The following is a 57,408-nucleotide window of genomic DNA, read 5'->3' as shown; positions in this document are numbered from 1 at the left end:
CTTGGCCACGGCGGCGTCCTGCCCCAGCTCCGTCACCTGCGCCTTGCGCAGGCTTTCCGGCACCCAGGGGCAGTCGGGGGTTGCGGCCGTGCGGCACTGGGCCGCCAGTTCGCCCGTGCTCACGCCCCGGGTGTACTGTTTGCCGAGCCGGGCTTCCATATCGATAACGCTGCCCAGCAGCTCGTCCATGCCGCCCAGGCCCAGCATGCGCCCCATGGAATCCAGGGTGCTCAGGGCCTGATCGTCGCGGGTCATGTTTTTGACCTGGTTGGCGGCAAAGGCTTTCAGATCCATCTGGGCCAGAAAGGCCGCGCTGTCGTTCTTGCTCAAGGCGTCGGCCTGGGCGTCAAGGGCCTTCTGCGGACCGGAGGTCGTGCAGCCCAGGAGCGCGCCCGCCAGCAGGCAAGGCGCAAAAAAACGGGAAAGTGCTTTCATGGCGAGTTCTCCTGCGCGCCGGAAGTTCCCTGACGCGCGCTGGCGGTATGGCCCAGGCTGACCGCGCCTCAGGGCGTTCCGCCTGGGAAGGGGGAAAATGCTGCGCCGGGAAACAAAGACGCCGCGCTAGCCCCTTACGCCCGCGGCAAACAAGAAAAACCGGGGCGGCGTCCTGTTGCGGGCTCCTGTTACGGGCGCGGTTCGGCCAGGGCGTATTCGCGCAGTTCGCGCCGCCGCACCAGCCAGAAAACCAGCAACGCGCCCACCAGCTTGCTCAGGCTCATGATGACCACAGACCAGGGCGTGGCCAGGCCGATGAGCCCCAGAAAAACGATGCTGTCCAGCGGCGCGCCCAGCAGGCTGGAAAGCAGGATGCGCTGCGAAAAAGGACGCCGGGTAAAGGTGTACAGCGCCCAATCGCCCAGTTCGCCCACGGCGAAGGCGGCGGCGCTGGCCACGGCCAGTTGCGGCGTGGCCATGTACCAGCTCACCACGCAGCCCACCAGCATGGCCCAGAGCACATGGTGCCCCACGCGACGCTGGGCATAGTCCCGCACCACAAAAATGAAGCCCACCACCAGGGACATGGGCGGCCACATTTCGCCGTTGGGCAGCGCAATGAGCGGCGTAACGGCAAAGCCCCAGTTCACGCCCACGATGAGGGCCATATAGGTAAACAGCGTAAACATGCGAGCAGAGTAAGCGCCCCCCGCGCGCGCGTCAAGACCGCCCGCTTGACCCCGGCGCGCGGATGTGGGACAGAAAGACTGTTTTGACACTGTTTCCACAAGGCCCGCCACGCGGGCGCAAGGCCGGCCTCGCCGGCCGGGAGAAGGCATGACGGACCAGCACCACCGCTGTGGCCGGGTGGCCCTTATGGGGCCGCCCAATGCGGGCAAATCCACCCTGCTCAACGCTCTTCTGGGGCAGAAGGTGACCATTGTCACCCCCAAGCCGCAGACCACGCGCAACCAGATTGTGGGCATCCTCACAGATCCGGGCTCGCAGATCATCTTTATGGATACGCCGGGCCTTACCCAGCTGCGCGGCCGCCTGAGCAAAACCATGCTCCAGGCCGTCTGGCAGAGCCTGGGCCAGGCGGACGTCATCATGCCCGTGCTGGACGCCCACCTCTACATCCGCCACCCGGAATTCCTGGAGCGCGACCTGGCCCCCGTGGCCCAGGCCCTTGCCAGCGATACGCGCCCCATGATCGTGGTGGTCAACAAGGTGGACCTGTTTGCGGATAAAAGCCGCATGCTGCCGCTGCTCACCACGCTGCACGAGATGTGGCCCGGGGCCGAAATCTTCCCGGCCTCGGCCCTGCTGCGCGACGGCCTGCCCGAGCTGGCGGCCCTGGTGCGCTCCCGCCTGCCGCAAGGCCCGGCGGAGTTTCCTGAAGACCAGATCTCCACGGCTCCCCTGCGCTTCATGGCGGCGGAGATCATCCGCGAAAAGCTCTTTCTGCACCTGCGCCAGGAGGTGCCCTACGCCGTGGCCGTGGATGTGGAAAACTGGGAAGAAGATGCGGAGCGCGGCCAGACCCTCATCCAGGCCGTCATCTATGTGGCCCGGCCCATGCACAAGGCCATGGTCATCGGCCGGGCCGGGGCGGGCATCAAGGAAATCGGCACCGAGGCCCGCAAGGATATTATTGAGCTGGTGGGCGGCAAGGTGCACCTGGAGCTCTGGGTCAAGGTGCGCGAACACTGGACGGAAGACGTGGCCTTTCTGCGCGATATGGGCCTCATGGCGGAATAGCAATATGGAAAGCCCCTTGCTGCAGCGCTACCGGAATCTGCAGGAGCGGCTGGAAGCCGCCTGCGCCCGCGCCGGACGCCCCCGCGCTGACGTGACCCTGGTGGCCGTTTCCAAGCTGCACCCCGCAGCGGACATCGCCGCCCTGGCCCGTATCGGACAAGCGGATTTCGGCGAAAATTACGTCCAGGAGGCCTTGCAGAAGCAGGCCGACCTGGCGGCGGACCCGGCCTGCGGCAGCGTTCGCTGGCATATGATCGGGCATGTGCAGCACCGCAAGGCCGCCCAGGTGGCCGGGGCCTTCCATCTGCTGCACAGCCTGGACTCCCGCCGCCTGGCCGAGGCTCTGGAGCGGCGGCTGGCGGCGCAGCAACAGCGTCAGGCCGTGCTTATTGAAGTGAACCTGGCTGCAGAGACGCAAAAATCCGGCCTGGGGGCTGAGGATTTGCCCGCACTGGCCGATTATGTCTGTGAAGGCTGTCCGCACCTGGAGCTGCGGGGGCTCATGTGCCTGCCCCCGGTCTTTGATGCGGGCGATGCCGCCCGGCCCCACTTTGCCCGGCTGCGCGACCTGCGCGACGCCCTGAGCCTGCGCCTGGGCCTGCCCCTGCCGGAGCTTTCCATGGGCATGAGCGGCGATTTTGCCGGGGCCGTGGCCGAAGGGGCCACCCTGGTGCGCATCGGCACGGATATTTTCGGCCCGCGCCCCGCCAGGGGCTGAGCCCTGGCGCAAGGCTGGCCGGGGGCGGATTGAACGGTTCTGGAGAACACTATGGCGGCCAAGGAAAAAGAAGCGCCGGCCCTGCCTGAGGGGCAGGCCGAAAATCCCAAAAAGCGTTCGCGCCTTAAACGCATCATCATTATTGCGGCCATCCTGCTCATGACCCTGAGCGGGGCCGGATTGGGCGCATACTGGTGGCTCTACCTGCGCACGCCCGCCGCGGGCGACGCCGCGCCGGAAGCCCCGGCGGCCGCGGCCCCCGCAGACGGGCAAAGCCACGGGCAGGCCAAAACGCCGGGCAGCGCGCCGGGCGGGCAGGCCGCGCCGGGGCAGGCCGCCCCGAACGGCCAAAGCGAACCCCAGGGCGCGCGCATTGAGCGGCAAAGCGATCTGCCCCGCAGCGCGGGCATGGTGCTGCCCTTGCCGCCCGTCACCGTCAACCTGGCTGACCCCGCGGGGCGCCGCTACCTCAAACTGGGCATGGAGGTGGAGGTTAACGCCGACGTCTCCAAGGAGCTTCAGACCAACAGCGCGCGGGTGCGCGACGCGGTGATCATGCTTCTGGCGGGCAAAAGCTATGCGGACATAGCCTCCCCGGAGGGCAAAATTCTGCTCAAGGCCGAGGTGGCGGCCCGGCTCAACCAGATTCTGGGGGCGCAACGGGTTATCCGCGTGTATTTTACGGATTTTGTGGTGGAATAACGCCGGGGCGCGACCCCGGTTGCAGCGCCCGGCCCTGAAGCCGGAGGCGCTGGCGTGAGGTGGACAATGGCGCAGGACGATCAGGAAGCTCTGGCCGCCCAGTGGGCGGCGGAACTGGAAAAGGAAGCGCAGGGCAAGGACGCGGCCCCCGCCGGGGCGGCGGACCAGAGCGCCCCCGGGCCTGCCGCCGGCGACGCGGAGGGCAGTGCGGGCGGCGACGCCAAGCAGGACGAAGACGCCCTGGCCGCCCAGTGGGCCGAGGCCCTGGCCAAGGACGAGGAAGGCAAAGAATCCGCCGCGCCGGAAAACGCCGGGCTGAGCGGACACGCCGTGGACGCCCACTTCAGGGACATGACGGAAATGGCCCGCCAGCCCAGGGACAACAACCTCAAGCGCGAGCTGGACTTTATCCTGGACATCCCCCTGGACGTCTCGGCGGAACTTGGCCGGACCCGCCTGCTCATCAACGAGCTGCTGCAACTGGGCCAGGGCTCCGTGGTGGAGCTCAACAAACTGGCGGGCGAGCCGCTGGAGGTCTACGTCAACGGCAAGCTGGTGGCGCGCGGCGAGGCCGTGGTCATTAACGAAAAATTCGGCGTGCGCCTCACGGACATCATCAGCCCCATTGAGAGGGTCAAACAGCTTGGCTAGCCCCACGCCCCTGCTTTCAGGCTTCATAGCCCTGGCGGACGCCGGCGGGCAGGCCGCGGGCGTGGCCGCCGGACAAGGCGCCGGTCAGGCCGCAGCAAGCCAGGCGGCCGGTCAGGCCGCGACCCTGGGGCAAAGCGCCTTCAGCTGGGGCGGCTATGCCCAGGCCATCGGCGTGCTGTTTCTGCTGCTGGGGGTGCTCTGGCTGGCCGTCTGGCTGGTCCGGCGCTTCGGCAAGTTCAATTTTATGCCGCGTCCGGGGGCTCTGCCGCGCGGCGCGCTGGTCATGGAGGCCCAATTGCCCCTGGGACCGCGCAAGGGACTTATGGTGGTACGCTTCTTGAATAAAAGGCTGCTGCTGGGGGTTACCGACCAGCAGATTACCCTTTTGCACGAGGAAGAGGCGCACCATGAGCCACCCGAAACCCCTTTTCAGCAGGCTATGGATCAGGCCCGTCGCGACGCTGACGGCCGCTAGCCTGCCCCTCCTGCTCCTGCCGGGCCTGGCCCAGGCCGCGCAGGACATTGCCACGCCAGCCCTGCAGCTCACCCTTTCGGGCGGGGTCCAGTCGCCGGAAAAAGTCTCGGTCCTGCTGGAAATTCTTTTTCTGCTCACCGTGCTTTCCGTGGCTCCGGCCATCATGCTCACGGTCACCAGCTTCACCCGCATCATCATCGTCTTCAGCTTTCTGCGCCAGGCCATGGGCGTCCAGCAGCTGCCGCCCACCCAGATTCTGGCGAGCCTCGCCATTTTTATGACGGTGGTCATCATGTTCCCCGTGGGCAAGGAGATCAACGACCAGGCCCTCCAGCCCTACCTCAGCGAACAGATCGACTACAAAGTGGCCCTGGACCGCGCCCAGGCCCCGCTGCGCACCTTCATGTTCAAGCACACGCGCGAGAAGGACCTCTCCGTCTTCTACGCCATCAGCAACATGGAGGCCCCACGCAACAAGGACGAAGTCCCCACCATGCTCCTGGCCGCCGCTTACGTCATCAGCGAGCTGAAAACCGCCTTTACCATCGGCTTCCTCATCTACATCCCCTTTCTGGTGCTGGATATGGTCATCTCCAGCGTGCTGCTGGCCATGGGCATGATGATGCTGCCGCCCATGATGGTCTCCATGCCCTTCAAGCTGCTGCTCTTCGTCATGGTGGACGGCTGGAACCTGCTGGTGGGCTCGCTGGTCAACAGTTTTCTCTTATAATCCGCAACGCGCGCCGCACGGCGCGGGGAGACCCTCCCATGACACCCGATTTCGTCGTCGGCTTCGGCCGCCAGGCCATTGAACTCTGCCTCATGATGGCCCTGCCCATGCTGGCCGTGGGCCTGGGCGTGGGCGTGGTGGTCAGCGTCATTCAGGCCGCCACCCAGATCCAGGAAATGACCCTGACCTTCATCCCCAAGATCGTCTGCATGTTCCTGGCCCTGCTTTTGGCCCTGCCCTGGCTCATGGAGCGCATGATCACGTTCACCAGAGAGGTCATCATTAATATTCCCAACTACATACGGTAGCACCCCCCTGCCGCCGCCGGACGCTCCCCGGCCGGTCCTTGCGGCGCGGCGCAGCCTGGCATACTATGCCCGCAAGCGTTTATCCCGGATATTTCCGCAGGAAAACGCCACGGAGAAAGCCATGCAACGCCAAATCCGCTGCCCGCACTGCGGCAAAGCCTCTACCGTCTACCGCAACCCCACGCCCACCACGGATGTGGTCATCTACACGCCGGAACGCGGCGTGGTCGTCATCCGCCGGGACAACCCGCCCCTGGGCTACGCCCTGCCGGGCGGCTTCATTGAAGAAGGCGAATCCGCCGAAGCCGCCGCCCTGCGCGAGGCTTGGGAGGAAACCGGCCTTGAAGTGGAACTCACCGGCCTGCTGGGCGTCTATTCCCGGCCGGACCGCGACCCCCGTCAGCACACCCTGAGCGTGGTCTTCACGGGCCGCCCCCTGCACCCCGAAACGCTCCGGGCCGGAGACGACGCCGCCCAGGCCGCCTTCTACCCCCTGAACGCCCTGCCCACGCCCCTGGCCTTTGACCACGCGGACATCCTGGCCGACTTTCGCCAGGCCCTGGCCGGCAAACGCGGCCTGGCCGGGCTGCAGCCCCCCGTGCCCCTGACGCCCGCGCCCGGCGGGGAGGCCTGATGACCGGCTGGCGCACCCTGCGGGAATGCCTGACGGACCTGGAAGCCCATGGTCAGCTCGTGCGCGTGGACGCGCCGGTGGATCCGTATCTGGAGCTGGCCGCCATCCAGCGCCGGGCCTTCCGGGCCAAGGCTCCGGCCCTGCTCTTTACCCGCGTGAAGGGCACGTCCTTCCCCGTGCTCACCAATCTGTTCGGCACGCGGGAGCGGCTCTGCCACATTTTCCGTCACAGCCTGCCCACGGCGCGCGCCCTGCTGCAGGCCGCCGCCGACCCCGCCGCCGCCCTCCGCCGGCCCTGGAGCTTTTTCGCCGCGCTGCCGGGCCTGCCGCGCCTTCTGCCCCGCGTGAAGCGAGCAGGCCCACAACCAGCCAGAACCGCGCCAGTGCTGGAATGCCGTTGCGCGCTCGGCGATTTGCCGCAGATCACGGCCTGGCCTGGCGACGGCGGCCCCTTCATCACTCTGCCCCTGGTCTACAGCGAGGATCCGGACACTCCCGGCCCCCAGGCCGCCAACCTGGGCATGTACCGCGTGCAGCTGGCGGGCAACGACTACGCCCCGAACGAAGTGGGCCTGCACTACCAGATCCATCGGGGGCTGGGCGTGCACCACGCCCACGCCCTGGCCAGGGGCCTGGCCCTGCCCGTGCACGTCTATGTGGGCGGCCCCCCCGGCCTCACCGTGGCGGCGGTCATGCCCCTGCCCGAAGGCCTCTCGGAGCTGCGCTTCGCCGGTCTGCTGGACGGACGGCGCTGCGCCCTTGCCCGCACGCCAGAGCTGCCCCTGCCCGTGCTTGCCCAGGCGGATTTCTGCCTCAGCGGGCACATCCTGCCCGGCCTCAAACCCGAAGGCCCCTTTGGCGACCATGTGGGCTACTACAGCCTGACCCACGATTTTCCGGTACTGCAGGTGGAGGCCGTTTTCCACCGCAAGGACGCCGTCTGGCCCTGCACGGCCGTAGGCCGCCCGCCGCAGGAGGATACGGTCTTCGGCGATTTTATCCACGAGCTCACCGGGCCGCTGGTGCCGCGCGTCTTCCACGGGGTGCGCGAGGTGCACGCCGTGGACGCCGCCGGGGTCCATCCCCTGCTGCTGGCCCTGGGCAGCGAACGCTACACGCCCTATGAGGCCGCCCGCCGCCCGCGCGAGCTGCTCACCGCCGCCCTGCACCTGCTGGGAACCACACAGACCGCCCTGGCCAAATACGTGCTGCTGGCCGCGCACGAGGACGCCCCCGGCCTTTCGGCCCGCGACGTGCCCGCGTTTTTGCGCCATATTCTGGAGCGCACGGACTTTGCCCGCGATCTGCACTTCCTTACCCGCAGCACGGGCGATACCCTGGACTACACGGGAACAGACCTGCACGAAGGCTCCAAGCTCATCTGGGCCGCGGCGGGCCCGGCCCGGCGGCGGCTGGGCACGGAGCTGAGCGGCCCGGCGGCGGACCTGCCAACCCTGCCCCAGGGCTTCGGCCCCGTACGCGTGGCCGGCCCCGGCCTGCTTGTGGTGGGCGGCCCGCGCCATACCCTGGAGCGCAACCGCCAGGATCCGCGTATGGAAGAGCTGGCGCGCGCCCTGGCGGCCTGGCCGGGGCGGGAGGCCTTTCCCCTGCTGACCGTGGCGGACGACGCGGACTTCTGCGCCGCCGACCTGGATAATTTTCTCTGGGTGACCTTCACCCGCTCGGACCCGGCGGCGGACGTGTACGGCGTCCGCGCCGCCACACGGGCCAAGCACTGGTCCTGTGAAGCGCCCCTCCTGGTGGACGCCCGCCAAAAGCCCTTCCACGCCCCCCCCCTGGAAGAGGATCCGGCCGTCGTCCGCAAGGTGGAAGCTCTGGCCGCCCCTGGCGGCCCTTTGCACAATCTTCTTTAACATTGGGGGAACAGCGCCATGAAAATCGCCCTCTTGCAGTGCAACAGCGTCACCGGCGACGTGGCCGGCAACACGAAACACATCCTTGAGGTCGCCCGCCAGGCGGCCGCAGCCGGGGCCGAACTGTGCGTCACGCCGGAACTGGCCCTCTGCGGCGTGGCCCCAGGGCACTACCTTTGCGCCGAAGACTTTGCCGGGGGCTGCCGCCGGGCTCTGGATCAGCTGGCCGCGGCCCTGGCCCAGGGCCCTGCCCTGCTGGTAGGCGCGCCCGTGCCCAGCGTGTACGCCTCAGGCCTGTTGTCCAACGCGGCCGTGCTGGTGCACAAAGGCGGCTGGCAGGTGGTCTCGCGCAAGGTCTACCAGAACCTGGGCCAGAATCAGGGCCAGGCCCCCGGTGCGGCCCCCTCCCAGGACGAGGACGCCCGCTACTTTGACCGGGGCATCTCCTGCGGCATTGTGACACTTGGCGGCTGGCGGCTGGGCGTGGTGCTCTGCGAAGACGCCCTCAACGAAGAGAGCGCCTTCTGGAAAACCCGCTACGCCAGCGGGCACAATCCGCTCATGGAGCTGGTGCAGCGCGGGGTGGACGCCATCGTCCACATGGCCGCCTCGCCCTTCTGCGTGGGCGCGCAGGAAGCGGGCGAACACATGCTCTCCCATGTGGCGGCCCGGCACCATGTGCATTTGTTTTCCGTAAACCTGGCGGGCGGCAACGACAGCCGGATCTACAACGGCCAGAGCCTGGCCTTTGACCCCACGGGCCAGCTCCTGGCGCGGGGCAAGGCCTTCGCCGAAGACGTGCTGGTGGTGGATACCGCCGCCAACCAGAACGGCAAGGCCCCCGAACCTCTCTGCGCCAGCGAAGAGGAAGCCTGCTGGCGCGCCCTGGTGCTGGGCACAGGCGACTTTGTGCGCAAGTGCGGCCTCTCGCGGGCCATCGTGGCCATTTCCGGCGGCATGGATTCGGCCCTGGTCTGCAGCGTGGCCGTAGAAGCCCTGGGCGCGGAAAACGTCACCGGCGTCCTGCTGCCTTCCCCCCACAGCAGCGCGGGCAGCGTCAAGGACGCCGCAGCCCTGGCCGCCAACCTGGGCATCGCCACCGTCGCCATACCCATCGGTCCCCTCATGGACGCCTTTGCCGCTGCCCTCAAGCCCGGCCTGGACCTCTTCCCTGAGCTGCCCGGCGATGTCACCTTTGAGAACGTTCAGGCCCGCATCCGGGGCACGCTCATCACTTCCCTGGCCAACCGCGCCCAGGCCCTGGTGCTCAATACGGGCAACAAAAGCGAAGGGGCCATGGGCTACTGCACCCTGTACGGCGATTCCGTGGGCGCGCTGGCCGTTATCGGCGACCTGACCAAAACCCAGGTCTACGCTGTGGGCCGCTGGTACAACGCCCACCGCGGCAAGGAGATCATCCCGGAGGACATCTTCACCAAAGCGCCCTCGGCGGAACTGCGCCCAGGCCAGAAGGATTCGGACAGCCTCCTGCCTTACGAAGAACTGGACCCCATCCTGGAAGACCTGCTGCTGCCCTCCGCCCCAGGCTCGGCGCAGCTCACGCCCCAGCGCATGGAGGTGCGGCGCAAGCTCTTTGCTGCGGAATTCAAACGCCGCCAGGAGCCCCTGGCCCTGCACCTGAGCCGCGTGCCCTTCGGCGCGGCCTGGCAGACGCCCGTGGCGGGCCGCTACCGCCTGCCCGAAACCAAATGACGCTGAACCGTAAACCTCCCGCGGCGCAGGCGCGCAGGATTCCCCTTGAAGCGCGCCCCGCCCTGGGGTAAGAGCTAAGTGTTTTATAACGACGTTGCCTGGAGGACAGCATGGCGGAAGCACCGGAAAAAAATCTGGCCCTGGATATTGTGCGCATTACCGAGGCGGCGGCCCTGGCTTCGGCCCGCTGGCTCGGCAGGGGAGACAAAGAGGCCGGCGACGGCGCCGCCGTGGACGCCATGCGGGTGAGCTTCTCCACCCTCAACATTGACGGCCTGGTGGTCATCGGCGAAGGCGAAAAAGACCACGCTCCCATGCTCTTTAACGGCGAAAAAGTGGGCAAGGGCACGGGCCCCAGCCTGGACGTGGCCGTGGACCCCGTGGAAGGCACCAACCTGCTGGCCTATGGCCGGCCCAACGCCATCTCCGTGGTGGGCGTGGCCCCGCGCGGCAGCATGTTCAACCCCGGCCCCAGCTATTACATGCAAAAACTGGTGGTGCCCCGCGAGGCCCGCGACGTGGTGGACCTGGACGCCCCGGTGAAGGAGAACCTCTCCCGCGTGGCCAAGGCCCTGGACAAAAGCGTGCAGGATCTGGTGGTTTTTGTGCTGGACAAACCCCGGCACGAAAAACTCATTAACGAAATCCGCGCGGCCGGAGCCCGCATTCAGCTCCAGACCGACGGCGACGTGGCCGGAGCCCTCATGGCCGTGGACCCGCGCTCTGAAGTGGACATCATGATGGGCACGGGCGGCACGCCCGAAGGCGTGCTCTCCGCCTGCGCCATCAAGGGCATGGGCGGCCAGCTGCTGGCCCGGCTCGATCCCCAGTCCTATGTGGAAAAAGAGGCCATCACCGAGGCGGGCATCGACGTGCGCGAAGTGCTCACTGTCCATGACCTGGTGCGCAGCGACGACTGTTTCTTTGCGGCCACGGGCATTTCAGGCGGCGACTTTCTGCGCGGCGTGCGCTACAGCCCCCGGCACGCCGTGACCCACTCGCTGGTGCTGCGCGGCAAAACCGGCACCCTGCGGTATGTGGAATCCTACCACAATCTGGACCGCCTCACCAAATTCAGCGCGGTTCGGTACTGAATGAACATAAACGCACTTTCCCACCCCGTACTGGGGCTTGCGGCGGGGGTCTGGCTTGCGATCTGCGGCCTGCCCCTGCCGCAGGGCGACCTCGCCTTTGCCGCAGCCGCCGCGCCGAGCAAAAAAAGCGCACCACAGAAGGCTGCCCTTTCGGTCTACGAAAAACAGCCGCCGGTTACAGAAAAAGAGCTGCTGCGCTTTCTGGACCTGCTGCCGCAATTCCGGGCCTGGGCCCGGGCCGGCAATGAAGAGGCCCACCCCATCCTGCGCAACAACAAGGCGGATTTTCTGTATTCGCCGCAGGCAGCCGCCTGGGTGCAGGAAAAGGGCTGGAATCCCGTGCGCTTTTTCTGCGTCATGGGGCGCATGGCCGCAGCCCTGGCCATTGTGGAAGAGGGCAATGAAATGGGGGCCCGCTCCCGCGACATGCCCGACGTTGCCGAGGAGGAGCTGGCCCTGGCCCGCAAACACCTGGGCAGCATCCTCAAGGCAGGCAGCAGCGTGCCGCCCATCAGCCGCTGAAACACCCCCACCCCCCGGCCAGGCCGGGGGTTTTCCATATCCAGAAGGCCCCGCCGCCCAATACAACGGGAACTGCGGCCGCAGCGCATACGCAGCGGGGCATGGTCACCCGCTACAGGTGTGCGAAAAATTCTGGATACTACCGCTCCTTGATACCTTCCATCTGTAGCCTTCCTTGTTGATTGGGTGGTTGTGATGAACCAAAGCCTAACCAACTTGGCGGGCTACTTCCATTTTTAACTGTGCAAAATACAGTACGTTATCACGCCCTGCCCCACGTCAATGAATATTGCTTCCCCGGCAGGAGAGGGGGTAATCTGCTTGCAGCATTGCCAGAAGCGGCCATTTACCCTATAGGTCATTTTGTGACCCATAGGGCAGGGGCAGATAAAATGCAACAAGCTATAGGTTGGAGATGAAAAATCATCCCCCGCCATTTGGCCCTGTCCTGCGTCGGTTCAGGCAAGCGAAAAACTTGTCCCAAGAGGGGATCGCGGCTCTTTTGGATGTTTCTCCATCCTACGTCAGCCGCATGGAGAGCGATTTGAAAAAACCGAGCCTGGAGATGATTTTTCGATTAGCCGGTGTGCTGGACGTCATGCCACATGAGCTTGTTAGAGCTATGGAGGGCAATGATACCCCGGCGCGGAATTCCCATGAAGGAGTCCCCAGGTGAGCAAAAACCAACTGACGGAGCAGGAAATACGAACACAGTTCATTACGCCTGCCATACAGAACGCAGAATGGACTCCCTCCCAAATCCGCGAGGAATACGCCATCACCAATGGCCGCATTGTTGCCCGTGGCGGCACCTTCAAGCGAGAGAAAGCCAAGTTCGCCGACTATGTTTTATTCTACAAACCGCACATTCCTTTGGCGGTCATTGAGGCCAAAGACAATAATCACTCCACTGGAGACGGCATGCAGCAGGCGCTTGATTATGCGCAACGCCTGATGGTGCCGTTTGTTTTCACATCCAACGGCGACAGCTTTATTTTCCACAATCGAATTGCCACGGATAAAACCAAGGAAACCATTCTCCCGCTTGATAAATTCCCTGCTCCAGAAGAACTCTGGCAGCTTTATAAGCACAATCAGTCAATCAGCCCGGAGCAGGAAATGGTCATCTCGCAGCCGTATTATGCCGAGCGGGGAGACAAAACGCCTCGATACTACCAGCGCAACGCCATTAACCTCTCGGTAGACGCCATTGCATGCGGGCAAAATCGTATTTTGCTCGTAATGGCCACAGGCACAGGTAAAACATATACCGCCTTTCAAATTATCTGGCGGCTTTGGAAGGCGAGCGTGAAAAAACGCATTCTCTTCCTTGCCGACAGAAACGCCTTGATTGACCAAACGTATGTGAACGATTTCGCGCCGTTCAAAGACAAGATGACCATCGTCCGACAACGCAAAATCGACAAGTCCTATGAAATCTATCTGGCCCTTTACCAAGGCCTGACCGGAGAAGGCGATAAAAGTGTCTTCAAGCAGTTCAGCCCCGGTTTTTTTGACCTCATCGTGGTTGATGAATGCCATAGGGGCAGCGCCAAGGCGGACAGCGAGTGGCGTGAAGTGCTGGAGTATTTTTCAGCCGCCACGCAAATCGGTCTGACCGCCACTCCCAAAGAAGACAAAACCGTCTCCAATATCGATTATTTCGGCGGCCCCATTTATACCTACTCTCTGAAGCAGGGAATCGAGGACGGCTTTCTCGCCCCATATCGGGTTATCCGCGTTCTTCTGGATAAAGATGCCGAAGGCTTCCGCCCGTATGACGGACAACTCGACAGCGAGGGCAACGAAATTCCCGACAGAGAATACAATTCCAGAGATTATGACCGCGAGCTCGTCCTGGAAAAGCGCACCAAACTGGTCGCCCAGGTCGTCTCCAACTATCTCCGCTCACATAATGGTAGGTACGACAAAACCATTTTTTTCTGTGTGGACACCGAACACGCGGACAGAATGCGCCAAGCGCTCATCAATGAAAACAGCGACCTTGTGAACGAGGATGAACGGTACGTCATGCGCATCACCGGCGATGACGACATCGGCAAAAAGCAGTTGGACAACTTCCGGAATGTTTCAAGCCGCTATCCGGTGCTTGTCACCACCTCAAAGCTGCTGACTACCGGCATTGACGTGCAGATGGTCAAGAATATCGTCCTTGATGCGACCATCAACAGCATGACGGAGTTCAAGCAAATCATCGGGCGTGGCACGCGAGTGCGCGAAGACCTGGGCAAGATGTTTTTCACCATTTTTGATTTCCGCGACGCCACACGCCTATTTGCCGATCCCGACTTTGACGGCCCCAGCGAGCAGGATGAGGCTTTCACGCCCGGCCCCAATGGAGAACTTCCCCCTGATCTGGACGGCCCGGACGCTGCTCCTGATGTTGATGCAGAAACGCCGCCACCGGATTTCCCCGAACCGGGCGATAAACCGAAGCCCGAGCGCCGCAAGAAGTATTATGTTCACGATGTTGAGGTAACTGTCCTCAAACAGCGCGTTCAGTATATCGACAAGGACGGCAAGCTGATCACGGAATCCCTTACGGATTACACCCGTCGCAACATACTCAGCCAGTATACGACCTTGAGTGACTTCCTTGCCGCCTGGAATAACGCCACACGCAAGCAGGCCATTCTGGACGAGTTGGCTGGTCAGGGCATTCTCATTGAGGAGCTACAGGAGCAGATCGGGCTGGAATTCGACCCATTTGATCTGCTTTGCCACATAGCGTATGACCAGCCCCCACTCACGCGCCGAGAACGGGCGAACAACGTGAAAAAGAAGAATTATTTCGCCAAGTACGGCGAACAGGCAGCAGCGGTGCTGAACGCCCTTCTGGAAAAATACGCGGATTCCGGCATCTCCAGCCTGGAAAATCTGGATATCCTCAAGGTCACACCCATAAACGAATTCGGCAAGCCCATCCAAATTGTGAACAGCATTTTTAAGGGCAAAGACAATTTCATGACCGCGCTGCACGAACTGGCGCAAGAATTATACGCGGCATAGCATATAGGGAGAGAGCATGGCAGCTTCCAATACTACCAAAGCATTGAAAGATATTATGCGCATAGACGCCGGAATTAACGGCGATGCGCAGTACATCGAGCAAATCACCTGGATGCTCTTTCTCAAAGCCTTTGATTATAAAGAACAGGAATGGGAAATCACGGAGGATGACTACTATCCGGTTATTCCCCAAGAATATCGCTGGAGCACCTGGGCCGACGATGCCGAAGGTATCACCGGCGATGAACTTCTGGAGTTCATAGGCCGTATGTTTTCCGCCCTGCGGGAACTCGACACCAGCGAAGACTCCAAAAAAAGAAAATGGCTTATCCGTTCCGTCATGGAAGGCGTCAACAACTTCATGAAGTCCGGCACGGAGTTGCGTAAGGTCATTAACAAAATCAATGCAGACATCAATTTTGACGAGGTAAAAGGCACACACCTTTTCAACGGCCTTTACGAAGGCATGCTCAAAGATTTGCAAAGCGCCGGAAAATCCGGCGAGTTCTATACCCCTCGTCCCGTCACCCGTTTTATTGTCAAGCATGTGGCCCCCAAGCTGGGGGAAAGCGTTCTGGATCCGGCCTGCGGCACGGGCGGCTTTTTAACCAGCGTTGTGGACAGTTTTACGGTAGATTCCGCCGAAGACTACGCCACCTTGCAAAAAACAATTCGTGGCATTGAAAAAAAACCTTTCCCTTACCTCCTTTGCATGACCAACCTGATCGCGCACGGCATCGACGTGCCGGATATCCGTCACGACAACACGCTTAGAACGCCAATATGGGATTATCAACTCAAAGACAAGGTTGACGTCATTGTCACCAACCCGCCCTTTGGCGGCGCGGAAAATAAGGCCATCTCGCAGTCAGTATCAGCGGAGCTGCGCAACACAGAAACCGCAGACCTCTTTCTGGTGCATATTATGACCCTGCTGAAAGACGGCGGACGTTGCGGCCTGGTTCTGCCGGATGGTTTCCTGTTCGGCACTGGCGTTAAATCCGCCATCAAGAAAAAGCTTTTGGAAACGTGCGACCTGCACACCATCGTCCGTCTGCCCAAAAGTGTTTTTGCGCCCTATACCCCCATTAACACCAATCTGCTGTTCTTCACCAAGGGTCGCCCGACCAAGGGCGTCTGGTTTTACAGGCTGGAAATGCCCGAAGGCTACAAGCATTTTTCCAAAACCAAATCCATGCAGGATAGCCACTTTGCTCCAGTGGAAAATTGGTGGGGTAAGCTGGAAGGCGGCGTATGGAAGGGGCGCTCGGAAAGTGATGTTTCCCGCTATGTTCCTGTGGAAGATATCATTGCCGGTGAATACAATCTGGACTTGTGCGGCTTTCCGCATGAAACCGTTGAAATTTTACCCCCGGAAGAATTCATCGCCAAGTATCTGAACGAAAAAGCTGCTATTTCCGCCCAAATCGAAAATATCCTTGGCCGAATTACCACCGCCATGAACCAGGAAGGCGTGTAATGAAAGCTGCTCAACTTCGCCAGGCTATTTTACAGGCGGCGGTACAAGGCAAGCTTGTACTGCAAAATCCACAGGATGAACCTGCGTCTGAGCTGCTGAAACGCATTCAAACGGAAAAATCTCACCGCATTAAAAACGGTAAGATCAAAAAAGAAAAACCGTTGCCTTCTATTTCCGAAGAGGAAAAACCCTATGATCCGCCTGAGGGTTGGGAGTGGTGCAGACTCAGTAATATATGTGAATATATACAGCGTGGGCGTTCTCCAAAATATTCTGAAATTGAACAAATTCCAGTTTTATCACAAAAATGTGTGCAATGGGGAAGTGTCTCATTAGAAAAAGCAAAATTTATTGAGCCAGGTTCTTTAGGCTTATATGGTGAAGAGCGATATGTTAAAAATGGAGATCTGCTTTGGAATTCTACAGGACATGGAACTTTGGGTAGGATTGCACTTGTTGAAAATATTTATATAAAATACCAAGTTGTTGTTGCAGATTCTCATGTAACTTTAATTCGTATGCTTCATAACTTTATCAATGCAAAATATATCTTGACATGGTTCTCAAGTCCTTGTGTTCAAAATGAGATTATTGAAAAATCTAGTGGCAGCACAAATCAGATAGAACTCGCTACATCAACTATCAAAAATTATTGTGTGCCTCTCCCCCCTTTGGCAGAGCAACAGCGCATTGTCGCAAAAGTCGATGAACTCATGACTCTCTGCGACGAGCTTGAAGCCGCCGAAAAAGAGTTTGATTCTCTGGAAGCAAACCTGGCCGAGTACCTGCCCAAGTCCATCCTCCAAGCGGCGATGCAAGGCAAGCTCGTTCCCCAGAATATCCACGATGAACCAGCATCTGAGTTGCTGAAGCGCATTCAAGCGGGAAAATTCCGACTCACCAAGAGCGGCAAACTCAAAAAAGAAAAACCGTTGCCTCCTATTTCCGAAGAGGAAAAACCCTACGATTTACCACCTAGCTGGGAGTGGTGCAGAATAGGAGATATCTGCTCTATTAACCCCAGAAATAAATTACAGGATGACGCTCAGGTGTCCTTTGTTCCAATGACCCTTATCTCAAATGACTACTTTGGTGGACACCAGCAGGAAACACGGAAATGGGGTGAGGTAAAACAAGGGTTTACGCATTTTGCAGAAGATGATGTCGTTCTTGCAAAAATAACACCCTGCTTTCAAAACGCTAAATCCTGCATTGTTAAAAATCTGAAAAATGGATTTGGCGCGGGAACAACAGAGCTGCATGTTTTGCGTAGTCTTGGGATACTTCCAGGCTATTTACTTGCTTTTCTGAAAAACCCTGAATTTCTCAGCGATGGCGAGAAAAATATGACCGGCACCGCAGGCCAACAGCGTGTGCCGACAGATTACCTTAAAAATACGCTTTTTCCGCTTCCTCCATTTGTCGAGCAACAGCGCATTGTTGCAAAAATTGATGAGTTGATGGCGCTGTGCGACCAGCTTAAAAATATCGATCCTGCCAGTGTATTGCCACAGGTTGATAGGCAAAAGCTCCTGTCGTCCGTAGTAATGCCCGAACCCGTCGAGGCAGAAGAACAATACGCTATGGCGGCCCGTGGTGATGTTTCCGCTATCGAAACAGAAGAACACCGACAGGCGATGCAAGACCTGTTTGGAGACGGAGCGGATGGCTAACCCTGCGGCCAAAGCGCGGTGGGTTCTAGAAACCAAAGAGGTGACCGGAGTCCCTGCTTTAGCTCTGCACGGCATAGCCAAACAGGAAGGCATCCGCTACCTGTACCGCCCGTTGCCCAACGACCCGAAATTGAGCGGAGAGCTGATTTATAAAAACGAGCAAAAAGGAATTTTGATCAATACCCACATTAATAGCCCCCGGCGGCATACGTTCACGTTTGCTCACGAGCTTGGTCACTATTTTCTGGAGCATAGGCCCGAATATGTGCGGGACGGCGTCACCGGCTTCTGGTGCTCTATTGAGGACGTGACATACGGAAAACGGCAAAAAGAGCAAGAAGCCAACGCCTTTGCCGTGGAACTGCTCATGCCGGAAAGCCAGTTCCGCCCTTCAATGGCTGGCGCTCCCTTTGACTTCACACTTATACGCACCTTAGCTCGTGAGTATCAGGTATCGAAACAAGCCTGTGGGTATCGTATCCTTGAACTCACGCAAACGTCTTGCGCCATCCTTCATTCTGACCATGGTCGAATCACCATGCAAAGGACTTCCCGCGCTGCGCGAGGGGCTTTACGCCAGTTGACGCATATCCCGCAAGGCACGGCAGCCCACGCCGCCATCCAGCAACAATGTGGGCAAGCTGATTTCACAGAATGCGATCCGGCAAAATGGTTGGCGCGATACACGTCGCTCACACGACTCTCCGAATGCACACGCGGTAAATTTGAGAATGGCGTGGCAATGACGCTGTTACGCTGGTCTTGATAATATTCAACAAGGAATTCAATGTGCCTAACCTCCCCCAACAAAGTCAATTTTTGATTTACCAGACCGAAGACGGTCGGGTAAAAATCGACGTCAGGTTTGAGGATGAATCCGTCTGGTTAACTCAGCAGATGATGGCGGACTTGTTTCAAACCTCTAAACAAAATGTAAGCCACCACATTAAAAGTATTTTTGATGAGGGAGAGCTTTCCCCGGAAGCAACTGTCAAAAAATATTTGACAGTTCAACAGGAGGGTGCGCGGCAGGTTCAGCGTCAGTTGGAATACTATAGCCTCGACATGATCATCTCTGTTGGCTACCGCGTAAAGAGTCACGTTGCCACCCGCTTTCGCATCTGGGCCACGCAGCAGCTTCGGGAGTTTATCACCAAAGGCTTTGTGCTGGATGACGAGCGTCTGAAAAACCCCGATCAACCTTTTGATTATTTTGAAGAACTGCTTCGGCGCATACAGGATATCCGCACGTCCGAACGGCGCTTCTATCAAAAAATCACCGATATTTACGCCACCAGTGTGGATTATGACCCCACCACGGAAGAAAGCATCACTTTCTTTAAAACCGTCCAGAACAAGCTGCATTGGGCCGTGACCGGCATGACGGCGGCGGAACTCATTCATAGCCGAGCGGACAGCACCAAACCGTACATGGGCCTAACTACATGGCGTGGTGCCAAAGTCCGCAAGCAGGATGTCGGCATCGCCAAGAACTATCTCAGCGAGGAAGAACTCTTGGCGCTCAACAATCTGGTGGAGCAATACCTGCTCTTTGCCGAAAGGCAGGCTCGTTTGCGCAACCCGATGGCCATGACTGACTGGATAGCCAAGCTGGACGCCTTCCTTACGCTCAACGAGGGCAACATTCTCACTCACGCCGGGAGAATTTCGCACGATCTGGCCATTGCCCATGCGGAACAGGAATATGATAAGTTTCATAAGCAGCGACAGCTTGAAGTCGGGAAAAAGGAAAGTGATTTTGATAAGGCCATAAAAGCGTTGACTGACGGGAAGAATGAAGCAGGTAGTCCTGTTGTCCAGCCTCGTCCCAAAAAAAATTTTAAGAAATTTTGATTTTTGGGAGGATTACCCAGCAACGTCCAGCAAGTTTTCAGCACAAAAACTTTTTGCGGGCGGAGAGGTGTCCGACGCCCCCTGTCAATTTTTTGACTACGAGGGGCGCAAGCGCCTTCCGGTGCCGTGGGGGCAACCCCGGAAGACGGGACCCCGATTTTCGTTCTGGTGTTACCCCGGTGTTACCCCGACAGAAAAAGCCCTCACAGCGATTAGCTGTAAGGGCTTGAATTTTATGGCTCCCCGAGACGGACTTGAACCGCCAACCTAGTGATTAACAGTCACCCGCTCTGCCAATTGAGCTATCGGGGATCGTTGCAGCGAAAGAATTAGTACGGAAAAAGCCGGGCAACGTCAAGGGAAAATTGCAGGAAATTTTGTTTCCCCACCCACTGGCGGCCTGTGCGGGAGAAGGTCTCTCCTGGCTCGACTGATGTTATCGCTCCGCGCAAAGGCGGGCCAGGCGCTTGCCGTAGCGTTCAGCCTCGCTGTAGATGCAGCCGCAATAGGGCTGGCGGTAAAGTTCCATTTCTTTGGAGCGGTCAATGCCCTCCTGCCAGTCCTCGCGAAAGTCGCGGTAGACGAATCCCGGCCCTCCGGCGGCCCCCAGGCGCTCGCCGGCGGCCTTGATGGCCGCGTGCGGCTGGTAGCGCGAATAGAGCAGGCTGCTGCTCACCCAGGCGCAGCCCAGCTCCCTGGCGGCGGCAAAGGCCGCTTCCAGACGGCTGGCGCAACACCAGGCGCAGCGCTCCGGCGGGGCGTCCCTTCCGGCCACGGCCCGCAGCCAAGCCGTCACGTTCCAGGCCGCGTCCGCATAGATTATGGGCACGCCCAGCCTGGCGGCGCATTCTCCGGCGGCCTCGCGGCGGCGCAGGTATTCCGTCAGCGGGTGGATATTGGGATTCATGAACCAGGCCGTGACGGCATAGCCCTCGTCCCGCAGGCGCAGCAGAGGCATGACGGCGCACGGCCCACAGCAGACGTGCAGCAGCAGCCGGTTTTCCCGCGTTGCAGCGGTTTGCGGCTCCCCCCCGCCGACAGCGGCGGCTCCGGGCCCGTCAGGAGCGCCAAAACCGCCGCCCGCGGAAGATGTGCCGGGCGCGCTTAGGGGCGCACCAGTATTTCCAGACATTTGCCGAAATCCTGCTCCAGTTCGCGCAGGGCGTCGCGCTTGTGGTTCAGCAGATACAGAGCCAGCTCGGCCGGGGCTGTGTAAACGCATTTGTCCTTGTTTTCGGCGCGCAGCAGCCGCCGCAAATCGCCCAGGGCCTGCAGGGCCTGCCACTCCAGGTTACGGCGCTGGCCGGTACCGCCGCAGGCCGGGCAAGGCTCCATAGTGATGGAAAGGGCCGAGGAGCCTGTGCGCTGGCGCACCAGCTCCAGCAGGCCGAAGGAGCTCATGCGCCCCACGTCGTGCCGGGCGCGGTCGTTCTTCATGGCCGCGCGCAGGGTTTTTTCCACTTCCAGCACATGCTTTTTCTCGCGCATTTCAATGAAGTCGATGACCACCTGGCCGCCGATGTCGCGCAGCCTGAGGTGCCGGGCAATGGTCTCGGCCGCCTCCATGTTGGTCTTGTGGGCCATGGCCTCAAAATTGCCCTTGCCGGAAATTTTGCCCGAATTGATGTCAATGGCCATGAGGGCCTCGGTCTGGTCAAACACCAGCCGGCCCCCCGAAGGCAGCTGCACCTCGCGGGTGTAGATCTGGTCCAGTTGCCGCCGCAGGTTAAAGCGGTCCCACATGGGCGTGCGCACGTCCGCATAGAGGTGCACCAGATCCTTCTTGCGGGGAAAGAGCAGGCTCACGGTTTCCCGAATGCTCTGGGCCACTTCCTCGCTATCCACCCAGATTTCGCCCACGTCGTCGGTAAGGTAGTCGCGCACGGCGCGTTCGGAAAGGCCCGGCTCCTGGTAGACCAGGGACGGGGCCGTGACCTCTGTGCCTTTTTTGCGGATGTCGCGCCAGACGCGCTTCAGATATTGCAGGTCGTTGCGCAGGGTGGTCTTGGTGGTGCCAGCGCTCACCGTACGCACAATGACGCCCAGGTTCTGGCCGGGGTCAATGCCGTTCATGAGCTCGCGCAGGCGGGCGCGCTCGTCGTCGTCCTCTACCTTGCGCGAGATGCCGATCTGCTCCTGCCCCGGCGTCAGCACCAGAAAACGCCCGGCCAATGAAATCCAGGTGGTCAGAAACGCGCCTTTGCTGCCCGTGGGTTCCTTGACCACCTGCACCAACACTTCCTGCCCGGCCTTGAGCACCTTCTGGATGGGCGGAAACTTCTTGCCCTTGGCCGGTTCGTGGTGGCTCAGCCAGTATTCGGGATGCACCTCATCGATCTGCAGAAAGCCGTTCTTGCCCGTGCCGTAGCTGACGAAGGCGGCCTGCAGGTTGGTATCGATATTGTGGATGACCCCTTTGTAAATGTTGCCCTTGATTTTGCGCTGGTGCAGCATGTCCAGGTAGTATTCCAGCACCTGGCCGTTCTCGGCCAGGGCCACCTCCACCTGTTCGCCGGGCAGCACGCTGATGAACATGCGGCGCTTGTTCTGGGCCGCACCGCGCCCGGTGGCGGGCCGGGCCGTGGCCTGGACGGCGGCCGTGGCCTGGACGGCGGCCGTGGCCCCGCTTGCGGGGGTATCGCTTTCGGCGGGTTCCTCCGGCTCCTGGGCGTTGTCAGCGGCAGCCGCCGCGCCGTTCTCCTGACCATTCTGTTCTTTTTTGCGGTTGCGGCCGCGGCCGCCGCGCCGCCCACGCCGATTCTTGCGCCGGGGGGCTTCGGCGGCGTTTTCCCCTTCCGCCTCCGGGGCGGCTTCCGCAGCGGCGCCTTCGCCGCCGGCTGCCGTGGGGATTATGGTCGGGCCCTCCACCGCGGGCACGGCCGCGGCAACCCGCACAGCGGGCGCGGCCGCAGGCGCGGCTTCCGTCAAGGCAGGCGTCGGCGCGGCAGAGGCAAGCGCAGGCTGCGCCGGACGCGCGGCAATTTCCTTCCGCTCAAGGCCGGGCAACGGGGCTGCGCCGGGCTCCGGAGCCGTCGTCGCGGCAGACGCGGCGGGCTGTGCCGCAGCGGGGCCGGACCGCCGGGAGGATTGCTCCCCGGACTTGCCCATGGACTGCGCCGCGGATTGTGCGGCTTCCGGCGTCGCCGTGGCGACTGCGGGCGCGGCGGCGCGGGATTTGCGGCCTGCTGCGCTGCGACCGGAGGTTTTGCCGGCTGACGCGCTGCGGCTTCGGCCGGAAGTTTTGGCGGAAGTCTGGCCGGAGGTTTTGGCGGATGCGGTTGCCTTGGGTGCTGCGGGATTTTCCTCCGCAACGGGCGCTTCCGGCGTCAGGGCCGCAGCGCTGGTGGCCGCCTCCCCTGCCGCTGCGGCCGGGGCTTTTTTACGGCTTGCGGCTGCACGCGTTGTGCGGCGCTTCTTGGGGGCATCTTCCCCGGTTGCGGAGGGCAGCGCGGCTGCGGGATGTTTGGACGCAGCATCGGGGGATGCAGCAATTGGGGAAGCGGAAGTTTCGGGCGGCGCGGCTGCGGCGGCCGCCTCAGGCGCAGCGCTTTTTTTAGCGCCGGAGCGTTTGCGGGGAGCGGGTTTGGGGCTTGCGGCGGCCTTGCCGTCCGAGGGGGGCGCAGCCGCGGCGGAAGGCGCAACGTCGGCCTGGGCGGATTTTGTTGTTCTGCTGCGGGGGGCGGCGCGTCGACGGGGCTTGGGGGTTTCCTTATCCATTGTGTCCGAGGCTGCCGGTGCGGCCACGGGGGTGTCCTGATCTGCGGTCATGAATATCCTTTTTATGTACGGCGGCAGGAGCCGCCGCAAGAAATTTGGGCGGCATGCCGTAACGAGGCCGGTGCAGCGCCGGATGGCGCGCAGGTGCGGCTGGCATGCCCGTACTTCTTGCAGAGTACGTTTTTTTGAAAATTATGCAAGCGGCCCGTCCGGACGCACTGCCGTGACGGGCCGCAAAAAAGGCTCTCACCCCCAAAAAAATCAGCTTTCCAGCAACTTGAGCTCCGCCGAAAGCTGCCCGGCGTTGGAGCGCAGCAGCACATAGCCCCCCAGTGAAAGCGGGCCGGGATTGACCACCAGGGTGCGGCCCACGCGGTCCATAGCCCTGGCCTCGTGAATGTGCCCGCAGAGACAGATCTCCGGCTGGGCTTCCTCCAGAAATTCGCGCACGGCCGTGGAACCCACGTGCGCGCCGCCGGGGATGACGTCGCAGGCCGTGTCCTTAGGGGGATTGTGCGACACCAGCACGGTATGGGCGTAGGTCCGCGCTTTCTGCCAGCAGGCGTCCAGCCAGGCGGCAAAGGCCGATTCCGGAAATTCGCTGGGCGTGCCGAAGGGCGTAAACGTAGACGCCCCCACGCCGAAAATGGCCGTCTCCGGCGTGAGCGCGCGGGTCATGGCGTGGAGGTTCCAGCCCATTTCGCTCAGCCACTGGTCCACCTCAGGCCGGTCCATATTGCCGATCTGCGCCCAGACCGTCGTATTGTGGGCGCGCAGCACGTTCATGACCTGCTCGGCCTGTTTCACGCCGCCGGTAATGGTAAGATCCCCGGTCACAATAATGCCGTCGGCCTGAGGCAGTTCCGGAATTTCGGCAATGCGGGCGGGTTCGTCGTGGATATCGCCCACGGCGACCCAAAGATAATCCTGGGAGTCGGCGCTTGGCATGGCGGTGCTTCCTTTGTTACAGTGCAGCGGCCGCAATCGGCCGCAGTATGTGTAGGTTACCACAGCTCCTCAGCCAAGAAAAGGCCCGCCATGCCCCCTTCCCCGCCTCCGCCGCCCGCCTCTCCGGCCTCCGGCCCCGCCTCCGAGCCGACCCCCAGGCAGGGCACGGCCACCGCCAAGGCCGCGCTGCGGCAGCAGTATGCCGCCCTGCGCCGCGGCCTTGCGCCGCAAGAGTTTCAGGAATACGGCCGGGCCGCGCAGTTGCGCCTCCTGGCCTCGGCCCTCTGGGAAGACGCCCGCTCCGTGGCCCTGTATGTGGGCGTAAAAAACGAGGCCCCCACAGATCTACTGCTGGAAGCGGCCTGGACCGCGGGCCGCACCCTCTGGCTGCCGCGCGTGCGGCCCGACGCGCCAGGATACATGGATTTTGTCGTCTGCCCAGAACCGGCGGCCCTGCGCCCTGGCCCCTTTGGCCTACGCGAGCCGGATCCGGCCCTGCCCGGCCTGGGGCCAGACGCCCTGGGCACGGCCTTTGCCCCGGACCTCATCGTCCTGCCCGGCCTGGCCTTTGACCGCCGGGGCGGCCGCCTGGGCTACGGCGGCGGCTATTACGACCGTTTTCTGCGCCGCCGCCCGGCCTGTCCTCTCCTGGGCCTGTGCTTCTCCTTCCAGGTGGCCGACGCCCTGCCCCTGGACCCCTGGGACCAAAGGGCAAACTACCTCTGCACGGAACGAGGCTTGCTGTGTCTACTGTAAACTGCATCTTTTTCCATTTCCCCGGGCTCCCCAACGTGGGCTGCGCCTTTCAGACCCGCAGCCTGCCCGCCCCCGCCGACCCCCTGACCGCCGACGCCGACCCTCTGGCCGGGGGCAACATCTCCCACAGCGTGGGAGCCGACCCCGATGGCACGGTCCGCAGCCGCCGCGCCCTGACGGAGCTGCTGCGCCCCCAGGGGGCCGCCGCCTGGGCCGAGCTGCACCAGGTGCACGGCAACGCGCTCCATTTTGATCCGCCCGCCGTTCCCTTTGCGGCAGCCCCCGCCCTGACCGACGCCGACCTGCCTGAAGGCGACGGCCTGGCCACGGACCGCCCCGGCCTGGCCCTCTGCATCAAAACCGCAGACTGCCAGCCCATCCTCCTGGCCCACCAGAGCGGCCGCCATATCGCCGCCCTGCACGCAGGCTGGCGCGGCAACCGCTGCGCCTTCCCCGCCGACGGCGCGCGCCGCTTCTGCGAGCACTACGGCCTCGACCCCCGCGAAGTCCTGGCCGTGCGCGGCCCCAGCCTGGGGCCGGACAACGCCCAGTTCGTCAACTTTGACCAGGAATGGGGCCCGGACTACGCCCCCTGGCTCGATGCGGCAAACCACACTATGGATCTCTGGAGCCTCACCCGCAGACAACTGAAGGACGCCGGGCTCCTCCCCCGCCACATCTTCGGGCTTGACCTCTGCACCATGACCAATCCGCAGTTCTTCTCCTACCGCCGCCAGCGACGCTGCGGCCGCCAGGCCAGTCTGATCTGGATAAAAGCCTGATTGGCGCGGGTAAAGCAAGGGGGAAGAAGGGGGAACGCAGCGCCCCCGGCATTGACACCGCCCCGCCCCGCGCCTACAGTGACGGCGGTTACGGTAGCCGGGCTTCGCTCGGCTTGAAAAGGGAATCCCGTGCAAAGCGGGAGCGGACCCGCCGCCGTAAGGCCCATACGCCGCGCTTCTTCATGTGCCACTGGCAACGGGAAGGCCGAAGCGCGGGGGCCAAGCCGGAAGACCTGCCGTAGCCCAGGCCGTGCGTCACGGCCTGGCGGACGGCGCTGGCCGTCGCGGCAACGGGTTTTTGCCGGCAGGACAGAGGAAATACGGGCCTCTTCCCTTCGCACGCGCGAACGGAAGAGGCTTTTTTATGCCCGCACGGGCTCTCTAGGGGCAGCGGCATGACCGCACGGCATCCATCCTCCGCACTTTCCGCGCCGCACCGCGTCCGCCGCACGGCCTTTGCCGCCCTGGCGGCGCTCTGGCTTTTTTCGCTGCCCCTGGCCTGCCTGCCCGGCCCTGCGCCCTATACGGCGCGCCAGGTGCTGGCCGCCCTGGCCGGGCTGCTGGGCCTGGCCCCTTTGCCGGGCGACAACGCCCTCATCCTGGTGGTGGGGGACATCCGCCTGGCGCGGGTGGCGCTGGCCTCCCTCTGCGGCGGGGCCCTGGCCGTGGCGGGCGTGGCCTTGCAGGGCGTGCTGCGCAACCCCCTGGCCGATCCCTTTACCCTGGGCGTTTCCGCCGGGGCGGCCTTTGGGGCCAGCCTGGCCATTGCCCTGGGCGGACGCTTTGCGGCGCTTTTCCCCGGCCTGGAAAGCCACCCGGCCGCCCTGGTGGCCCCGGCGGCCCTGGCGGGAGCGCTGCTGGCCCTGGCCGGGGCCCTCTGGCTGGGGCGCGGACGCGGCGGCTGGCGTAAAGAAAGCGTCGTGCTGGCGGGCATTGCCGTGGCCGCCTTTCTGGGAGCGCTGGTGGCCCTGGTCAAGGCGCTCAATGAGGAGTCCGTCACCAGCATCGTTTTTTGGATCATGGGCTCGCTCCAGGGCCGGGGCTGGGACAGCCTGCCCCTGTTGCTGGCCACCCTGCTGCCGGGCCTGCTGGCCGTGGGCCTGGGCTGGCGGGCGCTGGACGTGCTGGCCCTGGGGGACGAGCAGGCCGCCCAGCTGGGCCTGGCCGTGCCCCGCGCGCGCTTCTGGCTCCTGGCCGGGGCCAGCTGCATGACGGCGGGCTGCGTGGCCGTGGCCGGGGTTATCGGTTTTGTGGGCCTGGTAGTGCCGCACGTTTTGCGGCTGCTGTTGGGCGGGGGGCACGGGCCGCTCCTGCTGGGAGCCTTTCTGGGCGGCGGCGTGCTGCTGGTCTGGGCCGACGTGCTGGCCCGCTGCGTGCTGGACGGCGGACAGGAACTGCCCGTGGGCGTGGTTACGGCCTTGCTGGGCGGCCCTTTTTTCGCCCTGCTGGTGCGGGGGCGCTGATGGACGGGCCTGTTGCCAAGGCCGCGCCGCTGCTTGCGGTGGCGGACCTTGCGGCGGGCTACGGCCGCCGCGCCGTGCTGCGCGGGGTGAGCTTCAGCCTGCGGGCCGGGGAATGCGCGGCCCTGCTGGGCCCCAACGGCAGCGGCAAGACCACGCTGCTGCGCGCGCTTTCGGGCGTGCTGGCCCCGCAGAGCGGCACGGTGCGTCTGGCCGGGCGTTCTCTGGCGGCCCTGCGGCCCAGGGAACGGGCCCGCCTGGCGGCCGTGGTGCCACAGCGCGGCCCCTGCCCGGAAGATCTGACGGCCCGGGAAATGGTCCTCCTGGGACGCTACGCCCACCTTTCCCCCTTGGGCTGGTACGGCCCGAAGGACCATCAGGCGGCGGACCGCGCCTTGGCCGCCACGGATACGGAAGGTTTGGCCCGGCGGCGTCTGCGCGAGCTTTCCGGCGGCGAGCTGCAGCGGGTGCTGCTGGCCAGGGCGCTGGCCCAGGAAAGCCCCTTGCTGCTGCTGGACGAGCTGGCCGCGGGCCTGGACCTGGCCCGCATGACAGAACTTTTTGACCTGCTGGAAGCCCGCCGCGCCGCCGGGGCCTGCGTGCTCATGGCCGTGCACGACTGCAACCTGGCCGCCCTGTACGCCACGCGGCTGCTGGGCCTTAAGGATGGCCGCCTGGCCTTTGACGGCCCCGTGCGGCAGGTTTTTACCGAGGAGAATCTCAGTGCCCTCTACCAGACGCCCGTCACCGTGTTGCCCCACCCCCTGTGGGGCCTGCCCCAGGCCCTTGCGGCCAGCGCCCGCGGCCCTTGGGCCGCTGTCGCGCCCAACGGGCGTACTGCTGTTAACAGCGGCGCTGCTCTTTCTGCCGCTGTTTGCGGGCGGCCCCGCCACGGCGGGCCCCACGACGGGCATGCCGACGGCAACGGCTGATCCCGCGCCCTTCCCCCTGGAAATTACGGCTCCTGCGGGCAACGTCCTGCGCCTGGAGCGTCCGGCGCGGCGCATCATCGCCCTTTACGGGGCCTACAACGAGCTGCTCCTGGCCCTGGGCGCGGGCGACCGCATCGTGGCCCGCACCGCTGCGGACGCCGCCCTGCCGGAGCTGGCGGCGCTGCCGGCCATCGGCACGCACATGCGGCCCAACGCCGAGCTTATTCTGGCGCAGAAGCCGGACCTTGTGCTGCAGATGTCCGGTCGGCGGGAGGCGCAGGTCTTTACGGAAAATCTGCGCGCCCTGGGCCTGCCCGTGCTTGTCCTGCCGCTGGAATCCTTTGCGGACATGTTTGCGGCAACGGAAATTCTGGGCCGCCTTACGGGCCTGGAGGGCCGGGCCGCCGAGCTTGTGCGCGGCTGGCAGGCCCGCCTCGCGGCCCTGCGCCAGGGCAACGCCGGGCGCGCGCCGCTGCGGGTCTTTTACGAGGTGCGCTACCCCAACCTACTGGGCGCGGGGCAGAAGGGCATTACCAGCGAGATCATCGGCTACGCAGGCGGCGAAAACGTCCTGCGCCAGGCCCAGAAGCTGGTCCGCTGCAATGAGGAGGCGCTCATCGCCGCGGACCCGGACGCCTACATTCTGCAGCAAGGCCCCATGAATCCGGATCCCACGCCCCCGGCCGAGCGCCCCCACTTTGCGGGCCTGCGCGCCGTGCGCGCCGGGCATGTGCTGGTGGTGGACGAAGCCCGCTACGCCCGGCCCGGCCCCCGCGCCGTGGACGCGGCGGAAGAACTGGCGCGCCGGCTGCGCGCCCTCCCCAGGCCTTGACGGCCCGAACCTTCATTGCGCACTGCTAACTTGATGGAAACACAAATGACCGGAACCCTCTACGGCCTGGGCGTCGGCCCCGGCGCGCCGGACCTGCTGACCCTGCGGGCCGTGAACGTGCTGCGCAAGGCGGACGTTATCCTGGCGGCGGCCTCGCCGCGCAACGACTATTCCGCCGCGCTGGAAACCGCCCGCCCCCACCTGCGGCCTGAGACGCGCCTGCTGCGCCTGGAATTTCCCATGACCCGCGACAAAACCGCCCTGCGCCAGGCCTGGGAAGCCGCCGCCCGCACCACCAAAGATGTGCTGGAAAGCGGCGCGGACGCGGCCTTCCTGACCATCGGCGACCCCCTGGTCTACAGCACCTTCGGCTACCTCTTGCGCACGCTCCGGGCCCTGGCCCCGCACCTGCCCGTAGAGATCGTGCCCGGCGTTACCTCCATCCAGGCCGCCGCGGCCCGCGCGCGCGTGGTGCTCTGCGAGAATGGCGAGACCCTGCGCCTGCTCCCCGGCATCAACAGCCAGGAGCAACTGGCCGCGGCCCTGAAGGACGCGGATACGGCCGTCATCCTCAAGGCTTACCGCAATCTGCCCGCCATCCGCGAGGCCCTGCGCCAGACAGGCCGCCTGGAAAGCTGCGTGCTGGCCAGCCTGGTGGAGCGGTCAGGCGAAAAGCTCCGCCTTGGGCTTCCGGAAGATGCGGCCACGCCGCCCTACATGTCCCTGATCCTGAGCCGCAGGCCCGCCGCCCCGGAAGACTGAAACCGCCCCGCCCCCAAGGCCCCGCCGGGGGCCCCGCCGCCGTGCGGGCCGTGCCGGCCGCGGCACGGGCAGCCCTGGGGACTAAAAATTTTTATTAATATTATCTGCATATTACAAACAACGCCCGCGCGGGCCGCGGTTTTGCCGCCCAACCCGCGCCCTTGAAAAAAGCCCCCCGTCGCGCTATGTTTCCACCCGTCAGCAGGACAGTACCCGCGCCCCGCCAGGGCTGCGGGCACAGGGACGGCCCCGAATCCGTCCCGTTTTTTGTGCAATAGTGAACAATGCTGCAAAGGCAAAAAAATTTCTCAAAGAAACGACACTGTTCCTTTGAGCCTTGGAAGCCTTTTTTGCGGACGCGCATTGACAGGACGGCATTCTTTTGAAATTTTCTAGACATTGAAAGCGCTCGCAAGCTTAATAGGGAATCCCGTGTAAAACGGGAGCGGACCCGCCGCCGTAAGCCGCTGTGAACGCCGCCTTTCCTCGCGCGCCACTGGATGTTTTTTCCGGGAAGGCCGAAGGGCGGCCGGCAAGCCGGAAGACCTGCTTTCAACCCCGTCAGCACCCCCCCCGGCAACGGGCTTTTGCCAGAGGGTCTCGAAGGACCTGTGCGTCCTTCCTTTCTGTCCGTCGGCGGGACGGATTGTGTTCAAAGTCCATATATGTGGAGCGACGTACTCATGCCCGCCAGCATCATCAAACGCGACGGCACGGAAGTGCCTTTTGATTCGGTCAAGATTCTCAACGCCATCACCAAGGCCAACAAGGCCGTGGGCGGGGAGGACATGTCCCCCACGGACCTGCTCTTTGTGACGGAAAAAGTCTGCAAAAAGCTGGACGAAGGCAGCCTGAAGCACGTGGAAGAAATCCAGGACGTGGTGGAGGAGGCCCTCATCCAGTACGACTACGCCAAAACCGCCAAGGCCTACATCCTCTACCGTGCCGAGCATACGAAAATCCGCAATGCGGAAACGTATCTCATGGACATTTATAAAAAGCTGACCTACTCCCCGGCCCTCAAAGAGGACATCAAGCGCGAAAACGCCAACATCGACGGCGATACGGCCATGGGCACCATGCTCAAATACGGCTCCGAGGGTTCCAAATTCTTCATCGACAACTACATCCTGCCCAAGGACGCCTCGGCCGCGCACATCAACGGCGATATCCACATTCATGACAAAGACTTCTACATGCTCACGGAAACGTGCTGCCAGATAGACCTTATCCCCCTGTTCAAAAACGGCTTTTCCACTGGCCACGGCCACTTGCGAGAGCCCAATTCCATTGAGAGCTATTCGGCCCTGGCCTGCATTGCCATCCAGGCCAACCAGAACGAAATGCACGGCGGCCAGAGTGTGCCCCATTTCGATTTCTCCATGGCCGACGGCGTAATCAAAACCTTCCGCAAAGAATACGCGCGCGCCTTCTGCGCCTATGTGCGCATCGCCGCCGGGCTGGAGGCCGACGCAGCCCGCGAGCTGGTGGAAAGCCTCCAGGCCAGGCTGGGCGAAGGCCCCCGCATGGGCAACCTGGAAGACTACGGCCGCCGCCTTGCCGCCGCCGCGCCCGACCAGGCCGATCTGCTGGCCAAAGGCCACGCCTACGCCGCGCAGGAGGCCCTCCGCTATGCCGACCGCCGCACCTACCAGGCCATGGAGGCCCTTATCCACAACCTCAACACCATGAATTCCCGCGCCGGCGCGCAGGTGCCCTTCAGCTCCGTCAACTATGGCACGGACGTTTCCGCCGAAGGCCGCATGGTCACCAGGAACCTCCTCCTCGCCACCAGGGCGGGCCTCGGCAACGGCGAAACCTCCATCTTCCCCGTGCAGATCTTCAAGGTCAAAGAAGGCGTCAACTACAACCCCGACGACCCCAACTACGATCTCTTCAAGCTGGCCATGGAAGTCTCCGCCATGCGGCTCTTCCCCAACTTCAGCTTCCTGGACGCGCCCTACAACCTTCAGTACTACAAGCCCGGCGACTACAACACCGAAGTGGCCTACATGGGCTGCCGCACCCGCGTTCTGGGCAACGTGCACGACAAAAACCGCCAGGTGACCTGCGGCCGCGGCAACCTCAGCTTCACTTCCGTCAACCTGCCCCGCCTGGGCATCGAAGCCCACGGCGACGTGGACCGCTTCTTCGCCCTGCTGGACGACAAAATAGACCTGGTCTTCCGCCAGCTGCTGCACCGCTTCAAAATCCAGAGCGCCAAAAAAGTGCGCAACTACCCCTTCCTCATGGGCGAAGGCATCTGGATCGATTCGGACAAGCTGGATTGGGACGACAGCATCGGCGAGGTGCTCAAGCACGGCACCCTCACCATAGGCTTCATCGGCCTGGCCGAAACCCTCAAAGCCCTTATGGGCGTCCACCACGGCGAAAGCGAAGAAGCCCAGGCCCTGGGCCTCAGAATCGTCGGCCACATGCGCGAGCGCTGCGACCAGGAATCGGAGCAGACCAGCCTCAACTTCACCCTCATCGCCACCCCGGCGGAGAGCCTCAGCGGCCGCTTCGTGGCCCTGGACAAAGCCCGCTACGGCAGCCTTCCCGGCATTACGGACAGGGACTACTACACCAATTCCTTCCATGTGCCCGTGTACTTCCCCATCAAGGCCTTCAAAAAAATCCAGATCGAAGCCCCCTACCACGCCATGACCAACGCCGGGCACATTACCTATGTGGAACTGGACGGCGATACCTGCAAAAACCCTGAAGCCTTTGAAAGCATCATCCGCTATATGCACGACCAGGGCGTGGGCTACGGCTCCGTCAACCACCCCCTGGACCGCGACCCCGTCTGCGGCTACGTGGGCGTTATCAACGGCTGCTGCCCCCGCTGCGGCCGCAAAGAAGGCGAAGGCGTGAGCCTGGAAAAACTCCGCCAACTGCGTCGGAAATACCCGCACATGCCCCATTGGGACTGATGCGGCCGCCCCGGTCGGGCAGGGCCCCCGGGGCGCACATACCTGCCAACCACCCTTAGTGCGAACCAAGGAGAAAAATATGCTGATGAAATCCCGCCTGTTTGAGGAAGTGAAACCCGCCCAGAAACTCGTAGGCCAGGGCCTGGGCTTTGAACGCACCCGCCGCATCACCGGCTACCTCGTGGGCACCCTCGACCGCTTCAACAACGCCAAACGCGCCGAAGAACGCGACCGCGTCAAACATGCCTGAACCCAACACGCCGCAGCCCCTGCGCCTCTCCGGCATTGTGGAGGAATCCATAGTGGATGGGCCGGGGCTGCGCTACGTGCTCTTCACCCAGGGTTGCCCGCACCACTGCAAAGGCTGCCACAACCCGCAGACGCACAGCTTTGAGGGCGGCTTCCTCTTCACCGCGGAAGCCGTCCTCAATCAGGTGCGCCAGAATCCCCTCCTGGCCGGCGTCACCCTCTCCGGCGGCGAGCCCTTCTGCCAGGCCGCGGCCCTCTGCCCCGTGGCCCAAGGCGTCCGCGCCCTGGGCAAAACCGTAGTCGCCTTCACCGGCTACACCTTTGAAGAACTCTGCCGCCGCGCCGCCGCAGACCCCTGGACCGCCCGCCTCCTGGACCTTACCGACATCCTCATCGACGGCCCCTACATAGAAGAACTGCGCGACCTGGAGCTCCGCTTCCGCGGCAGCTCCAACCAACGCGTCCTGGACCGTCAGGCCCGCGCCCGCATCGCCGCGGCGTTGTAAAAAAGATTTTTGTAGGGGGAAGGGGGGACTTTTGTGAACAAAAGTCCCCCCTTCCCCCTACACCCCCATCCCCTTCAAAAAACTTTTCTCCCCTCAGGCAGCGCGCCGGGCGTACCCTGAACAAGCGGTTTTTACATAACTGCCATGCGCGCGGCCCTCCAGAATTGCGGCGACCTTTCCTGACAGTTGCACGCGGCTTTCCAGAGTCTCGGCGGCCTTTTCCCGAAAGTTGAGCGCGGCATAAGGGGCGCCGTCGCGCAGCGGCGCACCCCAGCCGCGCCGCCCATAGCCGGGCTGCCCTGAACAGCGGGGGGTTATGGGGGTTGTAGGGGGCCTAAGGGGGGGCGCAGCCCCGCCCTTGGCCCCATGCCCCCGCCGGAGGCGGCCCAAACGCCATAAAAAAATGAACTGCCATGCCCGCAGGGCAAGCAAACCTGCGGTCTGGGTACGGTCCAAGCCTTTCCGCCCTTGCCCTTTGTCGCTGCCGTCTGTTTCCCCGACCCACAGCACCGCCAAGTGAAGTGCCTGGGAAGCCGGACGCGCTTCGCACTGCGCCCCCCGCCGGAGGCGGCCCAAACGCCATAAAAAAATGAACTGCCATGCCCGCAGGGGCAAGCAAACCTGCGGTCTGGGTACGGTCCAGCCCTTCCACCCTTGCCCTTTGTCGCTGCCGGCTGTTTCCCCGACCCACAGCACAGCCAAGTGAAGTGCCTGGGAAGCCAGACGCGCTTCGCACTGCGCCCCCCGCCGGAGGCGGCCCAAACGCCATAAAAAAATGAACTGCCATGCCCGCAGGGGCAAGCAAACCTGCGGTCTGGGTACGGTCCAGCCCTTCCACCCTTGCCCTTTGTCGCTGCCGGCTGTTTCCCCGACCCACAGCACAGCCAAGTGAAGTGCCTGGGAAGCCAAACGCGCTTCGCACTGCGCCCCCCGCCGGAGGCGGCCCAAACGCCATAAAAAAAGAATCGCCGCGCCGCAGGGCAAACAAACCTGCGGGCGCGGCGCGGCGTTCTGCTCCGCCCGCGCCGGCGGAACCCCGTTGACGCCGCCAGGGGGCAAAAGCCGCCCGCGCCGCCCCTCTAAAAAAAATCTTGAATATAAGCGCAAGCTGGGACAATATGCCGCCAATGCGGTTCGAACTCTTTGTAGCCCTGCGCTACCTCTTTTCCCGGCGCAAGCAGACCTTCATCTCGGTCATCTCGGTCATGTCCATTCTGGGCGTGGCCTTGGGGGTGGGCGCGCTGGTGGTGGTGCTGGGCGTGTACAACGGCCTGACCACGGACATGCGCGACAAAATTCTGGGGGCCAACGCCCACGCCATTGTGCTCTCCTATGTGCCTTCGGCCTTTGAAAACGCCCCGGACGTGGTGAAGCGCGTGCGCGCCGTGGAGGGCGTCACCGGGGCCACGCCTTTTATTTATACGGAAGTGATGCTTTCCGGCGCGAGCGGGGTCAAGGGCATTGTACTGCGCGGCATTGACCCGCAGAGCGCGCCTTCGGTGCTCTCCATGCTGCGCCAGATGCGCGCGGGCGCGGTGAGCGACCTGCAAAAAGAAGGCGCGCCCGGCATTATTGTGGGGGATGAGCTGGCCAAGCGCCTGGGCCTGGGCCTGGGCAGCAGGGTCAACCTACTTTCTCCTTCAGGGCAGAAAACGGCTTCAGGCTATGCCCCGCGCATCCGCCCTTTTGCCGTGGCGGGCATCTTCAAAACCGGCATGTTTGAGTATGATTCTTCCCTGGCCTTTGTAAGCCTGGCCGCCGCGCGCGATGTGCTGGGCCTGCCGGAAGGCTACCTCTCCGGGGTGGAGATCACCGTAGCGGATCTTTTTGCGGCGGATAAAATTGCCGCGCGGATAGGCACGGAGCTGGGCTCGCCCTTCTACGCCCGCTCCTGGATGGAGATGAACGCCAACCTTTTTGCCGCCCTGAAGCTGGAAAAAATCGGCATGTTCATCCTGCTGGCCATGGTGGTGCTCATCGGCTCCTTCTCCATCGTCACCACCCTGGTTATGCTGGTGATGGAAAAAACCAGGGATATCGCCATCATGATGTCCATGGGGGCCACGCGCGGCATGATTCGGCGCATCTTCATGCTCCAGGGCAGCATCATCGGGGCCATCGGCACCCTGCTGGGCTACGCCATGGGCCTCAGCCTGGGCTGGCTGCTCAAGCGCTACCAGTTCATCAAGCTGCCGGAAAACGTCTATACCCTGGACCACCTGCCCATCAGCATCAGCCTTACGGACGTGCTCGTCATCGGCGCCAGCGCCATGCTGCTCTGCTTTCTGGCCACCCTCTACCCGGCACGCCAGGCCGCCCGCCTGGAACCTGCCGAAGCCTTGCGGTACGAATAGCATGGGCGCGCTCTATACTTTTTCTCAGGTGGGCAAAACCTTTGCCGCGCCCGGCGGCGATCTGGAAATCCTCAAAGATATCAACCTGACGGTGGACGAAGGCGCCACCCTGGCCATTGTGGGGGCCTCCGGTTCGGGCAAAAGCACCCTGCTGCACCTGATGGGGGCCCTTGATTCCCCCACGACGGGTGCGGTATACTTCCACGGCGAAGATATGGCCCGCATGAACCCGGATCAAAAGGCGGCCTTCCGCAACCGGACGCTGGGCTTCGTCTTCCAGTTTCACCATCTGCTGCCGGAGTTTTCCGCTCTGGAAAACGTCGCCATGCCGGCCATCATCGGCGGCCGGCCGCGCAGCGAGGTGCTGCCGCAGGCCCGCGCCATGCTGGAGCGCGTGGGCCTGGCTGCGCGCCTGGAAAGCAAAATCGCCACCCTCTCCGGCGGCGAACGGCAGCGCGTGGCCCTGGCCCGCGCTGTGTTGCTGCGCCCGCGCGTGCTGCTGGCCGACGAACCCACCGGCAACCTGGACGAAACCACCGGGGCGCAGGTGGGATCCCTTATGAACGAACTCAACCGCGAACTGGGCATGACCCTGGTGGTGGTGACCCACAATCGGGAACTGGCCGCGGGTATGGGCAGAATCCTGGAACTGAAAGCGGGGAATCTGTATGAAAAAACGTTTGCCTGAGCTTCTTGCCTTCTTCTGCCTCGCTTTGCTGGCCTGCGCCGGGCTTCCGCCCACGGCGGCGGACGCGGCCGAGCCGCCCCTGGTGCTGGTGCTGCCCTTTCAGGTCAATGCCGGGCCGGACATGCCCGACGCCGCCAACCATGTGCCCCAGACCATTGCCAACCAGCTGCAGCAGCGCGGCATGAAGGTGGTGCCCCTGGCCGCGGCCGCCCAGCTGCAGCGCAAAAGCGGCGAGACCATTGATCTGGCTACGGCCCGCGCCCTGGGCCGCGAGGCCGGGGCCACGCTGGTGGTTTACGGCAACTTCAACCAGCTGGGCAACGGCTTCAGCATGGACACGCGCCTGGTGCCCCTTAACAGCGCAGCCGTGCCCGCGGCTTTTGAGCGCAACAGCCTGCTGGCCCTGGACGAATGCGCGGCCAGCCTGGCCGCCCGCGCCGCCCAGCTTACCGGGGCCGGGGCGGAGGCAACGCCCGCCGCAGCCGCCGCGCCCGCCGATAACGGGCCGGACCTGGTGCCCATGAGCACGCCCACGGCCGCCAAGGGCGGCATTGCCGACGTGCAGGTGCGCGGCATGAACGTCATGGATCCGGACACAGTGCTCATGCGCCTGACCATCCGCAAGGGCGACACCCCGGACGCCAACGCCATCAACGAAGAAGTGAAGCGCATCTGGGATATGGGCTATTTCAGCGACGTGCAGGCCTCCATGGAAGGCAACGTGCTGGTCTTCACCGTGGTGGAAAAGCCCCGCATCGACAATATTGTGGTGGAGGGCTCCAAGGACATCGACCAGGATGACGTGCTGGCCGCCATGGGCACCAAACCGGGGAGCGTGCTCAACGAGCAGGTGCTTTCCGACGACCTGCAGAAGGTAACGGAGCTCTACCGCAAGGAAGGCTACTACCTGGCCAAGGTCAACTACCGCCTGGAAGATCGCAAGAGCGGCCGGGGGGCCGTGCTTATCCTCACCGTGGACGAAGGGCACAAGCTCTACATCAAAGAAGTGAAGATTGAGGGCCTGGACAAGCTGGACCGCGGCGATCTGGACAAATACATGGCGCTGAAGCCGCGGGGCATTTTCTCCTGGCTTACGGGCACCGGCGTACTGAAGGAAGAATACCTGGAGCGCGACACCAACGCCATTGCCGCCTTTGGTCTCAACGAAGGGTATATCGACATTCAGGTGGGCGCGCCCACGGTGGAATACAAGGACGACGGCATCCACATCACCTTTACTGTGCATGAAGGCCCGCGCTACACGGTGCGCAACGTGGTCTTTGCCGGCGACGTCATCGACAGCGAAGACAAGATGCTCAAAGTCGTCAAAATGGACGACTGGCGAAAATCCAACAAATATTTCTCCCTGACGGTCATGCAGGAGGACTCCAAGCGCCTTACGGACTACTACGCCGACTACGGCTACGCCTTTGCCGAGGTGGACACCAGGCTCATCAAGGCGGACGACGGCAGCGATCAGGTGGACGTGGGCTATGTGGTCAACAAGAAGCAGAAGGTCTTCATCCGCCGGGTGATGGTGGAAGGCAACACCAAAACCCGCGATAACGTCATCCTGCGCGAAATGCGCCTGGGCGACGGCGACATGTACGAAGGGGTCAAGCTGCGCCGCTCCAACGAGCGCCTGAACCGCCTGCGCTATTTCTCCGCCGTGGATATGGACCTCATCCCCACGGAAAAGGAGGACGAGGTGGACCTCAAGGTGCGGGTCAAAGAGTCCAACACCGGGGCCATCATGGGCGGCATCGGCTACTCCAGCTACTATGATGTGGGCGTTTCCGCCTCCATTATGGAGCGTAACCTCTTCGGCCGCGGCTACATGCTGCAGCTCCAGGGCTTCTTCTCCTGGCGGCGCACTTCAGGCGTGCTCTCCTTCACCAACCCGCGCCTGTATGATACGGATCTCTCCGTCGGCAACGACATTTACTACACCCACGACTACTGGGACGACTTCACCAAGGACACCATCGGCGATACCGTGCGCCTGGCCTATCCCATCGGCGAATACACTTCCGTGGGCCTCTCCTACCGCCTGGAGCGGTATGAGCTCTATGACGTGGACGACAACGCCTCGCCCTACATCAGCGACTACAAGGGCATCAACTGGACCAGCGCCATTTCGGGCCGCATTCTGCGAGACACCACGGACAACAAGGAACGCCCCACCAAGGGCACCATCGCCCGGCTCTGGGCCGAATACGGCGGCGGCGGCCTGGGCGGCACGGATAACTTTGTCAAGGCTGTGGCCGATTGGCAGGGCTTCTGGTCCTTTAACCCGCAGAACACCATCCACGTGCGCGGCAGGCTGGGCGGCGTCTTCCAGAATACCAACGACAAGGTGCCGGTATTTGAGCGCTTCTGGGTGGGCGGCATGGACACCATCCGCGGCTATTCGTACTCCGACATCTCGCCCCGGGACTACAAGTACCAGGGTGAGCAGATCGGCGGCGACCGCATGGGCGTGGGCAACGTGGAATACATCTGGACCTTCCAGAAGGATCTGGGCCTGGCCCTGGTGCCCTTCTTCGACACGGGCTTCAACATCGACAGCAAAACCATGGGCAACGACCTGGACAAATACATCGTCTGCTCCACGGGCCTGGAGCTGCGCTGGCGTTCGCCCATGGGGGATCTGCGCATCGCCTACGGCATCCCGCTGGTGCAGGATTATGATAAGGAGCGCGAATCGGGCCGCTTTGAATTCAGCATGGGCCAGTTCTTTTGAGAACAGGCATTCTCAAAGATTACGACACGCTGGTTCCGGCGCTTAACAGCGCAAATAAATTGCGCTTGCGCCTGCACGGCGGGCGGCTGTTCACGCAGCCGCCAGGGTATTGCAAAGTTGAAATGCCGTAAGCCGGCCTGAGGCCTGCTGACGCAGCAGGGCGCGGATCTTTTGGATCCGCGCCCTGCTCTTTTTTTGTGCGACAGGCTCGGCGCAAGGCCGTGCCCGCGCCGTGACGGCGGGCGGCTGCCCGCGGGCTGCAGAGGATTCAGGAGGCTCTAGAGCAGATTCACTTTGAGAACAGGCATTCTCAAAGTTTACGACACGCTCGTTTCAGCGCTTAACAGCGCAAATAAATTGCGCTTACGCCTCCACAGCGGGCGGCTGCTCACGCAGCCGTCAGGGCATTGCAACGTTGCAATGCCCTAAAGCGTCGTGCCCATGGCGCGTTCCAGGCGGGCGAGGGTTTCCTCCTTCCCCAGAAAGGCCATAATTTCGTTGAGGTGGGAGCCGCCCATAAACCCCATGAGGGCGGTGCGCAGGGGCGGGGCCACGGCTTTGAATTTGAGGCCGTTGTCGGCCACATAGGCGTTGAGGGCGGCCTCCAGATTTTCGGCGGAGAAGGGTTCGCAGGCGGCAAAGATGGGGGCCAGGGCGCGCAGGTGGGCCTTGCCCGCCTCTGTAAAATGCTTGGCGGCGTCTTTTTCCGCGTATTCCAGCTGGGCGGCGGGCAGGACCAGGGGGCGGAAGCTCTGGGCCAGGGCCTTGAGGTTGTTGGCCCGCTCGCGGAACATCCGGCAGAGGGGTTCCAGGCGTTCCTGAGGCAGATCGCCCAGGCCGGCCTCGGCCGCGAAGGGCGCGGTAAGGCGCGCCAGCTCGTCCAGGGGCATGGCGCGCATGAAGTGGGCGTTGCACCATTCCAGCTTGGCGGGGTCGAAGGCGGCGGCGGCGGGATTGAGATTTGTGCCGTCAAAGAACGCTATGAGCTCTTCCCTGGTAAAGAGCTCCTGGTCGCCGTGGGACCAGCCCAGGCGCACCAGGTAGTTGACCAGGGCCTGGGGCAGCAGGCCGTCCTGTTTGTACTCAATCACGGCGCGCGCGCCGTGGCGTTTGGAGAGCTTCTGCCGGTCCGGGCCGAGGATCATGGGCACATGGCCGAAGTGCGGCACAGGCAGGCCCAGGGCTTCATAGATAAGGATCTGGCGCGGGGTGTTGGAAACGTGGTCGTCGCCGCGGATGACGTGGGTGATGCCCATGCTGTGGTCGTCCACCACCACGGCCATGTTGTAGGTAGGCATGCCGTCCGCCCGGCGGATGACCATATCGTCCAGCTCGCTCACGTCCACGGCAATGCGGCCCTTAACCATGTCGTCAAACACCACCTTGCCGCTGAGCGGGGCCTTAAGGCGCACGCAACGGCCCTCGCCGGGGCCGAGGTCGCGGGTGCGGCAGCGGCCGTTGTAGCGGGGCTTGCGCCCGGCCTGGCGGGCTTCCTCGCGCATGGCTTCCACCTCTTCGGGCGTGCAGGAGCACCAGTAGGCGTGGCCGGTTTCCAGCAGTTTGTCCACATAGCTGTTGTAGAGCCCTGTGCGGTTGGTCTGGTAAACGGGTTCGCCGTCCCAGTCCAGGCCCAGCCAGCGCATGGAGGCCAGGATGGAGTCGGTATATTCCTGCCTGGAGCGCAGGAGGTCCGTATCCTCAATGCGCAGGTGAAACCGCCCGCCGCAGTGACGGGCCAGCAGCCAGCAGAAAATGGCGGTGCGCGCGCCGCCGATGTGCAAATGTCCCGTGGGGCTGGGGGCGAATCGGGTTACCACTTGGGTCATGACGCTATCCTTGCTGCTAAGTGGGGCAAATTCTCCATGAATTTGCGCGGACGCAACGACCGCGCCGTGCGGGGAGCCTCCCCGCACGGCACGGACGTCTGGCCTTAAAAAATAGTTTCTGCGGGGGACGCGGCAGGCGTCCGGTCAGGCGAAGTAGGCACAGGCCGCCGCCCGTGTCAAGCCTGGCCGCCTTCTTCCGGGGCGGCGGCGGGGGCCGGGTGCGGCGGCTGGGGGGCGGGCGGCGCATAACGGACCAGGGCGCGGGTCAGGTCGCGCACTTTGAGGGGCTTGGTGAGGTGGGCGTTCATGCCCGCCGCCCGGCTGCGTTCCGCGTCGCCGCGCATGGCGTAGGCCGTCAGGGCCACTATGGGCACTTCCTCGGCGCGGGGCAGGCCGCTTTCACGAATGCGCCTGGTGGCCGTGTAGCCGTCCATAAGGGGCATCTGCACGTCCATAAGGATAAGGTCGATGCCCGCATGCCGGGTCTGCCACAGGTCCACGGCTTCCTGGCCGTTGACCGCCGCAAGGCAGGTTGCGCCCATGCCGGAGAGCAGCACCTCCAGAATTTCCCGGTTGATGTCGCCGTCTTCGGCCACCAGGACGCAAAGGCCCTTGAGGCGCGCGAGGTCCGCTGCGGTTCCGGCGTCGTCCTCCAGGGCCGCGGGCTGTGCCGCGCCCTCGCCGCACAGGCCGAAGGGCAGCTCCACCCGGAAGACGCTGCCCTTGCCCAGCTCGCTCTGCACGCTGATGACGCCGCCCATAAGGTCCGCAAGGCGGCGGCAGAGGGCCAGGCCCAGGCCCGTGCCGCCGAAGCGGCGGGTAATGGAGGTATCCGCCTGCATAAAGGGCGTAAAAATGCGGGAGAGTTCCTCCTGGCTCATGCCGATGCCCTCGTCGCTCACGGTGCAGGCCACCCAGGCCAGGCCGTCCCGCTGCCGCAAAAATTCCATGACAATGCGCACCGTGCCCTGCTGGGAAAACTTGACGGCATTGCCGCCCAGGTTGAGCAGGATTTGACGGAGGCGCAGGGCGTCGCCGGAGAGGAAGGCGGGCAGGCGCGGATCCAGGCTGCTTTCCAGGCTTACGCCGCCCGTGGCGCGCGGCCGCAGCAGGGCCATAACGGCCTCCAGCTCACGCGCGGGCTGGAAGGGCTGCTTTTCCAGCTCCAGCCGGTTGGCTTCAATTTTTGAAAAATCCAGCAGATCGTTGATGATGTGCAGCAGGGAATCGCAGGTAACGTGGATTTTTTCCACATAATCGCGCTGCTGGGGGGTAAGCTCTGTATTGAGCACCAGGTGCGCCATGCCCATGATGCCGTTCATGGGGGTGCGGATTTCGTGGCTCATGTTGGCAAGAAAGATGCTCTTGGCGGCGTTGGCGGCCTCGGCGCTTTCCTTGGCCTCGCGGAGCACCCTTTCGTTCTGGCGCTGCTCGGTTTCGTCGCTCACATAGCCGGTAACGCGGGGGCCGCCCTTGCCGCCCGTCACTTCATAGACCAGGGCGAACCAGCACAGGCCCCGGCGGGGGTGCACCACCCGCAGCTGCAGATGCGTCTGGCGGCCGGGCAGCCATTTGTCGTGGTTGCAGAGCGTGCGCCAGGCGGCCCTGTCTTCCGGCAGGATGCGTTCGGTAATGGCGGCCAGGCGATCGTCGGGCCCGGCGTTTTCACGCAGGCCGAACTGCTCGTAAAAGACGTCGTTACCCGTGCATTCCACCCGGCCGCGGGCGTAGCGCATTTCAAACACCCCCAGCCAGCCCAGCCGGCAGGCCAGAGAAAGCCGCAGCAGGCTTTCGCGCAGGGCCTGGTGCGCGGAATGCAGCTCGCTCATATCCTGGTGGTAGCCGGTAACGCGCACCAGAGAATCGTCGTCCGCGGAAATGCGCCTTCCGCCGCAGCGCACATGCACCACGCCCCAGCGGGGGTGGTTGTAGGGATACCGGACTTCGTGCATGCGCGTATCGCGCCGCACGTCGGTCAGGGTCGCCTCCACGGAGGCCCGGTAGCGGCTGTCCACCCGCTCCAGCCAGAAACGGGCGCAGTCTTCCGGGGCAAGGCCCTCCTCCACGCCCAGCAGAAGCTGCGTCACGGCGTCGGCGTGCAGGCGCAGGGCTTCCGTGCGGGTATCGAGCTCAATAACCCACAATCCCACATTGGCGGCCGTAAGGGCCTCGCGCATCCAGGCGCTGTCCCCCTGCCATCCCTGCCCGCCGTCTTCGGCCATCCGTCATGCTCCTCTGCGATGGAAGATTCCTTTATACCTTCTTTTTCCCCGCAGCACAATCGGGCCGACGCCAGGTCGTCACGCAGCCGACGCCCCGCCGCCACGCGCGGCTCTTGCCTTGCAGGGCCGGGAGTGCTAGGCAGGACTGGCAAAAATGGAGAAAACATATGCACACAGCTTCAGTGGTCATCAAGTACGGCGGACACGCCATGACCCAGCCGGATCTGCAGGCGGCCTTTGCCGCAGACCTGGCGCAACTTGCCGTCCAGGGCATGGATTTTGCCCTGGTGCACGGCGGCGGCCCGCAGATTTCCGCCCTGCTGGACCGCCTGCACATAGAAAGCCGGTTTGTGGACGGCCTGCGCGTTACCGATCCCGCCACGCTGGAAGCGGTGGAAATGGTCCTCTGCGGGCAGGTGAACAAGGCTGTGGTCAGCGAGCTGGCGGCCCACGGTGTGCGCGCCGTGGGCGTTTCCGGCCGGGACGGCGGGCTCATGCGGGCGCGGGTGCGCCGGCCTGAACTGGGCCTGGTGGGCACGGTGGAGGCGGTGGATCCGGCCCTGGTGCGCTGCCTGCTGGCGGGCGGCTTTGTGCCTGTGGTGGCCCCCCTGGCCAACGGCCCCGATGGTCAGGCCCTGAACATCAATGCCGATACGGCGGCCGGCGCGCTGGCCGGCGCGCTCAAGGCGGAGTACTTTGTGCTGATTTCGGATGTGCCCGGCGTTCTGGACGCTCAGGGCCGCCTTATCCCCAGCCTGAACCGGCGGGAAATCGAGGCCCTGCAGCAGGCGGGCGTCATCAGCGGCGGCATGATCCCCAAGGTGCAGGCCTGCCTGGACGCCCTGGACGCCGGCTGCCAGCGCGCCCTCATCCTGGACGGCCGCGCGCCTTCCAGCCTGCGGCGCTACCTGCTGGACGACGCCCCCCTGGGCACGGTAGTGGCATAGAGGGGCCGCGGCGAAGCCGCAGGTTGCGCGGGTTCCGGCATGGGCGCGGGCTCAGCGCCCGCGCCGCACCCACCAATCCTTGTCCACCCCACCGTACCACCAGCGGTTGTGGTCCGCGCGCAGCACGGCTTTTGCCAGCTGCCGGGCCTCGGAGCTGGCAAGCCGCCGCAGGGCGCTTTCAAGCCAGTCCGCCGCAAAGGCGTTGCCTTTGTCCTGCTCTTCTTTGAGGCTGCAGATAAGGTCCAGCTGGTCCGCATCATGGGCCAGCACGGCTTCGGGGCTGCGCCGGGCCTCCAGCTCGTCCCAGAGGGGCAGCAGGGCTTCTTCCAGGCCCGTGCCCGCCAGGCAGTCTTCCAGGGCACGGCGCGGCTCAATCCGCGCATAGCGGTGGTTCACATAATTAAGATCGCCCGTGCGGGCCTCGTGCAGATCGTGGAACAGGCAGAGCAGCGTTACCCGCGCGGGGTCGGCCCCGGCCAGGCGCGCCAGCACATAGCCCAGGGCGCTCACCCGGTAGGAATGCTCGGCCACGCTCTCCCCGCCGCTGCCCAGAAAGGCGAAGCCCGATCGCGGCGTGCGCCGCAGCATGCCCAGTTCGTGACACAGATCCGCCAGCCGGTCCCACTGCGCCGTTTCCGGGGCCGGAGGGGCTTTTTTTTCTTCGCTCATGGAGTTCCTTCTTATTCCAGGCCGTATTTGCGCAGCTTGTTGTGCAGGGTGGCGCGGGTGATGCCCAGCTGCCGGGCGGCTTCGCTTTTGTTGTCTCCGGCGCAGCGCAGGGTCTCTTCAATGGCCCGGCGCTCCACCTCGTCCAGGGGAAGCCCGGCCAGGACGCCCTGGACGGCGGCGGAAGAGGGCTCCTCCGCCGGGGCGGCCTCCATGACGGCCGCGGGCAGCTCGCGCCGGGTTACCAGATCGCCGTTGCAGAGGATGACGGCGCGCTCCACGGCGTTTTCCAGCTCGCGCACGTTGCCGGGCCAGGAATAGCGCAGCAGGCTGTCCATGGCCTGGGGGGAGAAGCCGCGGAGGCTCTTGCGGTTGCGCCCGGCAAAGCGCTCCAGAAAATGGGCGGCCAGCACGGGGATATCCTCGCCCCTCTCCCGCAGGGGGGGCACCTCCAGACTGATGACGTTGAGCCGGAAGTAGAGATCCTCGCGGAAACGCCGACGGGCCACCTCCTCCCGCAGGTCGCGGTTGGTGGCGGCCAGCACGCGCACGTCCACGGTGAGCGGCGCGTCGGAGCCCACCCGCTGCACCTCGCCCTCCTGCAGGGCGCGCAGCAGCTTGGCCTGCAGAGGAAGGGGCATCTCGCCGATTTCGTCCAGAAACAGGGTGCCCCCGTTGGCCTGCACAAAACGCCCCTCGCGGCGGCGCTCCGCCCCGGTAAAGGAGCCTTTTTCATGGCCGAAGAGCTCCGATTCCAGCAGGTTTTCGGCCAGGGCCGCGCAGTTTACCGTCACCAGGGGTTTGTCCGCCCTGGCGCTGCCGCTGTGCAGCGCGCGGGCCACCAGCTCCTTGCCCGTGCCCGATTCGCCGGTGATGAGCACGGTGGCCTCGGAGGGGGCCACTGTGGCGATGGTCTCCTGCATGGCCAGCATGGCCGGGCTGCGGCCCAGAATGCCGGGCCGGGCCGCGGCGTCGCTCAGCTGACGGCGCAGCTCGCGGTTTTCCACGCTCAGGCGGGAATGCTCAATGGCCTGCTGCAGGGTATGCCGCAGGGCCTCAAAATCCAGGGGTTTGGCCAGATAGTCGTAGGCCCCCAGGCGCAGGGCCTCCACGGCGGTTTCCACGGAGGAATAGGCCGTCATGAGCACCACCGGCAGGGCCGGATTGTACTCCAGAATGGACTTCAGGGTGTGGATGCCGTCCAGGCGGGCCATGCGCACGTCCGTAAGCACGGCGTCAAAGGCCCGCTCCCGCACCTGGGCCACGGCCGCGTCGCCGTCCGCCGCCTCACTTACGGCGTAGCCCCAGGACCGGAGCATGGTGCGGAGCATGCCCCGATGGGCCTGATCGTCATCCACCACAAGAATGCTGTTGCTCAATGCCTGTCTCCTCGCGCAGAGCAGCTTAAGGGCATTTCAAAGTTGAAATGCCCTGGCGGCTGCGTGAGCAGACGCCCGCTGTTGAGGTGTAAGCGCAATTTATTTGCGCTGTTAAGCGCCGAAACGAGCGTGCCGTAAACTTTGAGCATGCCTGTTCTCAAAGTTAATCTGCTCTAAGGATAGGCCGACGCTGCGCGTTTACAGCGCGCCTTCCGGCGCTCCGCCGCGCGGGCGGCGCAGCCGCCAGGGCGTTAACGCAATATGGCGCTGCAAAAGGGGGAAGCCTTCTGCAGCGCTCAGATCCGCCGCCTGCGGCGGCGCTCCACAAAGGAGGGCGGCTCCTGCGGCGCGCAGGGCAGCCAGATGCGGAAAATGGTTTCCCCCCGCCTGCCTTCCAGCGCCATGCGCGAGCTCACGCTGATCTCGCCGCCGTGGGCCTCCACAATCTTATGCACCATGGCAAGCCCCAGGCCCGTGCCCTGCCCCTTGGTGGTAAAGTAAGGGTCAAAAATATGCGGCAATTGCCGGGGCACAATGCCCTTGCCCGTATCCCGCACCATAAGGCAGACCCGCTGCCGGCTCCGGCCCACGGCCAGGGTAAGCACGCCGCCCCCGGGCATGGCGTCCAGCGCGTTGAGGCAGAGGTTGAGCAGGGCCTGGCCCATGCGCTCAGGGTCCACCAGAGCCGGGGGCACGCGCGGGGCTTTACGGCAGACAATCTTCACGCCGCGTTTTTCCGCATCCTGCCGGATGAGCTGCGTGACGTGCTCCACCACGGTCTCCAGATCGGCGGGGCGGGGGCAGACGTCGCTGGGCCGGGAAAGGCCGATGAGGTCCATGATGACCCGATTGAGCCTGTCCACCTCGCTGACCATCACCCTGGCGGCCTCGCGGTCCTCACTGCCCGCAGGGAAGCGCTGGCCGAAATAGGTGGCGTAGCCTTTGATGGAGCTCAGAGGATTGCGGATCTCATGGGCCACGCCCGCGGCCAGATTGCCTATGGCGGCCAGCTTTTCCTTACGGCGGACTTCTTCTTCCAGCCGCCGCACCTCGCCTTCGGCCCGGCGCTGCCCCAGGCGCGACTCCCGCGCCCGCTCGGCGTAGTACAGGGCCAGCAGACAGGCCAGCCCCACCAGCAGCGTAACGGCCGCCAGCATGGCGATATAGCCCCGGTTCTGGCTGCGGGTCATTTCAAAGGGCGAAATGTCCAGCCCCAGAAAAATGATGGGCAGGGCCTGCGCGTCGGCCGTATTCGTCAGCCCCGGCGAAAACCGCCGATAGACCGCAAAAACCCGCTGGCCCTCCAGGTTCATGACCCGCCAGCGGGCCTGGCCGTCGGCGTGGAGCGCGCGCAGATGCGCCACGTCCATCTCCGCCCCGTCGGCCTGCAGAATTTCGCCCAGCCGGGTTCTGTCGCTGTGGGCCACAATGGTGCCGTCCGGCATGGTCACGGCTACGAAGTCAATGCCGGGGCTGTCGGCCATTTCTTCCAGCAGGGCCTGCAGGCGCACGCCCACCTCGCTGCGCAGGCCCGAACGCAGTATATTCTCAAAAGCCATAATCAGGGAGGAACCCTTCTCGGCCAGAAGACGCGCCATGCCCGCCTCGCTGCGCTCCAGCGAAAGGAAGGTCAGCAGGCCGATCATCAGGGTCAAAACCACGGCGGCGGCGCTGAGCAACAGCACCACGGGCGCGCGGCCGCGCCGCGCGAAGGCGGGGGGATTTTCGCCAGGGCCGCCTGCCGTCGGTGAGGGCTCTTTGACGCTGCACATGGGCTGCAGTATAGCCTTACACGGCCTCCCTTGTCATCCGCCAGGGGCGGCCGCCGGCACAGAGCCCTGCCCCCTGGAGCAGCCTACCTTTAAGAGCAGGCCTGCGCAACGTTCGCGACACGCTCGCTGCAGCGCTTACCAGCCGCAAATACATTGCGCTTACGCCTGTACGGTGCGCGGCTGCCCACGCAGCCGCCACGACATTTAGCCGCAGGCTGGAACAAAAATGGCCCATTTTTTGCATGACTTCTACGCAGAGTTGTGCCGACCAACGCTGCGGCGTCGCGCCTTGCCGACCGCGCGCCCGGCAAGACATACACCTTTCCGATGAAGGCCAGGTATGCTGAAAGCCTGTTTTGCCCTCTGCGTGCTCGCTACCCTGTACCTGCCGGACGCCGCCACAAACCGGCAGAATCTGCACGCCGTGGCCGTTATGACCCCGTGGCAGGAACCCGCCGTGACGGGCCTCAGCTCGTGGCTGGAGGGCCTCCCCCCCATGCAGCGCGCCGCCGCCCAACAGGTGGTGGACCACTACCTGCCCCAGGTTCAGGCCCTCCGCCAACGTATCCTGCTGAAAAAAAACGAGCTCGCCCAATTGCGCTACGATCTGGAAACCCCGCCGGACACCCTGCCCCGCCTGGGACGCGACCTGCAACACCTGCGCGACGAACTGCGCGCCCTGCTGCTGCGCGCCGATGCGGACATGCGCAGCCAGGCCGGCGTGGCCTTGGGCGCGCCCTTAAGCCACGGCTGCGCCATGGAAGTCTCCGGCCTGCCGCCCTTGCGCAAACCGTAGCCGCTTGCCCCTCATAGGGGCCGCAGCCCCCCTCTCTTAGAGCAGATTACCGTTGAGAACAGGCATTCTCAAAGGTTACGGCACGCTCGTCTCGGCGCTTAACAGCGCAAATACATTCCCCTTACCCCTGCACGGCGGGCGTCTGACAGCGCAGACGCCAGGGCATTGCAAAGTTGAAAGGCCGTATTTGCCGCTGCTGCCGTCCGACCGGGCAACTTCTGCACACCTGTATAAAAATTATCCAGCCAGAAGCGCAGGCTGTAAAAAAAATATACAGCCTCGCGCGCCCCGCAGCCGCCCCACCCTGACAATATCCAATTAACATACTGATATTAATTGAAAAAAATAATATTGGCACGTCGATTGCTAAACAGAAAGCAAGGGTTACGGCAATGCAAAACCGGTAAGACCCCATAAGGAGCACATCATCCACCTCCGTCCCGGCAGCTGACAGCAGCCTAACCCAGTCAATCCGTCGACGGGCGGTACACATATAAAACACAAATTTCCGTGATGCTCTCCGCCCCCATTGAGGGCGTTGCGGATTCCCTCCTCAAAACCTCCTCCTTTGAACAGAACCTCTAACCATCGGAACATCCTCCCTCTCTCGGCCGCCGGACCTTCCGGCGGCCGCCTCTCTTTTTGGGGCATTGCAACTTTGAAATGCCCTGGCGGCTGCGTGAGCAGACGCCCGCCGCGCAGGCGCAAGCGCACTTTATTTGCGCTGTTAAGCGCCGGAGCAAGCGTGTCGTAACCTTTGAAAACGCACATGCATAGGGGCAATCTGCCCTACGGGTTCGGCAGACCGGAGCGCCGCGCCGGGCCCGCGTCCTTTACGGCAAGCCTTCCAGCAGCAGCCCCTCCCTGGGCGCAAAACGCAGGCTGCGCAGCCCCAGGGCATCCCAGGCCGGACGCAGCTCGCCCTTGTGCCCCCAGAAACAGCCCTGGCAGGCCTTGGGAGCTTCCAGCGCAAAAACCTCGCCGCCGCAACCCGCATCCCGCAAGGCCCGCTCCACGGCCAGGAACAAGGCGCGGGCCTGCACGCGCGCCCCCAGGGCGGGATGGCGGGGGCCGTCCAGCACTGCCGCCTCCAGACCCTGCTCCTGGGCGAGCCCCATGCGGATGACAGACGCCCCGGCGCGCCTGGCCCGCAGCCAGGCCGCGGCCAGAGCCTCCAGGGTGACCTCCAGCGGCCAGGGCCGATAGAGCCCGGCCTGCCACATGGCGGCCAGGGCCGTGCCGCGCAGCACCAGGCAGGGGTAAAAGCGCAGCGCTGCCGCCCCCGCCGCAAGGCTTTGCGCCACATCGGCTGCAAAATCCGCAGGGCTGTGACCGGGCATGCCCGGCAGCAACTGCACGGTGAGGCCCAGGCCCGCTTCCCGCACCAGGGCGCAGGCCGCCAGCGCCTGCCGCCCCGTATAGCCCCGCCGCGCCATCGCCAGGGCCGCATCGGCAAAGCTCTGCACCCCCAGCTCCACAGACCGGCAGCCCGCGGCGCGCAGGGCGGCCAGCCCAGCGGCATCCACCCTGTCGGGCCTGGTGGAGCAGCGAAAGGCCGTGGCCCAGCCCCGCGCCATAACGGCGCCGACCCAGTGCAGGCATGCCTGGTAGGCTGCCTGCGGCAAAGCCGTAAACGTGCCGCCGTAAAAGGCCAGCTCTACCGGGGGCAGGCCCCTGGCCGCACGGGCGGCCAGGGCCGTCTCCGCCGTGTGCAGCACGGCCCTGGCCTCGGCCAGAGGGTCGGATGACGGGCAATGCCCGGTCTGCACGTCCTGCGCGCAGAACACGCAGCGCACGGGGCAGCCCTGAAAGGGCAAAAACAGGGGGAATACGGGGGCCTCCGGCCTGGGCCCGCGGCCAGGCCAGGGCAGGACGCGACGCCAGGCCGGAGGGGCCGCGGGGGCCGGAGGAGAAGGCCGTGCCCCTGGGGCGAGGGGCTTGTTCATACCCGCCGCCAGGGACGACGCCGCAGATGCGGAAGGCAAGCCATCAACACATCCCTTACTAAATATAGGAAATCATCCACGCGACGCCATTCCTGCGAAGGATCCGGCCAATACGCCGCTTTTCATAAAGAAAAACCTTGATCTACCTTGATGTTGTGTGTATTTTATACAAAAGCTCCGTTCATGTGAAGCAGTCCGGGGCAAGCCGTGTTTTCACGGCAAGGCGGCTGTTCCGGACAGCCCAACCCGCGCGCTCCGCGCCGGAGGATCCCCTATGAAAAAAACCCTGACCAAAGCGGACATCGTGGAGGCCATTTACGAAGAAACGGACAAAAACCGCGTTGACGTAAAAAACGTGGTTGAGAAGCTGCTGGACATTATGAAAACCGCCATCAAGAAGGATCGCGCCCTGCTCATCAGCGGCTTCGGCAAATTCGAGTGCTATGACAAAGCCTCCCGCAAAGGGCGCAATCCCAAAACCGACGAAACCATAACCCTGCCACCGCGCAAGGTTATGGTCTTTCGCCTTTCCCGCAAATTCCGCGCGGAGATCAACGCCTGACGTTGCGGCTGCGGCGCGGCGGCCCTGCCGCCCCGTTCCTGCCTTGAAGCGTTGCGCGTCTCTCCCTGCGTACCCACGCAGGCGCGACAGCGTACCCGGAGCGGCGTTCCGCTCCGGGGCGTTGCGCGTTTGCTGCGTGCGTGGGGCTGCCTGCGCTTTCGCGGCGGGCTGAAGCGGGCCGGACAGGCGGCGCGCGGTTGTGCGCCGCCCTTCCGCATATGCTCAAGGCTTGCATATCCGCGCGGAAGGGGGCACGATTCCCAGCGGCGGCCCGCCGCTGCCCCTGCACCGGCCTCTGGCCGCCAGACCTTTGACGGGAGACGCGCATGCTATTCAATTCCTACAGCTTTCTGCTGCTTTTTCTGCCGCTGCTGCTGCTTTCCTGGCGGCTTGCGGCCGCCTACGCCCCGGCCCGCCTGGGGCTGGTGCTGCTGCTCTTTTCCGTCGTCTTTTACGGGCTCTGGGGCCTGCCCTTTCTGGTGCTTCTGGCGGCCATTCTGGGCATGAACTACATGTTTGCCCAGGCGCTTGCGCCGGATCCCGCCGGGGCTGCGCAAACGCCGGAAGGCGCTGCGGCCTGCCCCGCGGGCGAGGGGCCCGCCGCCTGCCCGCGCTGCCGCCTCAGCCGCCGGGCCCTGCTGGTCACGGCCCTGATCTGCAACCTGCTGCCTCTGCTCTGGTTCAAGTATTCGGGCTTTTTGGCCCATAATCTTGCGGCCTTGCTGCATGTGCAGCTGCAGTTCACGCCGCCGGGCCTGCCGCTGGGCATCTCCTTCTACACCTTCATCCAGATCGCCTGGCTGGTAAGCGTTTACCGGGGCCAGGTGCAGCCCGCCGGTCTGGGGCGGCACCTGCTGTTTTCCTCCTGCTTTCCTTACGTCATTTCCGGGCCCATCGTGCGCTATGAGCAGCTGGGCCCACAGCTGGACGCCCTGCACGGCTCCACCCCGGAAGGACTGGCCAGGGGCTTCAGCCTGTTTGCCATCGGGCTGGCCAAAAAAGTTCTGCTGGCCGATACCCTGGCCCTCTGGGCCGACGCTGTGTTCAATGCGGCGGAAAAGGGTTTTCCCTTGAGCGGGGCCGAAGCCTGGCTGGGCTCGTTCTGCTACTCCTTTCAGCTTTATTTCGACTTTTCCGGCTACACGGACATGGCCTTGGGCCTGGGCCTCATGCTGGGCCTGCGCCTGCCGGAAAACTTTGATTCGCCCTACAAATCCACGGGCATTGTGGATTTCTGGCGGCGCTGGCACATCACCCTGGGCGCGTGGCTGCGCGATTTTCTCTACATCCCGCTGGGCGGCAACCGCCACGGCAAGCTCAAACAATACCGCAACCTCTTTCTGACCATGCTCATCGGCGGAGCCTGGCACGGCGCGGGCTGGACTTTCATTATCTGGGGCGCGCTGCACGGGGCCATGCTCAGCGTCAACCACTTCTTCCGCGCCCGCATCAAGGGCCGTCCCCTGGAGCGCATCATGGCCGCGCCGCCCTTGCGGCTCTGCTGCATTGTCCTCACCTTTTTCTGCCTCAACCTCTGCTGGGTGGTCTTTCGCGCCACGAGCATCGAAGGGGCCTGGCGCGTCTGCAGCGCCATGTTCCGCGGCCCCTTTACCCGCGTCGCGGCCGGGCTGGATCCGGACCTCTCCGGCCTTACGGGGCTGGCGGCCCTGACGGCGCGCTGGCTGCCCAACAACTACTTTCAGGGCTGGCAGCCCCTGGCCCTCATCGCCCTCTGCTTTGTGCTGGTCTGGGCCTTCCCCAACACCGGAGAAATGCTCCACGGCCGCCGTGATGGCTCCCTGCCCCGTCCGGCCTGGCGGCCCACCGCCGGCTGGGCCACGGGTCTGGCGGTGCTGGCCTTTGCGGCGCTGATCCTGGTTTCGCGCAAGGCCACCTTCCTCTACTTTCAATTCTAGGGGCGACCAACCATGAAAATACTTACCGAGGCCGCCTTTCTCCGCCGCTTTTTCGCCATTCTGCTGGGGCTGATCCTGGCCGCCTGCCTGATCATCGTGCCCTATACCTGCTGGTGGCTGCACAGCAGCGGCGACCTGGCCGTGGAACGCGCCGTCAAAAGCCAGGCCTCCGGGCGCTTTGCCCTGTTCGGTTCGGGCGTCTCCCAGGATTTTGTGGACTACAAGCTCCAGCTCTACGCGGCCGTGAAGCCGGAAGTGGTGGCCCTGGGTTCCTCACGGGTCATGCAGTTCCGGGGGGCCTACTTCCGCAAGTCCTTCCTCAACGTAGGCGGCACGGCGGGCAATCTGCCCGTGCTGCGCTCCACATTGGACGCCATGCTGCGCCTGCACCGGCCCGAGGCCGTCATCCTGGGCCTGGATTTCTGGTGGTTCATGCCGCAGTGGAACCCCGATCCCTTCAAAGAAGAGCCCCCCACCAGCGGCTCCTACGTCTATAATCTGGACAGCCTCAAAAAGCCCTGGACCTGGCTGCTGGAGGGCAAAATTTCCTGGCGCGACCTGCTGGGGCCCGTGCTGCCGCGCTCCCTGGGCGGCTTCCGGGACGACCGCTACGGCATCATGGCCCAGCAGACCGACGACGGTTTCGGTTCGGACGGCTCCTGGTACTACACAGGGGAAATCACCGGGCAGAAACGCCCCTTCGACTACCGCTTTGAGGATACGCTCAAGCAGGTGCGCTACGGCATCAAAGCCTTTGCGCCCTCCCCGCCCCTCAAGGACAGCCGCGACGTGGGCGGCATCAGCACGGCCCACCTGGACGCCTTTGCCGAAATCTACTGCCGCCTCAAGGCCAGGGGCATCGCCACCTACGTCTTTATTGCGCCCCTCTCGGCCACCGTGCTGGACGCCCTGCGCGCCCGCGAGGCAGACTACCCCCACCTCTTCCGCCTGCGCGACGCCCTGCTGGCCCGCGGCGTGGACGTCATGGATTTTACGGATCCGCGCACCTTCGCCTCCGGCGACTGCGAATTTGTGGATGGCTTCCACGGCGGCGAGGTGGCCTACGCCCGCATTCTGCGGGACATGGCCGACCGCTGGTCCAGCCTGCTGGCCTTTGTGGATATGGGCAAGATCAACGACGTTATCCGCGACTGGCGCGGCCACGCCCTGGTGCCGGACCCACGCCTTACGGATCGGCCCGAGGCGGATTTCATGCGCTTTAACTGCCCCAAACGGCAGTAAGGGCGCGCCATGACCCAGCGTTACCGTTCTGCCGCCCGCCTGCCGGCCCCGCCGCTCCGGCTTGCGCCGCGCGTTCTGGCCCTGCTCTTGGCCCTGACGCTGCCCCTGGGCTTGCTGACGCCCCCTGTGGCGGCCGCGCCCAGCATAACCGTTCCCTCCGTGGAGACGCCCACGGTAACGCCCCCTGTGGCGGCCAACGCCGCCGCGCCCCGCACACCTGCGTCGGCCGTGCCCAAGCCTCCGCATGTTGGGGACACGCCCGCTCCGGCCGTGCCCACAGCCGCCCTGCCCGCCCAACCGCCGCGCCAGGTCGCCGTGCCCGCCCCGGCCGCGCCCCGATTCGTTGCGGTGCAAAGCCCCACCGCGCCGCAAAAGCCCGCTTCCGGCAAAAAGCGCGCCGCGCGCCAGAAGCGGAGCAAGGCCGCCAAGGCCGGAACCGCCGCGGGAGCCGCCGCCACGGCCGCTGCCGCCGAAAACGCCGCCACCCCGGCGGAAAACCAGACAACGCGCCCCGCGCCCGCCACCCCGGCGGAAGCAGCCGTGCAGGCCTACGCCAAGGGCGACTACGCCGCGGCCCGCCGCATTTGGGAAAAGCTGGCCGCCGCGGGCGACGGCCTGGCCATGAACAATCTGGGCGTACTCTACGACCAAGGCCAGGGCGTGGAGCCGGACATGGGCCGCGCCCTGCACTGGTTCGCTCAGGCGGCCAAGTCCGGCGACCCCGCCGGCATGAGCAACTACGGCCGCATGCTGGAGCAGGGGCGGGGCATTCCCGCCAGCCCGGAAGAGGCCGCCCGCTGGTTTGACCTGGCCGCGCGCAAGGGCCAGCCCGTGGCCCAGTACAATCTGGGCATGCTCTACGAGCTGGGGCGCGGCGTGCCCAAGGATCTCAAGGCCGCAGCCGCCTGGTACAGCCGGGCGGCGGCCCAGCAGCAGACCGAGGCGCTCTCCCGCCTGGGGCAGCTCTGCCGCCTGGGCCTGGGGGTGCCCAAAAACCGTTCCCGCGCCACGCTCCTGCTCTATGCCGCCGCCATGCAGGGCGAACCTGGGGCCGTGCGCGCCCTGGAGGAAATGGCCGCCGAAGAGCCCTCCCGGCCCGCCGCCGTACTCCTGGGCCTGCGCCTGGACGCCACAGACCGCCCGGCCGTGCGCGAGGCCCTGCGCCGCGCGGGCGCAACGCCCAAGCGCGAGGACGACGCCCACATCTGCGACATCTACGCCGCCGAGCGCGTGGCCCCCGGCGCGGTACAGCTGGCCGCGTGCTACGGCCCCGGCGATCCCGCGCCCCTCGGCTTTCTGGAGCTGGACTATCTGGCCCCCAACAAAAAAACCGCCGCGCAGATCGTGGGCATGGTCAGCCGACGCATGGGGCCGCCCTCGGCCAGCGAAGGCGAGGACGCCCACCTCTGGAATCTGGGTACGGTGGTGGTGGCCACCCGCTATGAGCCTGCCCGCCGCCTCATGAGCCTTATGTACATGGCGCCCAAGGTCTACCACCTGACCAGGCAGGACTGACGGCCCGCCCACCTGTGCCGGGGATGGCGCGCCCCTGCGGCAGGCAGCACAGCCGGTGCAGACGCGCCCGCTTCTGGTTCCGCCTGCTGGACCCCCAAGGGGGATAAGCGTAGTAGGCTGCTTTCCGTTTCTATCACTTTTCAGGTAGGTTGTGGTTATGGCAATGATTGCGGCCATGCTGGCCCTGGGGCTGCTTCTGGGCTTTGTGGGCGCGGGCGGCGCAGGATTGATGATTACGGTCATGACCGTAGGTTTTGACGTGCCCGTGCACACGGCCCTGGGCACGGCCCTGGCCTCCATGGTCTTTACCACCTTATCAGGTTCTGTCAGCCACTTCCGCGAGGGCAACGTGCGGCGACGCCTGGGGCTGGCTCTGGGGCTCTGCGGCGCGCTGGGGGCCTTTGCCGGGGCGCGCGTTTCCGCCACGGTGCCGCCCGCAGCGCTCACGCCCATCACCGCGGCGGTCATGCTGCTTTCCGCCCTGCTTATCTATCTGCGGGTTTTTCACCCAGATCTGCCCCTCCTGCACCACCGCTGCAACCTGGGTCGGGGCGCACGCTTCTGGGGCCTGACGGCCTGCACAGGCGTGGGCAACGGCTTTCTTTCCGGGGCCTGCGGCGTGGGGGCCACGCCCTTTATCCAGCTCACCCTGCTGATCGTTTTTGACGTGCCCCTGTACCAGACTGTGGGCACCACCATGCTGGTTATTCTGCCCATTGCCGCCCTGGGCAGCCTGGGCTTTCTCTCCACCGGCCATCTGGATCCGCTGCTCCTGGCGCAGGTGCTGGCGGGCCAGACCGTGGGGGCCTACATCGGGGCCAAAGGCACCCGACTGGCCCCGCCCTGGCTGCTCAAAGGGGCGATGGTGACGCTGCCCGCCCTGGGCGGGGCAATCCTGCTGCTGGCCCGCTGAAGAGACGCGCCGCGGCCTTTGGTGTGGATCAGCGCAGACCATGAAACTGTCCACCTTAATTGGCTCTTCCGGGTTTTCCGTGGGTAGCTGATCTGCTAATGTCCTTCCCGGAGGGCACCAATGAAGGATACGGACCTATATTTTCGGATTCTCGGGCTGACCGAGCCCTGGTTTGTTGAGGCTGTTGAACTGGACACGGCGGAAGGTCGGGTAGACATCCGCGTGGAGCATGGTCCTGGTGTTCGCTGGTTTTGCCCTACTTGTGGTCGAGAGCTGGCTTGCCGCGACCATGCCGAGCCTCGTGTCTGGCGCCATCTGGACACGTGCCAGTTCAAGACGTTCCTGCATGCTCGGATTCCCCGAGTGGACTGCCCCGAGCATGGCGTC

The 57,408-nt window shown here is 64.1% G+C and carries 49 protein-coding genes, 1 tRNA gene and 2 riboswitches (1 of these 52 only partly in view); of the genes, 38 read left to right on the top strand and 12 right to left on the bottom strand.

Translation table 11 applies throughout. The features are described 5' to 3' along the window. Positions 1-435, bottom strand: the 5' portion of a protein-coding gene (locus BLS55_RS09875) for a hypothetical protein (protein WP_092154766.1). It extends 267 nt beyond the left edge of the window; the window shows 435 of its 702 coding nt (coding positions 1-435); the start codon lies at positions 433-435; its stop codon lies off the left edge, out of view. Positions 436-623: 188 nt separating this feature from the next. Further along, positions 624-1,124 carry a VUT family protein gene (locus BLS55_RS09870; RefSeq protein ID WP_092154764.1) on the bottom strand — a complete coding sequence of 167 codons (501 nt, stop codon included), beginning with the start codon at positions 1,122-1,124 and terminating at the stop codon, positions 624-626. Positions 1,125-1,272: 148 nt separating this feature from the next. On the opposite strand from BLS55_RS09870, the gene era reads away from it, so the two are divergent. The 18 genes from era (at position 1,273) to BLS55_RS09780 (ending at position 19,654) form a co-directional block, all read left to right on the top strand. Continuing rightward, positions 1,273-2,196 (top strand): GTPase Era, encoded by a 924-nt coding sequence (era, locus tag BLS55_RS09865; RefSeq protein ID WP_092154762.1) that lies wholly within the window; start codon positions 1,273-1,275, stop codon positions 2,194-2,196. A gap of 4 nt (positions 2,197-2,200) precedes the next feature. After that, entirely contained in the window at positions 2,201-2,914 is a 714-nt protein-coding gene (locus BLS55_RS09860) for a YggS family pyridoxal phosphate-dependent enzyme (RefSeq protein ID WP_092154760.1), read from the top strand. A gap of 51 nt (positions 2,915-2,965) precedes the next feature. Then, positions 2,966-3,616, top strand: a complete 651-nt coding sequence (locus BLS55_RS09855; RefSeq protein WP_092154758.1) for a flagellar basal body-associated FliL family protein — start codon at positions 2,966-2,968, stop codon at positions 3,614-3,616. Between the two features lie 66 nt (positions 3,617-3,682). Continuing rightward, positions 3,683-4,267, top strand: coding sequence for a flagellar motor switch protein FliN (gene fliN, locus BLS55_RS09850; protein WP_092154756.1), 585 nt, complete (start codon positions 3,683-3,685; stop codon positions 4,265-4,267). Next, positions 4,260-4,742 (top strand): flagellar biosynthetic protein FliO, encoded by a 483-nt coding sequence (gene fliO / locus BLS55_RS09845; RefSeq protein ID WP_092154754.1) that lies wholly within the window; start codon positions 4,260-4,262, stop codon positions 4,740-4,742. Before fliN ends, fliO begins: the two co-directional genes overlap by 8 nt. Next, on the top strand, positions 4,675-5,472 hold the full coding sequence (gene fliP / locus BLS55_RS09840) for a flagellar type III secretion system pore protein FliP (RefSeq protein WP_257243208.1): 798 nt from the start codon (positions 4,675-4,677) through the stop codon (positions 5,470-5,472). The genes fliO and fliP overlap by 68 nt, the downstream gene beginning before the upstream one ends. Before the next feature lie 38 nt (positions 5,473-5,510). After that, the gene (fliQ, locus tag BLS55_RS09835; protein WP_092154752.1) at positions 5,511-5,780 is read left to right on the top strand and encodes a flagellar biosynthesis protein FliQ; all 270 of its coding nucleotides are present in this window, start codon (positions 5,511-5,513) and stop codon (positions 5,778-5,780) included. Between the two features lie 121 nt (positions 5,781-5,901). Beyond that, positions 5,902-6,414, top strand: coding sequence for an NUDIX domain-containing protein (locus BLS55_RS09830; protein WP_092154750.1), 513 nt, complete (start codon positions 5,902-5,904; stop codon positions 6,412-6,414). Next, positions 6,414-8,288 (top strand): UbiD family decarboxylase, encoded by a 1,875-nt coding sequence (locus BLS55_RS09825; protein WP_092154748.1) that lies wholly within the window; start codon positions 6,414-6,416, stop codon positions 8,286-8,288. The genes BLS55_RS09830 and BLS55_RS09825 overlap by 1 nt, the downstream gene beginning before the upstream one ends. 18 nt (positions 8,289-8,306) lie before the next feature. Continuing rightward, positions 8,307-10,001, top strand: a complete 1,695-nt coding sequence (nadE, locus tag BLS55_RS09820; protein WP_092154746.1) for an NAD(+) synthase — start codon at positions 8,307-8,309, stop codon at positions 9,999-10,001. 110 nt (positions 10,002-10,111) lie between these two features. Then, on the top strand, positions 10,112-11,095 hold the full coding sequence (gene glpX, locus BLS55_RS09815; RefSeq protein ID WP_092154744.1) for a class II fructose-bisphosphatase: 984 nt from the start codon (positions 10,112-10,114) through the stop codon (positions 11,093-11,095). After that, complete coding sequence (locus BLS55_RS09810; RefSeq protein ID WP_257243207.1) at positions 11,096-11,617, top strand: serine/threonine protein phosphatase; 522 nt, start codon at positions 11,096-11,098, stop codon at positions 11,615-11,617. Positions 11,618-12,032: 415 nt separating this feature from the next. Continuing rightward, complete coding sequence (locus BLS55_RS12405; protein ID WP_092154742.1) at positions 12,033-12,293, top strand: helix-turn-helix domain-containing protein; 261 nt, start codon at positions 12,033-12,035, stop codon at positions 12,291-12,293. Next, positions 12,290-14,647, top strand: coding sequence for an EcoAI/FtnUII family type I restriction enzme subunit R (gene hsdR, locus BLS55_RS09800; protein ID WP_092154740.1), 2,358 nt, complete (start codon positions 12,290-12,292; stop codon positions 14,645-14,647). The genes BLS55_RS12405 and hsdR overlap by 4 nt, the downstream gene beginning before the upstream one ends. A 16-nt stretch (positions 14,648-14,663) precedes the next feature. Then, positions 14,664-16,127, top strand: a complete 1,464-nt coding sequence (locus BLS55_RS09795) for a type I restriction-modification system subunit M (protein ID WP_092154738.1) — start codon at positions 14,664-14,666, stop codon at positions 16,125-16,127. Next, complete coding sequence (locus BLS55_RS09790) at positions 16,127-17,800, top strand: restriction endonuclease subunit S (protein ID WP_092154736.1); 1,674 nt, start codon at positions 16,127-16,129, stop codon at positions 17,798-17,800. Before BLS55_RS09795 ends, BLS55_RS09790 begins: the two co-directional genes overlap by 1 nt. Beyond that, positions 17,793-18,566 carry an ImmA/IrrE family metallo-endopeptidase gene (locus tag BLS55_RS09785; RefSeq protein ID WP_092154733.1) on the top strand — a complete coding sequence of 258 codons (774 nt, stop codon included), beginning with the start codon at positions 17,793-17,795 and terminating at the stop codon, positions 18,564-18,566. Before BLS55_RS09790 ends, BLS55_RS09785 begins: the two co-directional genes overlap by 8 nt. A gap of 23 nt (positions 18,567-18,589) precedes the next feature. Further along, a complete protein-coding gene (locus BLS55_RS09780) occupies positions 18,590-19,654 on the top strand; it encodes a virulence RhuM family protein (RefSeq protein WP_218970743.1) in 1,065 nt (354 codons plus the stop codon). Between the two features lie 236 nt (positions 19,655-19,890). Here BLS55_RS09780 and BLS55_RS09775 read toward each other — a convergent pair. From BLS55_RS09775 to BLS55_RS09760, 4 genes are all read right to left on the bottom strand, one after another. Beyond that, positions 19,891-19,966, bottom strand: a tRNA-Asn gene (locus tag BLS55_RS09775). 124 nt (positions 19,967-20,090) lie between these two features. Further along, the gene (locus BLS55_RS09770; RefSeq protein ID WP_257243209.1) at positions 20,091-20,642 is read right to left on the bottom strand and encodes an epoxyqueuosine reductase QueH; all 552 of its coding nucleotides are present in this window, start codon (positions 20,640-20,642) and stop codon (positions 20,091-20,093) included. A 116-nt stretch (positions 20,643-20,758) separates the two neighbouring features. Continuing rightward, a complete protein-coding gene (locus BLS55_RS09765; RefSeq protein ID WP_092154728.1) occupies positions 20,759-23,422 on the bottom strand; it encodes an Rne/Rng family ribonuclease in 2,664 nt (887 codons plus the stop codon). Positions 23,423-23,632: 210 nt separating this feature from the next. Further along, positions 23,633-24,319, bottom strand: coding sequence for a metallophosphoesterase family protein (locus BLS55_RS09760; RefSeq protein ID WP_092154726.1), 687 nt, complete (start codon positions 24,317-24,319; stop codon positions 23,633-23,635). A 90-nt stretch (positions 24,320-24,409) separates the two neighbouring features. On the opposite strand from BLS55_RS09760, the gene BLS55_RS09755 reads away from it, so the two are divergent. The 12 genes from BLS55_RS09755 (at position 24,410) to bamA (ending at position 39,319) form a co-directional block, all read left to right on the top strand. After that, entirely contained in the window at positions 24,410-25,075 is a 666-nt protein-coding gene (locus BLS55_RS09755) for a 5-formyltetrahydrofolate cyclo-ligase (protein WP_092154724.1), read from the top strand. Then, positions 25,063-25,857 (top strand): purine nucleoside phosphorylase YfiH/LACC1 family protein, encoded by a 795-nt coding sequence (locus BLS55_RS09750; protein WP_092154722.1) that lies wholly within the window; start codon positions 25,063-25,065, stop codon positions 25,855-25,857. Before BLS55_RS09755 ends, BLS55_RS09750 begins: the two co-directional genes overlap by 13 nt. A gap of 74 nt (positions 25,858-25,931) precedes the next feature. Next, positions 25,932-26,112, top strand: a riboswitch (cobalamin riboswitch). A gap of 140 nt (positions 26,113-26,252) precedes the next feature. Continuing rightward, entirely contained in the window at positions 26,253-27,320 is a 1,068-nt protein-coding gene (locus tag BLS55_RS09745) for a FecCD family ABC transporter permease (RefSeq protein ID WP_092154721.1), read from the top strand. Continuing rightward, complete coding sequence (locus BLS55_RS09740) at positions 27,320-28,249, top strand: ABC transporter ATP-binding protein (RefSeq protein ID WP_092154719.1); 930 nt, start codon at positions 27,320-27,322, stop codon at positions 28,247-28,249. Before BLS55_RS09745 ends, BLS55_RS09740 begins: the two co-directional genes overlap by 1 nt. Beyond that, on the top strand, positions 28,230-29,081 hold the full coding sequence (locus BLS55_RS09735) for an ABC transporter substrate-binding protein (RefSeq protein ID WP_092154717.1): 852 nt from the start codon (positions 28,230-28,232) through the stop codon (positions 29,079-29,081). The genes BLS55_RS09740 and BLS55_RS09735 overlap by 20 nt, the downstream gene beginning before the upstream one ends. Before the next feature lie 45 nt (positions 29,082-29,126). Continuing rightward, on the top strand, positions 29,127-29,843 hold the full coding sequence (cobI, locus tag BLS55_RS09730) for a precorrin-2 C(20)-methyltransferase (RefSeq protein ID WP_092154715.1): 717 nt from the start codon (positions 29,127-29,129) through the stop codon (positions 29,841-29,843). A gap of 386 nt (positions 29,844-30,229) precedes the next feature. Further along, positions 30,230-30,411: riboswitch (cobalamin riboswitch) on the top strand. 115 nt (positions 30,412-30,526) lie between these two features. Further along, positions 30,527-32,779, top strand: a complete 2,253-nt coding sequence (locus BLS55_RS09725) for an anaerobic ribonucleoside triphosphate reductase (RefSeq protein WP_092154713.1) — start codon at positions 30,527-30,529, stop codon at positions 32,777-32,779. Between the two features lie 79 nt (positions 32,780-32,858). Continuing rightward, complete coding sequence (gene nrdD / locus BLS55_RS11935; protein WP_118230048.1) at positions 32,859-33,029, top strand: anaerobic ribonucleoside-triphosphate reductase; 171 nt, start codon at positions 32,859-32,861, stop codon at positions 33,027-33,029. After that, complete coding sequence (gene nrdG, locus BLS55_RS09720) at positions 33,022-33,534, top strand: anaerobic ribonucleoside-triphosphate reductase activating protein (protein ID WP_092154712.1); 513 nt, start codon at positions 33,022-33,024, stop codon at positions 33,532-33,534. The genes nrdD and nrdG overlap by 8 nt, the downstream gene beginning before the upstream one ends. Positions 33,535-34,661: 1,127 nt before the next feature. Continuing rightward, complete coding sequence (locus tag BLS55_RS09715) at positions 34,662-35,888, top strand: lipoprotein-releasing ABC transporter permease subunit (protein WP_180365444.1); 1,227 nt, start codon at positions 34,662-34,664, stop codon at positions 35,886-35,888. Position 35,889: 1 nt separating this feature from the next. Next, a complete protein-coding gene (locus BLS55_RS09710; RefSeq protein WP_092154708.1) occupies positions 35,890-36,576 on the top strand; it encodes an ABC transporter ATP-binding protein in 687 nt (228 codons plus the stop codon). Continuing rightward, positions 36,557-39,319 (top strand): outer membrane protein assembly factor BamA, encoded by a 2,763-nt coding sequence (bamA, locus tag BLS55_RS09705; protein WP_092154706.1) that lies wholly within the window; start codon positions 36,557-36,559, stop codon positions 39,317-39,319. Before BLS55_RS09710 ends, bamA begins: the two co-directional genes overlap by 20 nt. A gap of 425 nt (positions 39,320-39,744) precedes the next feature. Here the strand turns inward: bamA and gltX are convergent, their stop codons facing one another. Beyond that, a complete protein-coding gene (gene gltX, locus BLS55_RS09700) occupies positions 39,745-41,145 on the bottom strand; it encodes a glutamate--tRNA ligase (protein WP_092154704.1) in 1,401 nt (466 codons plus the stop codon). 176 nt (positions 41,146-41,321) lie between these two features. Then, the gene (locus BLS55_RS09695) at positions 41,322-43,367 is read right to left on the bottom strand and encodes an ATP-binding protein (protein WP_092154702.1); all 2,046 of its coding nucleotides are present in this window, start codon (positions 43,365-43,367) and stop codon (positions 41,322-41,324) included. Between the two features lie 167 nt (positions 43,368-43,534). On the opposite strand from BLS55_RS09695, the gene argB reads away from it, so the two are divergent. Then, complete coding sequence (argB, locus tag BLS55_RS09690; protein WP_092154700.1) at positions 43,535-44,314, top strand: acetylglutamate kinase; 780 nt, start codon at positions 43,535-43,537, stop codon at positions 44,312-44,314. A gap of 51 nt (positions 44,315-44,365) precedes the next feature. Here argB and BLS55_RS09685 read toward each other — a convergent pair whose 3' ends face one another. The 3 genes from BLS55_RS09685 to zraS all read right to left on the bottom strand — a co-directional run bounded on the left by BLS55_RS09685 (position 44,366) and on the right by zraS (position 48,131). Continuing rightward, complete coding sequence (locus tag BLS55_RS09685; RefSeq protein WP_257243205.1) at positions 44,366-44,983, bottom strand: HD domain-containing protein; 618 nt, start codon at positions 44,981-44,983, stop codon at positions 44,366-44,368. Positions 44,984-44,994: 11 nt separating this feature from the next. After that, positions 44,995-46,359 carry a sigma-54-dependent transcriptional regulator gene (locus BLS55_RS09680; RefSeq protein ID WP_092154698.1) on the bottom strand — a complete coding sequence of 455 codons (1,365 nt, stop codon included), beginning with the start codon at positions 46,357-46,359 and terminating at the stop codon, positions 44,995-44,997. Between the two features lie 296 nt (positions 46,360-46,655). Further along, a complete protein-coding gene (gene zraS, locus BLS55_RS09675; RefSeq protein WP_092154696.1) occupies positions 46,656-48,131 on the bottom strand; it encodes a two-component system sensor histidine kinase ZraS in 1,476 nt (491 codons plus the stop codon). Positions 48,132-48,471: 340 nt separating this feature from the next. On the opposite strand from zraS, the gene BLS55_RS09670 reads away from it, so the two are divergent. Further along, positions 48,472-48,927, top strand: a complete 456-nt coding sequence (locus tag BLS55_RS09670; RefSeq protein WP_092154694.1) for a hypothetical protein — start codon at positions 48,472-48,474, stop codon at positions 48,925-48,927. 833 nt (positions 48,928-49,760) lie between these two features. On the opposite strand, the gene BLS55_RS09665 is transcribed toward BLS55_RS09670, so the two are convergent. Next, on the bottom strand, positions 49,761-50,873 hold the full coding sequence (locus tag BLS55_RS09665; RefSeq protein ID WP_092154692.1) for a radical SAM protein: 1,113 nt from the start codon (positions 50,871-50,873) through the stop codon (positions 49,761-49,763). Positions 50,874-51,147: 274 nt separating this feature from the next. On the opposite strand from BLS55_RS09665, the gene BLS55_RS09660 reads away from it, so the two are divergent. The 6 genes from BLS55_RS09660 to BLS55_RS09635 form a co-directional block, all read left to right on the top strand. Next, a complete protein-coding gene (locus BLS55_RS09660; protein WP_092154690.1) occupies positions 51,148-51,435 on the top strand; it encodes an integration host factor subunit alpha in 288 nt (95 codons plus the stop codon). A 326-nt stretch (positions 51,436-51,761) separates the two neighbouring features. After that, complete coding sequence (locus BLS55_RS09655) at positions 51,762-53,351, top strand: MBOAT family O-acyltransferase (RefSeq protein WP_092154688.1); 1,590 nt, start codon at positions 51,762-51,764, stop codon at positions 53,349-53,351. Positions 53,352-53,363: 12 nt separating this feature from the next. After that, positions 53,364-54,593 (top strand): hypothetical protein, encoded by a 1,230-nt coding sequence (locus BLS55_RS09650; protein WP_092154686.1) that lies wholly within the window; start codon positions 53,364-53,366, stop codon positions 54,591-54,593. A 9-nt stretch (positions 54,594-54,602) separates the two neighbouring features. Further along, entirely contained in the window at positions 54,603-56,108 is a 1,506-nt protein-coding gene (locus BLS55_RS09645) for a tetratricopeptide repeat protein (protein WP_092154684.1), read from the top strand. Between the two features lie 157 nt (positions 56,109-56,265). Then, positions 56,266-57,021 (top strand): sulfite exporter TauE/SafE family protein, encoded by a 756-nt coding sequence (locus BLS55_RS09640; protein ID WP_092154682.1) that lies wholly within the window; start codon positions 56,266-56,268, stop codon positions 57,019-57,021. Positions 57,022-57,141: 120 nt separating this feature from the next. Next, a partial coding sequence (locus tag BLS55_RS09635; RefSeq protein WP_143339500.1) for a transposase family protein occupies positions 57,142-57,408 on the top strand: 267 nt, incomplete at its 3' end.

The sequence above is a fragment of the Desulfovibrio legallii genome (assembly GCF_900102485.1).
GTDB classification, from domain to species: Bacteria; Desulfobacterota; Desulfovibrionia; order Desulfovibrionales; family Desulfovibrionaceae; genus Desulfovibrio; species Desulfovibrio legallii_A.
Note: the sequence above shows the minus strand (reverse complement) of the source record. Positions and strands in the feature narration are given on the sequence as shown.

Excerpts from the sequence above, each read along its gene's own strand:
- BLS55_RS09870 (WP_092154764.1), bottom strand. The coding sequence starts at position 1,124 with ATGTTTACGCTGTTTACCTATATGGCCCTCATCGTGGGCGTGAACTGG.
- era (WP_092154762.1), top strand. The coding sequence starts at position 1,273 with ATGACGGACCAGCACCACCGCTGTGGCCGGGTGGCCCTTATGGGGCCG.
- BLS55_RS09860 (WP_092154760.1), top strand. The coding sequence starts at position 2,201 with ATGGAAAGCCCCTTGCTGCAGCGCTACCGGAATCTGCAGGAGCGGCTG.
- BLS55_RS09855 (WP_092154758.1), top strand. The coding sequence starts at position 2,966 with ATGGCGGCCAAGGAAAAAGAAGCGCCGGCCCTGCCTGAGGGGCAGGCC.
- fliN (WP_092154756.1), top strand. The coding sequence starts at position 3,683 with ATGGCGCAGGACGATCAGGAAGCTCTGGCCGCCCAGTGGGCGGCGGAA.
- fliP (WP_257243208.1), top strand. The coding sequence starts at position 4,675 with ATGAGCCACCCGAAACCCCTTTTCAGCAGGCTATGGATCAGGCCCGTC.
- fliQ (WP_092154752.1), top strand. The coding sequence starts at position 5,511 with ATGACACCCGATTTCGTCGTCGGCTTCGGCCGCCAGGCCATTGAACTC.
- BLS55_RS09830 (WP_092154750.1), top strand. The coding sequence starts at position 5,902 with ATGCAACGCCAAATCCGCTGCCCGCACTGCGGCAAAGCCTCTACCGTC.
- BLS55_RS09825 (WP_092154748.1), top strand. The coding sequence starts at position 6,414 with ATGACCGGCTGGCGCACCCTGCGGGAATGCCTGACGGACCTGGAAGCC.
- nadE (WP_092154746.1), top strand. The coding sequence starts at position 8,307 with ATGAAAATCGCCCTCTTGCAGTGCAACAGCGTCACCGGCGACGTGGCC.
- glpX (WP_092154744.1), top strand. The coding sequence starts at position 10,112 with ATGGCGGAAGCACCGGAAAAAAATCTGGCCCTGGATATTGTGCGCATT.
- BLS55_RS09810 (WP_257243207.1), top strand. The coding sequence starts at position 11,096 with ATGAACATAAACGCACTTTCCCACCCCGTACTGGGGCTTGCGGCGGGG.
- BLS55_RS12405 (WP_092154742.1), top strand. The coding sequence starts at position 12,033 with ATGAAAAATCATCCCCCGCCATTTGGCCCTGTCCTGCGTCGGTTCAGG.
- BLS55_RS09795 (WP_092154738.1), top strand. The coding sequence starts at position 14,664 with ATGGCAGCTTCCAATACTACCAAAGCATTGAAAGATATTATGCGCATA.
- BLS55_RS09790 (WP_092154736.1), top strand. The coding sequence starts at position 16,127 with ATGAAAGCTGCTCAACTTCGCCAGGCTATTTTACAGGCGGCGGTACAA.
- BLS55_RS09785 (WP_092154733.1), top strand. The coding sequence starts at position 17,793 with ATGGCTAACCCTGCGGCCAAAGCGCGGTGGGTTCTAGAAACCAAAGAG.
- BLS55_RS09765 (WP_092154728.1), bottom strand. The coding sequence starts at position 23,422 with ATGACCGCAGATCAGGACACCCCCGTGGCCGCACCGGCAGCCTCGGAC.
- BLS55_RS09760 (WP_092154726.1), bottom strand. The coding sequence starts at position 24,319 with ATGCCAAGCGCCGACTCCCAGGATTATCTTTGGGTCGCCGTGGGCGAT.
- BLS55_RS09755 (WP_092154724.1), top strand. The coding sequence starts at position 24,410 with ATGCCCCCTTCCCCGCCTCCGCCGCCCGCCTCTCCGGCCTCCGGCCCC.
- BLS55_RS09745 (WP_092154721.1), top strand. The coding sequence starts at position 26,253 with ATGACCGCACGGCATCCATCCTCCGCACTTTCCGCGCCGCACCGCGTC.
- BLS55_RS09740 (WP_092154719.1), top strand. The coding sequence starts at position 27,320 with ATGGACGGGCCTGTTGCCAAGGCCGCGCCGCTGCTTGCGGTGGCGGAC.
- BLS55_RS09735 (WP_092154717.1), top strand. The coding sequence starts at position 28,230 with ATGCCGACGGCAACGGCTGATCCCGCGCCCTTCCCCCTGGAAATTACG.
- cobI (WP_092154715.1), top strand. The coding sequence starts at position 29,127 with ATGACCGGAACCCTCTACGGCCTGGGCGTCGGCCCCGGCGCGCCGGAC.
- BLS55_RS09725 (WP_092154713.1), top strand. The coding sequence starts at position 30,527 with ATGCCCGCCAGCATCATCAAACGCGACGGCACGGAAGTGCCTTTTGAT.
- nrdD (WP_118230048.1), top strand. The coding sequence starts at position 32,859 with ATGCTGATGAAATCCCGCCTGTTTGAGGAAGTGAAACCCGCCCAGAAA.
- nrdG (WP_092154712.1), top strand. The coding sequence starts at position 33,022 with ATGCCTGAACCCAACACGCCGCAGCCCCTGCGCCTCTCCGGCATTGTG.
- BLS55_RS09715 (WP_180365444.1), top strand. The coding sequence starts at position 34,662 with ATGCGGTTCGAACTCTTTGTAGCCCTGCGCTACCTCTTTTCCCGGCGC.
- BLS55_RS09710 (WP_092154708.1), top strand. The coding sequence starts at position 35,890 with ATGGGCGCGCTCTATACTTTTTCTCAGGTGGGCAAAACCTTTGCCGCG.
- bamA (WP_092154706.1), top strand. The coding sequence starts at position 36,557 with ATGAAAAAACGTTTGCCTGAGCTTCTTGCCTTCTTCTGCCTCGCTTTG.
- gltX (WP_092154704.1), bottom strand. The coding sequence starts at position 41,145 with ATGACCCAAGTGGTAACCCGATTCGCCCCCAGCCCCACGGGACATTTG.
- BLS55_RS09695 (WP_092154702.1), bottom strand. The coding sequence starts at position 43,367 with ATGGCCGAAGACGGCGGGCAGGGATGGCAGGGGGACAGCGCCTGGATG.
- argB (WP_092154700.1), top strand. The coding sequence starts at position 43,535 with ATGCACACAGCTTCAGTGGTCATCAAGTACGGCGGACACGCCATGACC.
- BLS55_RS09685 (WP_257243205.1), bottom strand. The coding sequence starts at position 44,983 with ATGAGCGAAGAAAAAAAAGCCCCTCCGGCCCCGGAAACGGCGCAGTGG.
- zraS (WP_092154696.1), bottom strand. The coding sequence starts at position 48,131 with ATGTGCAGCGTCAAAGAGCCCTCACCGACGGCAGGCGGCCCTGGCGAA.
- BLS55_RS09670 (WP_092154694.1), top strand. The coding sequence starts at position 48,472 with ATGCTGAAAGCCTGTTTTGCCCTCTGCGTGCTCGCTACCCTGTACCTG.
- BLS55_RS09665 (WP_092154692.1), bottom strand. The coding sequence starts at position 50,873 with ATGAACAAGCCCCTCGCCCCAGGGGCACGGCCTTCTCCTCCGGCCCCC.
- BLS55_RS09660 (WP_092154690.1), top strand. The coding sequence starts at position 51,148 with ATGAAAAAAACCCTGACCAAAGCGGACATCGTGGAGGCCATTTACGAA.
- BLS55_RS09655 (WP_092154688.1), top strand. The coding sequence starts at position 51,762 with ATGCTATTCAATTCCTACAGCTTTCTGCTGCTTTTTCTGCCGCTGCTG.
- BLS55_RS09650 (WP_092154686.1), top strand. The coding sequence starts at position 53,364 with ATGAAAATACTTACCGAGGCCGCCTTTCTCCGCCGCTTTTTCGCCATT.
- BLS55_RS09645 (WP_092154684.1), top strand. The coding sequence starts at position 54,603 with ATGACCCAGCGTTACCGTTCTGCCGCCCGCCTGCCGGCCCCGCCGCTC.
- BLS55_RS09640 (WP_092154682.1), top strand. The coding sequence starts at position 56,266 with ATGGCAATGATTGCGGCCATGCTGGCCCTGGGGCTGCTTCTGGGCTTT.